The 56,371-nt window shown below is 72.0% G+C and carries 49 protein-coding genes (1 of these 49 running past the window's edge); 28 read left to right on the plus strand and 21 right to left on the minus strand.

Annotated elements, in window-relative coordinates:
* Window positions 1–200 precede the first annotated feature (200 nt).
* The 4 genes from MTP10_RS27910 (at window position 201) to MTP10_RS27925 (ending at window position 4,457) form a co-directional block, all read left to right on the plus strand.
* Window positions 201–857, plus strand: coding sequence for a CBS domain-containing protein (locus MTP10_RS27910; RefSeq protein WP_310712663.1), 657 nt, complete (start codon window positions 201–203; stop codon window positions 855–857).
* Between the two features lie 145 nt (window positions 858–1,002).
* Entirely contained in the window at window positions 1,003–1,584 is a 582-nt protein-coding gene (locus tag MTP10_RS27915) for a dihydrofolate reductase family protein (protein WP_310712664.1), read from the plus strand.
* A gap of 137 nt (window positions 1,585–1,721) precedes the next feature.
* Complete coding sequence (locus tag MTP10_RS27920) at window positions 1,722–2,708, plus strand: Acg family FMN-binding oxidoreductase (RefSeq protein ID WP_310712665.1); 987 nt, start codon at window positions 1,722–1,724, stop codon at window positions 2,706–2,708.
* Window positions 2,709–2,768: 60 nt separating this feature from the next.
* Entirely contained in the window at window positions 2,769–4,457 is a 1,689-nt protein-coding gene (locus MTP10_RS27925) for a GAF domain-containing sensor histidine kinase (protein ID WP_310712666.1), read from the plus strand.
* Here MTP10_RS27925 and MTP10_RS27930 read toward each other — a convergent pair.
* Entirely contained in the window at window positions 4,405–4,890 is a 486-nt protein-coding gene (locus MTP10_RS27930) for a pyridoxamine 5'-phosphate oxidase family protein (protein ID WP_310712667.1), read from the minus strand. The two genes, MTP10_RS27925 and MTP10_RS27930, sit on opposite strands and share 53 nt — an antisense overlap.
* Before the next feature lie 103 nt (window positions 4,891–4,993).
* Window positions 4,994–5,635, minus strand: a complete 642-nt coding sequence (locus tag MTP10_RS27935; protein WP_310712669.1) for a response regulator transcription factor — start codon at window positions 5,633–5,635, stop codon at window positions 4,994–4,996.
* A gap of 194 nt (window positions 5,636–5,829) precedes the next feature.
* On the opposite strand from MTP10_RS27935, the gene MTP10_RS27940 reads away from it, so the two are divergent.
* Window positions 5,830–6,669: a universal stress protein gene (locus tag MTP10_RS27940; RefSeq protein WP_310712671.1), complete on the plus strand. Its 840-nt coding sequence runs from the start codon at window positions 5,830–5,832 to the stop codon at window positions 6,667–6,669.
* Window positions 6,670–6,868: 199 nt separating this feature from the next.
* The gene (locus tag MTP10_RS27945) at window positions 6,869–7,726 is read left to right on the plus strand and encodes an SAM-dependent methyltransferase (RefSeq protein WP_310712673.1); all 858 of its coding nucleotides are present in this window, start codon (window positions 6,869–6,871) and stop codon (window positions 7,724–7,726) included.
* Between the two features lie 66 nt (window positions 7,727–7,792).
* Here MTP10_RS27945 and MTP10_RS27950 read toward each other — a convergent pair whose 3' ends face one another.
* A complete protein-coding gene (locus tag MTP10_RS27950; RefSeq protein WP_310712675.1) occupies window positions 7,793–8,995 on the minus strand; it encodes a hypothetical protein in 1,203 nt (400 codons plus the stop codon).
* Between the two features lie 224 nt (window positions 8,996–9,219).
* Between MTP10_RS27950 and MTP10_RS27955 the strand changes: the two genes are divergently transcribed.
* Entirely contained in the window at window positions 9,220–9,663 is a 444-nt protein-coding gene (locus MTP10_RS27955; protein ID WP_310712677.1) for a DUF4383 domain-containing protein, read from the plus strand.
* Here the strand turns inward: MTP10_RS27955 and MTP10_RS27960 are convergent.
* The 4 genes from MTP10_RS27960 to MTP10_RS27975 form a co-directional block, all read right to left on the minus strand.
* Window positions 9,653–10,699 (minus strand): glycosyltransferase family 2 protein, encoded by a 1,047-nt coding sequence (locus MTP10_RS27960; RefSeq protein WP_310712679.1) that lies wholly within the window; start codon window positions 10,697–10,699, stop codon window positions 9,653–9,655. The genes MTP10_RS27955 and MTP10_RS27960 overlap by 11 nt on opposite strands.
* Window positions 10,696–11,805 carry an iron-containing redox enzyme family protein gene (locus MTP10_RS27965; RefSeq protein ID WP_310712681.1) on the minus strand — a complete coding sequence of 370 codons (1,110 nt, stop codon included), beginning with the start codon at window positions 11,803–11,805 and terminating at the stop codon, window positions 10,696–10,698. The genes MTP10_RS27960 and MTP10_RS27965 overlap by 4 nt, the downstream gene beginning before the upstream one ends.
* Window positions 11,805–12,548 carry a class I SAM-dependent methyltransferase gene (locus MTP10_RS27970; protein ID WP_310712682.1) on the minus strand — a complete coding sequence of 248 codons (744 nt, stop codon included), beginning with the start codon at window positions 12,546–12,548 and terminating at the stop codon, window positions 11,805–11,807. Before MTP10_RS27970 ends, MTP10_RS27965 begins: the two co-directional genes overlap by 1 nt.
* Before the next feature lie 175 nt (window positions 12,549–12,723).
* Complete coding sequence (locus MTP10_RS27975; RefSeq protein WP_310712684.1) at window positions 12,724–13,665, minus strand: CAP domain-containing protein; 942 nt, start codon at window positions 13,663–13,665, stop codon at window positions 12,724–12,726.
* A gap of 163 nt (window positions 13,666–13,828) precedes the next feature.
* Here MTP10_RS27975 and MTP10_RS27980 point away from each other — a divergent pair, with 163 nt between their 5' ends.
* The 5 genes from MTP10_RS27980 (at window position 13,829) to MTP10_RS28000 (ending at window position 20,496) form a co-directional block, all read left to right on the plus strand.
* Window positions 13,829–14,881, plus strand: a complete 1,053-nt coding sequence (locus tag MTP10_RS27980) for a LacI family DNA-binding transcriptional regulator (RefSeq protein ID WP_310712685.1) — start codon at window positions 13,829–13,831, stop codon at window positions 14,879–14,881.
* Between the two features lie 263 nt (window positions 14,882–15,144).
* Window positions 15,145–17,280, plus strand: a complete 2,136-nt coding sequence (locus MTP10_RS27985) for an alpha-galactosidase (protein ID WP_310712686.1) — start codon at window positions 15,145–15,147, stop codon at window positions 17,278–17,280.
* Between the two features lie 68 nt (window positions 17,281–17,348).
* Complete coding sequence (locus MTP10_RS27990) at window positions 17,349–18,680, plus strand: extracellular solute-binding protein (protein ID WP_310712688.1); 1,332 nt, start codon at window positions 17,349–17,351, stop codon at window positions 18,678–18,680.
* A 29-nt stretch (window positions 18,681–18,709) separates the two neighbouring features.
* Complete coding sequence (locus MTP10_RS27995; RefSeq protein WP_310712690.1) at window positions 18,710–19,666, plus strand: sugar ABC transporter permease; 957 nt, start codon at window positions 18,710–18,712, stop codon at window positions 19,664–19,666.
* Window positions 19,663–20,496, plus strand: a complete 834-nt coding sequence (locus tag MTP10_RS28000) for a carbohydrate ABC transporter permease (RefSeq protein ID WP_310712692.1) — start codon at window positions 19,663–19,665, stop codon at window positions 20,494–20,496. Before MTP10_RS27995 ends, MTP10_RS28000 begins: the two co-directional genes overlap by 4 nt.
* Before the next feature lie 70 nt (window positions 20,497–20,566).
* Here MTP10_RS28000 and mmsB read toward each other — a convergent pair whose 3' ends face one another.
* The 3 genes from mmsB to chvE are packed head-to-tail and all read right to left on the minus strand — an operon-like array spanning window position 20,567 to window position 24,524.
* Window positions 20,567–21,835, minus strand: a complete 1,269-nt coding sequence (gene mmsB, locus MTP10_RS28005; protein ID WP_310712694.1) for a multiple monosaccharide ABC transporter permease — start codon at window positions 21,833–21,835, stop codon at window positions 20,567–20,569.
* A 6-nt stretch (window positions 21,836–21,841) separates the two neighbouring features.
* On the minus strand, window positions 21,842–23,374 hold the full coding sequence (gene mmsA / locus MTP10_RS28010) for a multiple monosaccharide ABC transporter ATP-binding protein (protein ID WP_310712695.1): 1,533 nt from the start codon (window positions 23,372–23,374) through the stop codon (window positions 21,842–21,844).
* 22 nt (window positions 23,375–23,396) lie between these two features.
* On the minus strand, window positions 23,397–24,524 hold the full coding sequence (gene chvE, locus MTP10_RS28015; RefSeq protein WP_310712697.1) for a multiple monosaccharide ABC transporter substrate-binding protein: 1,128 nt from the start codon (window positions 24,522–24,524) through the stop codon (window positions 23,397–23,399).
* 601 nt (window positions 24,525–25,125) lie between these two features.
* On the opposite strand from chvE, the gene MTP10_RS28020 reads away from it, so the two are divergent.
* Both MTP10_RS28020 and MTP10_RS28025 read left to right on the plus strand, forming a co-directional pair.
* A complete protein-coding gene (locus MTP10_RS28020) occupies window positions 25,126–26,424 on the plus strand; it encodes an alpha-glucosidase/alpha-galactosidase (RefSeq protein WP_310712699.1) in 1,299 nt (432 codons plus the stop codon).
* A gap of 8 nt (window positions 26,425–26,432) precedes the next feature.
* Window positions 26,433–27,212, plus strand: a complete 780-nt coding sequence (locus tag MTP10_RS28025) for a DeoR/GlpR family DNA-binding transcription regulator (RefSeq protein WP_310712700.1) — start codon at window positions 26,433–26,435, stop codon at window positions 27,210–27,212.
* A 68-nt stretch (window positions 27,213–27,280) separates the two neighbouring features.
* On the opposite strand, the gene MTP10_RS28030 is transcribed toward MTP10_RS28025, so the two are convergent.
* The gene (locus MTP10_RS28030) at window positions 27,281–28,585 is read right to left on the minus strand and encodes an alpha-glucosidase/alpha-galactosidase (RefSeq protein WP_310712702.1); all 1,305 of its coding nucleotides are present in this window, start codon (window positions 28,583–28,585) and stop codon (window positions 27,281–27,283) included.
* Window positions 28,582–29,520 carry a carbohydrate kinase family protein gene (locus tag MTP10_RS28035; RefSeq protein ID WP_310712704.1) on the minus strand — a complete coding sequence of 313 codons (939 nt, stop codon included), beginning with the start codon at window positions 29,518–29,520 and terminating at the stop codon, window positions 28,582–28,584. Before MTP10_RS28035 ends, MTP10_RS28030 begins: the two co-directional genes overlap by 4 nt.
* Window positions 29,521–29,893: 373 nt before the next feature.
* Between MTP10_RS28035 and MTP10_RS28040 the strand changes: the two genes are divergently transcribed.
* The 5 genes from MTP10_RS28040 (at window position 29,894) to MTP10_RS28060 (ending at window position 34,693) form a co-directional block, all read left to right on the plus strand.
* Window positions 29,894–30,718 (plus strand): sugar ABC transporter permease, encoded by an 825-nt coding sequence (locus MTP10_RS28040; protein ID WP_310712705.1) that lies wholly within the window; start codon window positions 29,894–29,896, stop codon window positions 30,716–30,718.
* Window positions 30,715–31,605, plus strand: coding sequence for a carbohydrate ABC transporter permease (locus MTP10_RS28045; RefSeq protein WP_310712706.1), 891 nt, complete (start codon window positions 30,715–30,717; stop codon window positions 31,603–31,605). The genes MTP10_RS28040 and MTP10_RS28045 overlap by 4 nt, the downstream gene beginning before the upstream one ends.
* A 2-nt stretch (window positions 31,606–31,607) precedes the next feature.
* Entirely contained in the window at window positions 31,608–32,951 is a 1,344-nt protein-coding gene (locus MTP10_RS28050) for a sugar ABC transporter substrate-binding protein (RefSeq protein ID WP_310712707.1), read from the plus strand.
* Window positions 32,952–33,127: 176 nt separating this feature from the next.
* Window positions 33,128–34,078, plus strand: coding sequence for a nitronate monooxygenase (locus MTP10_RS28055; RefSeq protein ID WP_310712708.1), 951 nt, complete (start codon window positions 33,128–33,130; stop codon window positions 34,076–34,078).
* 411 nt (window positions 34,079–34,489) lie between these two features.
* The gene (locus MTP10_RS28060; RefSeq protein WP_310712710.1) at window positions 34,490–34,693 is read left to right on the plus strand and encodes a cold-shock protein; all 204 of its coding nucleotides are present in this window, start codon (window positions 34,490–34,492) and stop codon (window positions 34,691–34,693) included.
* A gap of 134 nt (window positions 34,694–34,827) precedes the next feature.
* On the opposite strand, the gene MTP10_RS28065 is transcribed toward MTP10_RS28060, so the two are convergent.
* A complete protein-coding gene (locus MTP10_RS28065; RefSeq protein ID WP_310712712.1) occupies window positions 34,828–36,072 on the minus strand; it encodes an MFS transporter in 1,245 nt (414 codons plus the stop codon).
* 80 nt (window positions 36,073–36,152) lie between these two features.
* On the opposite strand from MTP10_RS28065, the gene MTP10_RS28070 reads away from it, so the two are divergent.
* Window positions 36,153–37,040, plus strand: a complete 888-nt coding sequence (locus MTP10_RS28070) for a LysR family transcriptional regulator (RefSeq protein ID WP_310712714.1) — start codon at window positions 36,153–36,155, stop codon at window positions 37,038–37,040.
* Between the two features lie 4 nt (window positions 37,041–37,044).
* Here MTP10_RS28070 and MTP10_RS28075 read toward each other — a convergent pair whose 3' ends face one another.
* The gene (locus MTP10_RS28075; RefSeq protein ID WP_310712715.1) at window positions 37,045–37,425 is read right to left on the minus strand and encodes an STAS domain-containing protein; all 381 of its coding nucleotides are present in this window, start codon (window positions 37,423–37,425) and stop codon (window positions 37,045–37,047) included.
* A 379-nt stretch (window positions 37,426–37,804) separates the two neighbouring features.
* Between MTP10_RS28075 and MTP10_RS28080 the strand changes: the two genes are divergently transcribed.
* Together MTP10_RS28080 and MTP10_RS28085 are read left to right on the plus strand one after the other, a co-directional pair.
* Window positions 37,805–39,490: an endo-1,4-beta-xylanase gene (locus MTP10_RS28080; protein ID WP_310712716.1), complete on the plus strand. Its 1,686-nt coding sequence runs from the start codon at window positions 37,805–37,807 to the stop codon at window positions 39,488–39,490.
* A 109-nt stretch (window positions 39,491–39,599) separates the two neighbouring features.
* Complete coding sequence (locus tag MTP10_RS28085) at window positions 39,600–40,487, plus strand: FRG domain-containing protein (protein WP_310712718.1); 888 nt, start codon at window positions 39,600–39,602, stop codon at window positions 40,485–40,487.
* Window positions 40,488–40,489: 2 nt separating this feature from the next.
* On the opposite strand, the gene MTP10_RS28090 is transcribed toward MTP10_RS28085, so the two are convergent.
* The 5 genes from MTP10_RS28090 to MTP10_RS28110 form a co-directional block, all read right to left on the minus strand.
* Complete coding sequence (locus tag MTP10_RS28090; protein WP_310712720.1) at window positions 40,490–41,455, minus strand: substrate-binding domain-containing protein; 966 nt, start codon at window positions 41,453–41,455, stop codon at window positions 40,490–40,492.
* Window positions 41,456–41,466: 11 nt separating this feature from the next.
* Window positions 41,467–42,432, minus strand: a complete 966-nt coding sequence (locus MTP10_RS28095) for an ABC transporter permease (protein ID WP_310712722.1) — start codon at window positions 42,430–42,432, stop codon at window positions 41,467–41,469.
* Window positions 42,422–43,924 carry a sugar ABC transporter ATP-binding protein gene (locus tag MTP10_RS28100; protein WP_310712723.1) on the minus strand — a complete coding sequence of 501 codons (1,503 nt, stop codon included), beginning with the start codon at window positions 43,922–43,924 and terminating at the stop codon, window positions 42,422–42,424. Before MTP10_RS28100 ends, MTP10_RS28095 begins: the two co-directional genes overlap by 11 nt.
* A gap of 75 nt (window positions 43,925–43,999) precedes the next feature.
* Window positions 44,000–45,469 (minus strand): ATP-binding protein, encoded by a 1,470-nt coding sequence (locus MTP10_RS28105; protein WP_310712724.1) that lies wholly within the window; start codon window positions 45,467–45,469, stop codon window positions 44,000–44,002.
* Window positions 45,470–45,510: 41 nt separating this feature from the next.
* Window positions 45,511–46,533: a LacI family DNA-binding transcriptional regulator gene (locus tag MTP10_RS28110; protein ID WP_310712726.1), complete on the minus strand. Its 1,023-nt coding sequence runs from the start codon at window positions 46,531–46,533 to the stop codon at window positions 45,511–45,513.
* Between the two features lie 325 nt (window positions 46,534–46,858).
* Here MTP10_RS28110 and MTP10_RS28115 point away from each other — a divergent pair, with 325 nt between their 5' ends.
* The 6 genes from MTP10_RS28115 to MTP10_RS28140 all read left to right on the plus strand — a co-directional run bounded on the left by MTP10_RS28115 (window position 46,859) and on the right by MTP10_RS28140 (window position 54,832).
* Entirely contained in the window at window positions 46,859–48,622 is a 1,764-nt protein-coding gene (locus MTP10_RS28115) for an ABC transporter substrate-binding protein (RefSeq protein ID WP_310712728.1), read from the plus strand.
* 64 nt (window positions 48,623–48,686) lie between these two features.
* Entirely contained in the window at window positions 48,687–49,682 is a 996-nt protein-coding gene (locus MTP10_RS28120) for an ABC transporter permease (RefSeq protein ID WP_310712730.1), read from the plus strand.
* On the plus strand, window positions 49,679–50,566 hold the full coding sequence (locus MTP10_RS28125) for an ABC transporter permease (RefSeq protein ID WP_310712732.1): 888 nt from the start codon (window positions 49,679–49,681) through the stop codon (window positions 50,564–50,566). The genes MTP10_RS28120 and MTP10_RS28125 overlap by 4 nt, the downstream gene beginning before the upstream one ends.
* Window positions 50,563–51,504 (plus strand): ABC transporter ATP-binding protein, encoded by a 942-nt coding sequence (locus MTP10_RS28130; RefSeq protein WP_310712734.1) that lies wholly within the window; start codon window positions 50,563–50,565, stop codon window positions 51,502–51,504. Before MTP10_RS28125 ends, MTP10_RS28130 begins: the two co-directional genes overlap by 4 nt.
* On the plus strand, window positions 51,504–52,394 hold the full coding sequence (locus tag MTP10_RS28135) for an ATP-binding cassette domain-containing protein (RefSeq protein WP_310712735.1): 891 nt from the start codon (window positions 51,504–51,506) through the stop codon (window positions 52,392–52,394). Before MTP10_RS28130 ends, MTP10_RS28135 begins: the two co-directional genes overlap by 1 nt.
* The gene (locus MTP10_RS28140; RefSeq protein WP_397334523.1) at window positions 52,391–54,832 is read left to right on the plus strand and encodes a glycosyl hydrolase 2 galactose-binding domain-containing protein; all 2,442 of its coding nucleotides are present in this window, start codon (window positions 52,391–52,393) and stop codon (window positions 54,830–54,832) included. The genes MTP10_RS28135 and MTP10_RS28140 overlap by 4 nt, the downstream gene beginning before the upstream one ends.
* On the opposite strand, the gene nirD is transcribed toward MTP10_RS28140, so the two are convergent.
* Together nirD and nirB are read right to left on the minus strand one after the other, a co-directional pair.
* Window positions 54,803–55,213 carry a nitrite reductase small subunit NirD gene (nirD, locus tag MTP10_RS28145; protein WP_310712738.1) on the minus strand — a complete coding sequence of 137 codons (411 nt, stop codon included), beginning with the start codon at window positions 55,211–55,213 and terminating at the stop codon, window positions 54,803–54,805. The two genes, MTP10_RS28140 and nirD, sit on opposite strands and share 30 nt — an antisense overlap.
* Window positions 55,210–56,371, minus strand: partial view of a nitrite reductase large subunit NirB gene (gene nirB, locus MTP10_RS28150; RefSeq protein WP_310712740.1) — the 3' portion only. The gene runs 1,274 nt beyond the window's last position; only the last 1,162 of its 2,436 coding nucleotides appear in the window; its start codon lies beyond the right edge, outside the window; its stop codon occupies window positions 55,210–55,212. The genes nirD and nirB overlap by 4 nt, the downstream gene beginning before the upstream one ends.

Here is a 56,371-nt window from a genome sequence, read left to right on the forward strand (position 1 = left end):
GGTCACCACGCGAGCCGGCGCCCGTCGCCGTCCGCGCGGCGGCCGTGCCGGGGACGGTACCCCGCCACCCGGCGCCTGAGACATCCGCCGCCCGCCGGGCCGGGGCGCCGGGGACCTTCGGTCCGGTGCGGCGGGACGTTCGCCGCTGCCCGGCGGCGGGGGAGGGGAGGAGCGTGGGAGGAGGAAGAGAGGTGGACACCATGGCAATGGAAGTCAAGGACGTCATGGGCCGCGTGGCCATCGCCGTCCTGGAGGACGCGTCGTTCAGCGAGATCATCGGCGCGATGAAGCGGTTCGCTGTCGGGGCGGTCACCGTGATCGACGCCGACCGGCGGCCCGTGGGCGTGGTGTCGGAGGACGACCTGCTGCTGAAGGAGAGCGACCCGCTGCGGCACAGCGTCTCGATGTTCGAGTCGCGCAGGCAGCACCGCGATCACCACAAGGCGGCCGGGGTCACGGCGGCCCAGCTCATGAGCTCTCCGGCGATCACCGTCACCCCCGGCATGCCCCTGCGCGACGCGGCGCGGCTGATGCGCGACCGGCGCGTCAAGCAGCTCCCCGTGATCGACCCGGTCAGCGGGCGCGTCGTCGGCACCCTGCACCAGCGCGACGTGCTGCGCGTCTTCACCCGCCCGGCGGACGAGCTGCTGGCCGGCATCAGGGACCAGGTGCCGGACCTGGCGGCGTACGCGATCGAGATCGAGGACGGCGTGGTCACCGTCCGCGGCAGGTGCCGGCGCAGGTCGCAGGCCATCGCGCTGGCGGAGACCATCCGCGGCGTCGAGGGCGTGGTGGACGTCGTCTGCGAGGTGGAGCACGACCAGGAGGACGTCCTCATCGTGCCGCCGCTCCTCTGACCGGCCGCGGCGGCGTACGAGAAAAATCTTGGAAACAGGGTCGCGGGCATGCCAAGAACCCGCGGACGGCTCCGACCAAGCGGTGAAAGGCCGGCAGGGTGACACACCCGGACGGCGACCACACCGGCATCAAGGAGCCTGCGCCATGCGGAAGATCCTCTACTTCGTCCACACCTCGCTCGACGGCCACATCGACGGCCCCGACGGCGAGTTCGACTGGCCGGCCGTGGGGCCGGAGCTGTTCGGCTTCTCCGACGAGCTGACCGCCCGCGTCGACACCTTCCTGTACGGGCGCGGGGTGTGGGAGGTCATGTCCGGCTACTGGCCCGACGCCGAGCAGCACTCCGACGACGAGCACGACCTGAAGTTCGCCCCGCTCTGGCGGGCCATGCCGAAGGTCGTCTTCTCCACCACGCTGGACAAGGCCGGCTGGAACACCCGGATCGTCAGCGCGAACCTCGCCGAGGAGGTCACCGCGCTCAAGCGGCAGCCCGGCAAGGACCTGCTGCTCCTCGGAGGTTCGGGGCTGCCGGGCGAGCTGGCGCGGCTGGGCCTGATCGACGAGTACCACGTCGTGGTGCACCCGGTCGTGCTCGGCGGCGCCCGGCCGCTGCTCCCCCTGCGGAAGGAGCGGGCCGGCCTGCGCCTGACCGGGACGCGCACGCTCGACGGCCGCACGGTCCTGCTCCAGTACGTGCCCGCCGGGTCCGAGCCGGAGGCCGGGTAGGCACGGGCGCCGCTCAGCGCCGGTCCGGCCGGCCGCGGAGGCGGGGGCGCACGGCCCCCGCCTCCGGGACCTTCGGCCCTGCCCCGCGGGTCCCGTCCCGTGATGCGCTGGTCTCATCACCAGCGGGAGGTATCGCCATGATCATCAGTACGGCAGAACACAGGGAGCGCGCCATCCAGGGAGCCCTCGAAGCGGCCCGCTGGGCGCCGTCCGTGCACAACACCCAGCCCTGGAGCTTCGCCGTCTCCGGGAACGAGATCAGCCTGCGCGCCGACGTGGACCGCAAGCTGCGCCTGGGCGATCCTTCCGGCCGCGAGCTGCTCATCAGCTGCGGCGCCGCCCTGTTCACCATCCGTACGGCGCTGCGCTGCGAGGGCGTCGAGCCCGTCGTACGCGTCCTGCCGGACCCCGACCGCCCCTCGCTGATCGCCACGATCACCCTGGGCGAGCCGGCCGAGCCCGACGAGCGCGTGCGCGCGATGGGGCGGCAGATCGAGCGGCGGCGCACCCACCGGGCCGGGTTCACCGACCTGCCGGTGCCCGAGCGGCTGGTGGAGGGCCTGGTCCGGGAGGCGCGGGACGAGGGGGCCAAGCTCACTCCGGTCCGCGCTCCGGTCGCGGTGGCCATCCTCGCCGCCCTCACCCAGGCGGCGCAGGGCGCGCACGCGCAGGACCGCGTCCTCACCCTGGAGGTCATCCGCTGGGCCCGCCCGCCGGGCAGCTCCCGCAGGGACGGCGTGCCCGCCGAGGGCTACCCGCGCACGGCGCCGCCCACGGACCCCGACTTCCCGCAGCGCGACTACGCCTGGCGGCACGAGTGGGGCAGCCAGGCCGATCTCAGCCGCTCCAGCTCCGTCGGCCAGGTGGCGCTGCTCACCACGACGGGCGACACCCGCGAGCAGTGGATCGCGGCCGGGCAGGCCCTGCAGCGGGTGCTGCTGCACGCCTGCGCGCACGGCGTCAGCGCGGCCTTCCACACGCAGGCGCTGGAGGCGTACCACCTGCGCGAGTTCCTGAGGCACGAGCTGTGCTCCGACGAGTACCCGCAGATGATCATGCGGCTCGGCATCACGTTCGACGACAAGGAGAGCGTCCGCCGGTCGCTGCCCGAGATGCTGCAGTGAGGGCCGGACCGGCCCGCCCCGGTAGTGGGCGTTCGCGCGCCGGGGTGCGAAACTGATCGTATGACGCGCGAGGAGCACCGGCCGCTGATGCCGAACATGCGCCTGGACGAGCTCCTCGCCGAGCTCCAGGTGCGGCTCGACGCGGTGCTGAGCACCCGCGACCGCGTCCACGCCCTGCTCGAGGCCGTCGTGTCCGTCGGCAGCGACCTCGACCTGGAGACCGTGCTGCGGCGCATCGTCGAGACCGCCACCAACCTGGTCGACGCCAGCTACGGCGCGCTCGGGGTCGTCGGCGAGGAGAGCACGCTGCTCCAGTTCATCCCCGTGGGGCTGACCGAGGAGGAGATCGCCCGGATCGAGCACTGGCCCCACGGCCTCGGCCTGCTGGGCCTGCTCATCAAGGACGCCAGGCCGCTGCGGCTCGGCCGCATCTCCGACCACCCCGAGTCCTACGGGTTCCCGCCGGGCCATCCGCCGATGGGCACGTTCCTCGGCGTGCCCGTGCGGGTCCGCGACGAGGTGTTCGGCAACCTCTACCTGACCGAGAAGCGCGGCGGCGGCGACTTCGACGAGGAGGACGAGGCCATCGTCATCGCGCTGGCCACCGCCGCCGGCGTCGCCATCGAGAACGCCCGCCTGTACGAGGAGTCGCGGCGGCGCGAGACGTGGCTGGAGGCGTCGTCCGAGGTCACCACGAGCCTCCTGTCGGGGGCGGACCCGCGCAGGGTGCTCGCCATGATGGCCGCGCGGGCCCGGCAGATGACCGACGCCGACCTGGTGCAGATCCTGCTGCCCAACGACGACGCCCGCACGCTGCGGCCCGAGTTCGTCGAGGGCGACCTGCCGGACGGCGCGGCGGAGCTGAGCTTCGAGCTGACCGCCACCGCCGCCGGAGAGGTGTTCACCAGCGGCCGCGCGGTCACCGCGGGCGACCTGCTCGACGACGAGTCGCCGCTGCGCGCGCTGGGCTTTGGCCCCGAGCTGCTCATGCCGTTGGGCGCGGGGCAGGCCGTGCGCGGCGTGCTCGCCCTGGCCAAGCGGTCCGGGCGGCTGCCGTTCAGCGCCTCCGAGCTGCGCATGCTGGAGGCGTTCGGCGGGCAGGCCGCGATCGCGCTGGAGCTGGCCGAGACGCGCCGCGACGCCGAGCGCCTGGCGCTGCTGGAGGATCGCGACCGCATCGCCAAGGACCTGCACGACGTGGTCATCCAGCGGCTGTTCGCCATCGCCATGACGCTGATGAGCACCGTGCGCCTGGTGGACCGCCCCGAGGCGTCGGGGCGGCTCCAGCACGCCATCGACGAGCTGGACGAGACGATCCGGCAGATCCGCTCGACCATCTTCGCGCTGCAGAACGTTCCCGACGTGGCCGCCCCGAGCCTGCGCGCCCGCGTGGTCGATCTGGTGGAGTCGGCGCGCGGCCATCTCGGCTTCATGCCGGGCCTGCGGATGGAGGGTCAGCTCGACCATCGCGTGCCCGACGAGGTCGCCGACCATCTGCTGGCCGTGCTGCGCGAGGCGCTGTCCAACGTGGTGCGCCACGCCAAGGCGTCCCGGGCGGACGTGGCGGTGGAGGTGGCGGACGACCGGCTGACGCTCAGGGTCACCGACAACGGGGTGGGGATCGCGGACGGCGGGCGGCGCAGCGGCCTGCGCAACATGGAGGAACGCGCCGCCGGCCTGGGCGGCGTCTTCGAGGTCAGTTCTCCGGAGGGCGGCGGCGCCCGGCTCCGTTGGAGCGTCCCCGTATGACCTGCGGGCCGGCGACCTCCTCGTCACGGGTGATCTGACGGCCCGTCACCTGCTCCACCTCCACCACGATGTAGTGGTTGCGCTCACCCGGCGCCCAGGAGGTCAGCCGCAGCTCCGAGAGCCGCTCGATCTCGTCCGGGTCCTGCACGGCCCGGGCGTGCCCCACGGCGGTCACCGACCATCCCGTACGCCGGTCCACGTCGAAGTCGTCGGCCTCGAAGGCCACCACGGTGTGCCGCGTGGCGGCGGCCAGCTTCGAGCCCGGGCTGGTGCGGATCACCACCCTCTCCCCGTCGAGGCGGAACGTGACCGGCTGCACCGCGGGAAGGGCGCGGTCGGTGAACACGATCCGCCCGATCAGTGCGCGGGACAGCAGGCACAGGCACTCCTCGCGTGTGAGCACCCGCAGTCCGGACGTGTCGAAGGTCTGCATGACTCCAGAGTCAGTCGCGGGAGCCGCCTCTTTTAGGGTCGAAGGTCCCTTCCTCGGCGCCGATCGGCGCCGACCGACGCCGGTCTGGGCCGGCCTGCGGGGGTCAGTCGCGCCTGCCGGCCCGCAGGCGGGCGGCGAGCGCGGCGGCCTGGGTGCGGCGCTGCATGTTGAGCTTGGCCAGCAGGTTGGACACGTAGTTCTTGACGGTCTTCTCGGCGAGGAAGAGCCGCTCGCCGATCTGCCGGTTGGTCAGGCCCTCGCCGATGAGGTCGAGGATGTGGCGCTCCTGGTCCGAGAGCGTGGCCAGCGGGTCCTGGCGGGTGGCCTGGTCGCGCAGCCGCCGGAGCATCGTCGCGGTCGTCTGGGGGTCGAGCAGCGACTGCCCGGAGGCCACCGTGCGCACCGCGCCGACCAGGTCGGAGCCGTGGATCTGCTTGAGCACGTAGCCGGACGCGCCGGCCATGACCGCGTCGAACAGCGCGTCGTCGTCGGCGTACGAGGTGAGCATCAGGCACGCCAGCCCCGGCAGCCGGGAGCGCACCTCCCGGCACACGTCAACCCCGCTGCCGTCGGGCAGGCGCACGTCCAGCACGGCCACGTCCGGCTTGAGGGCGGGGATGCGGGCGATCGCCGACTCGGCTGTGCCGGCCTCGCCGATCACCTCGATGTCGTCTTCGGACTCCAGCAGGGCGGCCACGCCCCGCCGGACCACCTCATGATCATCGACGAGGAACACACGAATCATGGCTCCGACGCTAACCGGCGGCTCCGGCTTCCGGTAGGGCAGAAGGTCCCTGATCGTGGCCACCTGTCTTTACTGACACTTTCGCCCCCTCCGCGTGTCGCGTCCGCCTCTGCGCGCGTTCCCTTCGCGTGGCGGCCGGCGCGGGCGGGAAGGACCCCGAGCGCGGGCCGGGGGAGGGCCCTGAGGGGGGAACCATGATCATCGCTGGTGTGGACGGATCACGGGCGGGGCTGGAGGCCACCGGCTGGGCGGCCGCCGAGGCGGCCCTGCGGGAGGTGCCGCTGAAGGTCGTCCACGTCCTGCCGTCGTGGGCGTGCGAGCCCCGCCCCGGCCGGTACGCCGAGGTGGCCCGGTGGATGCACGAGGGCGGCCGGACCGTGCTGGCCGCGGCCGGGGAGCGCGCCCGGCGCGAGCAGCCGAAGGTCGCCGTCGAGACCGAGCTGCTGCCCGGCGACCCCCGCGCCGCCCTGGTGGAGGCGGCGGCCGGCGCCGAGCTGCTGGTCATCGGCGGCCACGGCCTCGGCGGCGTGCGCGGCATGCTCCTGGGGTCCGTGGCGTACGGCGTCGCCGGGCGCGCCCCCTGCGACGTGGTCGTGGTCCGCGACCTGCCGGCGACGCCTCGCGGCGAGGTGGTGGTGGGCGTGGACGGGTCATTCGCGACCGCCCGGGTGCTCGACGTCGCCTTCGCCGAGGCGCGGCTGCACGGGGCGAGGCTGCGGGCCGTCCACGCCTGGGTCTGGCCGCGGGCCGGCGGCTTCGACCCGGCCGACGAGGAGAGCGAGCGGGACGAGTCGGCCGCGCTGAAGGAGGCCCTCGCCGCCCGCCGGGAGCGCTTCCCGGAGGTGGCGGTGGTCGAGGAGGTCGTCCACGGGCATCCGGTCGCCGTGCTCCGGCAGGCCGCCGCCGGGGCCGATCTGCTGGTCGTGGGCTCCCACGGGTACGGCACGTTCACGGGCATGGTGCTCGGCTCGGTGAGCCAGGGCATGCTGCACCACGCGCCCTGCCCCCTCGCCGTCGTCCGCATCCGCGCCTGACCGCCCGCCCGCTTCGCGCAGAGGGACTGGCTGCTGATTTCGTCGGGTTCTGGCGTGTATGGGGAGAATCCGTCGCGTTGTGTGCTCTTTGCGCCGATTACGGCGGGGATCCAGAGAAACGATCTTCCTGTCGGCGGGCCGCAGTAGGATGGCGTCCGGACGCGACCCGTACGGCATTCGGATCGAAGGAGGCGCCCCCGTGAGCAAGCTGGAGCGTGTGCCGCCCGGTGTCGACCCCCGCGTCCCGAGTGTCGCCCGCGTCTACGACTACCTGCTCGGCGGCAAGGACCACCTCGCGGTGGACCGCGCCTTCGCCGACAAGCTGCTGGCCGTCGCCCCCGAGACGCGCCAGGTCGCCCGGGCCAACCGGCTCTTCCTCGTCCGCGCCGTACGCCATCTGGCCCGGCGGGGCGTGCGGCAGTTCCTCGACCTCGGCACCGGCATCCCCACCTCGCCCAGCGTCCACGAGGTCGCCCGCGAGATCGTGCCCGACTGCCGGGTCGTCTACGTCGACTACGACCCGGTCGTACGGCTCCACAGCGAGGTGCTGCTGGCCAGCTCGCCCGGCGTGGAGGCCGTCCAGGCCGACCTGCGCGAGCCCGGCGCCATCCTCGGCGACCCGCGCGTCACCCGCCTGATCGACTTCTCGCAGCCGGTCGGCGTGCTCATGGTCGGCATCCTGCACTTCATCCTCGACAGCGAGGACCCCGCCGGGATCATCGCCGACTTCCGCACGTGGATGGCGCCGGGCAGCCACCTGATCCTCACCCACGCCATGGCCGACAGCGCCCCGGAGGCCGTCGCCCAGCTCAGCACCGCGACGGCCGGCACCCCGGCGCAGTCGGTGTTCCGCACGCGGGAGGAGGTGCTGCGGCTGGCCGAGGGGTTCGAGCTCATCGGTCCGGGCCTGGCGCCGGTCCACGAGTGGCGGATCCCGGACGACGACGAGTACGAACCGCCGATCCCGCTGCTGGAGGGCGTCCCGGCCGTCCGCATCGACGCCGCCGTGGGCCGCGTGACCTCCTCGCCGGGCTCCGCGGAGCCCACCCGCCACTGACGACGCCCTTCCGGCGCCCGTTCCAGCCGGGATAGGCCTCAGACAGGAACGGGCGGGCCGGGTGGCTCAGCGGTCGGCGCGCAGGCTGCCCACCGGGTGCGGGCCCTCGGTCTCCAGCCGGTACTCGCGGCCCGACTTGTCGGTGTTCTCCTGGATGACCTCCTCCGACGGCGGCTTCTCGCCACCCATCACGGCCTCCTGCATCTTCTCGAACCGCTCGTGGGCGTCCTGGACGTACCCGGTGCCGAGCGTGGTGTAGTCGATCTGCGTGGCGATCAGCTCACGCAGGTACGACTTGTTCGGCTCGAACGTGACCGGCGCGGGCAGGGCCGGCGCCACGACCTCCTCGGGATCCCGGCCGTCGTGCCGCTTGAACAGCTCCGCGGCCAGGCGCAGGTGCTCCAGCTCCATGTTGAGGTGGAGCTCCCAGATGGCCTTCACCTTCGGGTCCGACTCGGTCTCCATGAACGAGTGGTACAGGTAGCACTCGTTGTACTCGTGGTTGAGCAGCATCTCCCACCAGCTCTCGCCCGGGTCGACCAGCGACTCGTAGTGGGTGACGTGCTCCTCCTCGATCAGCCCGATCTCCTGGTAGAGCCGGCGGGCGATCGGCTCCATGTAGGTGGGGCCGACGTTCATGTAGAAGTTCATGGTCTGCTGCTCGGCCGACATGATGGTCAGCGCGTGCAGCTTCGAGAGCGGCGCCGTGGAGCTTCTGTCGTACGGCTCGCGCACGTTGTCGACCGGGTCCCGGTGGTGCAGGTACGTGGGGCGGCCGGGCATGACCTCGGTGAGCTGGTCGACGATCTTCTCCGCCCTGCGGTGCTCGATCATCTCGTACAGGTTCGCGTACCGGTAGAGGTGGTCGAAGTCCTCCAGCACGCCGAACTGGTAGGCCTGCTGCAGGTACGGGTCCGGCTCCATCCGGGCCACCCAGGCGGTCAGGTCCACCGCCACCTGCTCGTACGCGATCGTGGTCTCCAGCACCGAGGCGAGACCGGGCAGCAGCCAGTTCACCGCCTTCTGCTGCTGGGCCTCGATGTAGCGGACCCGGGCGAGCTGCTGCTTGAGCTCCAGGTCCGGGCAGTGCCGGGCGAGCTGGTGGCTGAACATGATCGCCTCGACCTCGATGCCGTTCATCGTGATGATGCGGCACCGGGTGTAGGGATCGGAGTGGTCGGGGTCGATCGGCGTGACGTTCAGCTCACGCCAGTTGCGGACCTGCTTGTCCAGCGGGATGCCGCGCTCCCGCAGCGGGTTGAAGGTCATGTGGTCGAGCTCCCTCGCTGTCGACGCATGAGCTCCGGCCTACCCGGGACCCCCGGAGGCAACCCCACGGCCGCGTCGGCAGTCGGTCACGCGCGCTCCTCGACCGGCGGCTCGGGGCACTCACATGACGTGCCCATCCCGGTTGTCCGGGCCGTGGTGACTGAGCGCGACGCTGGAGGGTAGCCGGACGGTGACAGTGCCACGCCCATTCCGGGAGGCTCTTCATGAACACCCCGAGTACCAAAGCGGACCGCACACCGGTCCAGCGCGCCGCCCTCATCGTGGGTGCGGTGTTCCTGCTGGTCGGCGTGCTCGGCTTCATCCCGGGCATCACCACGAACTACAGCGAGATGACATTCGCCAGCCACCACTCAGGCGCGATGCTGCTGGGTGTGTTCCAGGTGTCGATCCTGCACAACATCGTCCACCTGCTCTTCGGCGTCGCCGGCATCCTGCTCTCCCGCACCTGGAACGGCGCGCGGGGCTACCTGATCGGCGGCGGCGTCATCTACCTGCTGCTGTGGATCTACGGGCTGCTCATCGCCAAGGACAGCGCCGCCAACTTCGTCCCGCTGAACACGGCCGACGACTGGCTGCACTTCATCCTCGGCGTCGGCATGATCGCGCTCGGCTTCCTGCTGGCGCGCCGCCGCGTGCTCACCAGGTGACGTCCGCGTAGTCGCCCCGGCCGGGGGAGAGGTCCTCCGGCCGGCGGCCCGGCCGCGACCGCAGCCATCGCACGCTGTGCGCCGCGCACCTCAGCCGGTGTCCCGCGTACGGCACTCCACCGCCCAGCGCGGACGCCACCGCGAGCCAGGCACAGGTGGCCCGCTCCAGCACCCACACCGGGGCGAACAGGGACGCGCTCCACGGGAACACCCGGCGGCCACCGGCCCTGTGCCGGCCCACCTCCGCCAGGCCCACCACCAGCCCGGCCGCCACGGCCAGCGTGCCGAACCGCCGCCGGGCCAGCCCGGCGGCCACCGCCGGCAGCACCGACAGGAACACCGCCAGCCGTGCGGGCTGCGCCAGGTCGTCGTACGCCTGCCGGACGCGCTGGGACCAGAACCGGGAGGCGTCCGGCGGCAGGCGGCGCACGTACAGGCCGGGGGCGTGGTACTCCACCCCGCCGTGGGCGCGGACGGTGCGGATCAGCTCCAGGTTCTCGAACAGCACGTCGCCGTCGTAGCCGCCCATCTCGAAGAAGAAGGACCGCCGCAGCCCGAACGTGCCCGGGTAGTCCGCGCCGACGGCCCGGTTCAGCAGCGTCCGGGCGGTGTCCCAGCGGGCGTGCCAGGGGAGCGGGTCGAAGTGATTCTGCGGCCTGACCAGGTCGGCCCCGGCGAGCAGGGCGTCCATCCCGGCCAGCGCCGAGGCGTCATAGCGGACGTCGTCGTCGGCGATCACCACGTGCGGGGCGCGGGCCAGCCGCAGGCCCGTCGTCACGCCGTTCACCTTGCCGTTGGCGAACCGCAGGCCGGGATCGGGGCGCACGTGCGTCACCAGCCCGCGCCAGCGCTCCGCGTGCCGCTCGAACAGCTCGTCCCGGCTGCCGTCCACCACGATCACCCGCGCGTGCCGCGACAGCTCACGCAGGTAGCCGGTCAGCTCGTCCAGGCCGGAGTCGTCGTCCCATCGCAGGGGGAGCACGTAGTCGAGCGCCGGCCGCGACGCCGGGCCGATCGTGCCGGTCGGGCGCGTCATGCGGTGCTCGCCACCGCGCTCCCCGCGCTGTCCGTGCTCTGTTCGTGGGGTACGGGCGGGTCCAGGGACGACGCCCCGTCCCGCCAGCACGCCATGACGTGCTCCGCCCACAGCCGCTCCAGCTCCAGCGCGCAGGCCGCGCCGAACAGGATGTCCCCGGACAGCGCCGGGTCCTGCGCCGCCAGTCCCGCGCACAGGTCGTGCGCGGCGATCTGCTCGTGAACGGCGTCCGCCTGCACGTGCTCGTCGTAGAACCGGGCGGCCGTGGCGTCCCCGCCGAGCCGCCGCAGACCGTCGGCGTAGTGCCGGTTGGGCAGCGAGGACGTCATCTCCAGCGCCGCCAGGTGACCGGCCGCCGCGCCCCGCAGCCTGCGGTGCAGGCCGAACAGCGACATCGCGTTGGACACCGCCAGCGTGACGCCCGGCACCCTGCCGAGGAAGGCGCCGTAGGAGTCGTCCAGGCCGAGACCGCGCATGGTGGCCCGGAAGAGCTCCGCGTGCATGCGCTCCTTCCGGCCGCCGCCGTACTCGTCGGCCTGGATCTCCACCAGCGCCGCCTTGGGGCCGCCGCGCAGCCGCGGGATCACCCACGTGTGCGGGTCGGCCTCCTTGAGGTGGTAGATGGACCGGTGCGCCACGAACTCCCTGAACTGCGCCAGCCCGGCGTGGCGCCGCAGGTGCGCCGACAGCGACGGCCCCGAGCCGGGCGCGGTCAGCTCGGCCAGCGCCGCCCGCACCTCGCCGGGCGGCACGGCCGCGGGGCGGGGCACCGCCCCGGCAAGCGCCTGCTCGAAGCGCCGTTCGAGGGCGGCCCGGAAGGCGAGCAGGGACGGCTCCCACTCCCAGCGCGGATCGACGCCGTCGAAGCCCTGGTAGTGCAGCTCGTAGCAGGCGAACAGGGCGAGCTGGAGGTCGCCGTCGGCCAGGTCGGCGCCCGCCGGCCGGTGCGGGACGGCGGGAAAGCGATCATGGTCCGTCGGCAGCGCGCACCGGAAGCGGTCCTGGTCCGCCGGCGGGGCGGCGAGACGGTCCTGGTCCGCCGGCGGCGCGGCGAGGCGGGCGAACAGGGCCGCGGTCAGAGGTCCGCGGGGGCGGGGCAGGCGCATCACGACTCCCCGGTCAGCCGGTAGACCGACACGTGCGCCCGGCTGCCGTCGCCGAACGGCGTGCCCTCCCAGTCCGCCCAGCGCGACTCCAGCGTCATGCCGGCCAGGCGGCCCATCAGGTCCAGCTCGGCGGGCCAGGCGTAGCGATGGTTGGCCGGCAGCAGCCGCAGCCCCTCGGCCGTCATGCGGACGCGGGTCGTGTGCATCATCTGCGTGGCGGGCGACAGGCGGGCCGCCTCGGCCGTGACGGCCTCCTCCGACAGGGACAGCAGCCGCAGCGCCGACCCGTCGGCGAAGCCGGTCAGGTCCGGCACCCACGCCTCCACGACGAACCTGCCGCCCGGCTCCAGATGCCCCGCCGCGTTGCGGAAGCACTCCACCTGCGCGTCCTGGGACGGCAGCGCGAAGATCGTGTTCGTGGTGAGGGCCACCAGGCTGAACCGGCCCTCGACCTGGGTGGCGGAGAAGTCGCCGACGGCCACGGGGATGTGGTCGCCCCCGGGCTTGCGTCTCAGCTCCGCGACCATCTCCGGCGACCCGTCGATCCCGGCCACTGTCAGCCCGCGGGCCGCCAGGGGCAGCGCGATGCGGCCCGTGCCGATCCCGAACTCCAGCACCGGCCCGCCACCGGCCAGCCGGTACAGCCGCTCGACGGCGGCCTCGGTCGGCAGGTCCCGGGCGGTGGCGTCGTAGATGTCGGCGATGCTCCGCCCGTAGGCGGAGGCGTCGAAAGCTGCCGCCATGAGACCCCCGTCCCTCACGTTTCCGCAGGTGATGCTGCCCTCGGCGATCCAGGGCAAACGCCAGGCGGAGCCACGGTGACAGGGGAACGCCCCGCGACGGGAGTCCGTCGCGGGGCGTTCACGCGCCCAGGCCCGGGCGCGGGGAAGGACCGTCCCTCAGGGGAGGGCACGGCGGTCAGCGGGCGGCGAAGTCCTGGGTCCAGTAGATCTGGCCCTTGGAGTTCTTGGCAGCGCCGACACCGATGAGCGTGTACTTGCAGTTCATGATGTTGGCCTTGTGACCGGAGCTGTTCATCCACGCCTGGACCACCGAGGCCGGGGTCGGCTGGCCCATGGCGATGTTCTCCGCCCAGCCCGTGCCCCCGGTGAAGCCGGCGCCGCGGATGCGGTCCATGAAGCTGCGCCCGTCCTTGGAGGTGTGGCTGAAGTAGTCCTGCTCCGCCATGTCGGCCGAGTGGCCGAACGCGGCCTTGCGCAGCTGCGGGTCGTGCTTGAGCGGCTGGCAGCCGCCCTTGGCCCGCTCGGCGTTGGTCAGCCGGACGACCTCGTTCTCGTCCGCGGTGCCGACCGTGCCGGACGTCGCGGTGGAGGTGGGGGTCGGGGTCCTGGTGGCGGTCGGGGTCGGGGTGGCCGTCCTGGTGGGCTTCGGGGACGGCGTGGTGCTCGTCGTCGGCACCGAGGTCGAGGTCGGCGTCGGGGTCGGTTTGGTCGAGGAGGTGGCGGTGGGCGTCGGCGTCGCGCCGGGGGAGCAGGTGAGCTTGACCGCCTTCGACTTGCCGGCGTGGCCGCGATAGTCGGTGGCCGTGGCGTAGTAGGTGCCGGGCACGCACGGCATCGCGACGGTGACGCGGCTGACCCGGCCCCGCGCGGCGGCGCTCTTGACGACCCGGTCGTCTCCCGGCACGGCGCGCAGGATGCGGACGCGGACCAGCCCGGGACGGGTGCACTCCAGCCGGGCGGCGGACGCCTGGATCCGGCCGGCGGCGGTGAGGGCGGGCTGGTTCACGGTCAGTCGGCAGGCGGCCAGGGTCGCCGACTCGGCGTGAGCGGTGGCCACGGGCGCGGACAGGGCCGCGACGCTGACGAGGCCGGCGAGTACCCCTAGGGGTCTACGCATATGGGGTTTCCCTCCAGTTTTGCGGTAAGGCTGGATGGACTCCGCATTCTGTCGGCATCTGACACCCGTGTCATGAACTTTCAGATATTGGCTGGACGGAAGGGGTGAAAGTGACTGGCGGGGATGGTCGGCGGCGCGGTGCCCGGCGGCCTACGATGTGATCGTGACCAGCAGCCCCCGGCGCGAGGCACGCGCGGCCTCCCGTGGCGGCGCCGTCCCCAGCATCCGCGACGTCGCCGCCGCCGCGGGCGTGTCCCACCAGACCGTCTCCCGGGTCCTCAACGACTCGCCCCGGGTGAGCGCCGACACCCGCGCCGCCGTGCTCGCGGCCATCGACCGGCTCGGGTTCCGCCCCAACCGCGCCGCGCGCGCCCTCGGCCTCGGCCGCGCCCACGGCGTGACCGTCGTCATGTCCGACACCATGCTGTACGGCTACGCCTCGACGCTGCAGGGCATCGAGGAGGCGGCCCGGGTGGAGGGCATGGCCGTGGGGGTGCGGGTGGTCGAGTCGGAGGCGCCCGGCGACGTCAAGCAGACCGTCGACTACGTCAGCGACCCCAGCGCGGGGGCCGTGGTGGTCATCGCGTTCGACCCGTCCGGTGCGGCGGTGCTGGAGGCGCTGCCCCGGCACATCCCCGCGGTCGCCGCCACCGAGCCGGCCGCCCCCGACACGGGCCGGGTCGCCATCGCCCTGGACGATCGCGGCGCCGCCGCCGAGGCCACCGGCCACCTGCTCGGGCTCGGGCACCGTACCGTCCACCACGTCGCGATCCCCTCGGAGGGCCGCTCCGGCGGGCGGCACACCGGCTGGCACGACGCGCTGCGGCAGGCGGGCGCGCCGGTGCCGGACGTGATCGACTGCGGCTGGGACGTCGCCGGCGCCTACCAGGCCGGACGGCGCCTGGCGGCGGACCCGGAGGTGACGGCCGTGCTGTGCGGCAACGACGACATCGCCCAGGGCGTCCGCCGGGCCCTGTACGACGCGGGCAGGGACGTGCCCGGGGACGTGAGCATCGTCGGCTTCGACGACATCCCCGGCTCGGCCTTCTGGACGCCGGCGCTGACGACGGTGCGGATGGACTTCGCGGGGCTGGGCAAGGCGTGCTTCCGCGCCGCGGTGGCCGAACTCCTGGCCCAACCCCAGCCGACCCTCACACTGACCCCGCCCCGCCTGATCATCCGCGAGTCCACGGCCCCGCCACGCCGGCTCCGCTGACCGGCGCCACCGGCAGCCCCTGACCCGCGACCACGGGCACCCTCCACCCCTCCGCGGCCTCCACCCCTCCGCGGCCTCCACCCCTCCGCGGCCTCCACCCCTCCGCGGCCTCCGCCCCTCCGCGTCCGGAGCCGCTGCGGGCCTCGGAAACGCGGTGGTAACAATCCGGCAAAGAAGGGTTCCTCTTTGTTCGTGTTACCGCTCACACTTACGCCACGGAGTGATGTGACCGGTCACATGGACCGTATCCGAGGAGATGTGTGATGCCCGCTGACGTGATCCAGACCTTGCGCTGGGGCCATGACGCCCTGACGGCGGTGGTGGAGATCCACCCCGACCGGGCGGTGGCGTTGCGGCGGCTGGCGCCGGGCGGGGCGGCCGGGCCCGCGGGGGCTCCGGCGCAGCCGCTGGTGGAGGTGCTGCTCCCGGGCGCGGGCCGGGCGCGGGCGTCGCAGCGGTTGTCGGAGACCGCCGTGGGCTGCCGCCTGAGGTATGCGGGGGCCGAGCAGTCCCGCGAGGGCGGCTGGCACGTGCTGCGGCTCGCGATGCGCGACGACGCCTCCGGTCTGGCCGCCGAGCTGACGCTCCGCTCGTACGAGGGCGTGTCCGCCTGCCAGGCCCAGGTCCGGGTGACCAACCAGGGGACGGCCCCGGTGCTGCTGCTGGCCGTCACCTCGTTCGCGGCGGGCTTCCTGGGCCGCCACGCCGGCGACCTCGACGTCCTGTACGCCGACAGCGAGTGGCTGGGGGAGAGCCGCTGGACCCGGCGCCCCCTCGGCGAGGTGGTCCCGGCCCTGGGACTGGAGGGCCACGGTCAGCACGGCCGGGGCGCGTTCGCGCTGACCAGCTCGGGCACCTGGTCGAGCGGCCGGCACGTGCCGATGGGCGGCCTGGTGGACCGGGGCACCGGCCAGACGTGGGTGTGGCAGATCGAGCACAACGGCGCGTGGCGCTGGGAGACGGGCGCGCGGCAGGACGGCGTGTACGTCGCCGTGAGCGGACCCACCGACCTCGACCACCAGTGGAGCCAGACCCTGGCCCCCGGCGAGTCGTTCACCACGGTCCCCGTCTCGGTGGCCGTCGCGGCGGGGAACGGCGCCGGCCCGGAGGAGCGGGACCCGCTGGAGGAGGCGGTCGCCGCGCTGACCGCGCACCGCCGCGCGCTGCGCCGCCCGCACCCCGACCGCGACACGCTGCCCGTCGTCTTCAACGACTACATGAACACCCTCAGGGGCGACCCCACCACCGCCAGGCTGCTCCCGCTGGTCGAGGCCGCCGCCTCCGCCGGCGCCGAGGTCTTCTGCGTGGACGCCGGCTGGTACGACGAGGACGGCGGCTGGTGGGACAGCGTCGGCGCCTGGCGGCCGTCCCGGACCCGGTTCCCAGGCGGCGTCGAGGAGGTGCTCGGGCACATCCGGGCCCACGGCATGACGCCCGGCCTGTGGCTGGAGCCGGAGGTGATCGGCGTGCGCAGCCCGATGGCCGACGAGCTGCCCAAGGAGGCGTTCCTGCAGCGCGGCGGCGAGCGGTTGGCCGAGCACGGCCGCTACCACCTGGACCTGCGCCACCCCGCCGCCGTCGAGCACCTCGACGGCGTGGTGGACCGGCTGGTGGGGGAGCTGGGCGTCGGCTACTTCAAGCTCGACTACAACATCAACCCGGGCGCGGGCACCGACGTGGACGCCACCAGCGCCGGCGCGGGCCTGCTCGCCCACAACCGCGCCCACCTGGCCTGGATCGACGGCGTCCTGGACCGGCATCCGGGGCTGGTGCTGGAGAACTGCGCGTCGGGCGCGATGCGGATGGACTTCGCGATGCTGTCGCGGCTGAACCTCCAGTCCACCAGCGACCAGGAGGACTTCCTGCGCTACCCGCCGATCGCCGTGGCCGCGCCGCTGGCGATGACACCCGAGCAGGCGGCCAACTGGGCGTACCCGCAGCCGGACATGACGGACGAGGAGGTCGCGTTCACGATGTGCACCGGCATCCTCGGCCGGCTCTACCTGTCGGGCCACCTGGACGCGATGGGCCCGGAGCGGCTGGCGCTCGTGCGCGAGGGGGTGCGGCTGCACCAGGCGCTGCGGGCCGACCTGATCGCGTCGGCGCCCTGCTGGCCGCTCGGGCTGCCCGGCTGGGAGGACCCGTGGCTGGCGCTGGGCCTGCGCGCCGGCGACGTCACGCACGTCGGCGTCTGGCGGAGGCCGGGCGCGGACGAGGGCGCCGTCCTGTCGTTCCCGCACCTCACCGGCCGGCAGGTCGAGGCGCGGATCGCCTACCCCCGCCAGGCGACGGGCTGGGAGCACTCCTGGAACCCCGCGACCGGCGAGCTGACCCTGACCTGCGCCGTCGCCGCCCCGACCGCCCGCGTCCTGGAGCTCCGCGAGCTCTCCTCTGAGTAAGACCCCATCTGCCCCCCAATGGGATTGTCCGGCACGATAGTGGCGGACACGGACAAAGGAACCACACCGTGAAACTGGCACCGCGCGTCACCACCGCCGCCACCGTCGCGGCCACCGCACTGCTCGCCCTCACCGCGTGCAGCGATCCCGCCTCCGGGCCCGCGCCCGCGGCGGCGGGCGCGACCGCCGCGGCCTGGCCCTCCCCGACGGGCCGGCTCGACGGGGTCACCCTCACCATCTGGGCCGCGCAGAACAGCACCACCGTCCCCGAGCAGGTGACGGCCGCCTTCTCCAAGGCCACCGGCGCCAAGGTCGACGTCGTCACCATCCCCGACCCGTACGAGCAGGGCGTGCAGACCAAGGTGGCCACCGGCGACAAGCCCGACCTGGCCTTCTGGCAGCCCACCGCGTCCATGCTGACCGCCCTGAACGCCCGCGCCAACCTCCAGCCCCTCGATGACGCCCCCTGGCTGCCGTCGCTGTCGCCCGAACTGCGCGACATCACCGGACTGCTGGACAAGACCCGCTACGCCGCGCTCGTCACCAGCCCGGCCGTCGAGGGCGTCTACTACAACAAGGAGGTCTTCGCCGCGGCCGGCGTCAAGGGGACGCCGAAGAGCTTCGACGAGATGCTCCAGGTCGCTCGCACGCTCAAGGGCAAGGGCGTCACCCCCTTCTTCGAGATGGCCGGCGACAAGTGGGCGACCCAGTGGTGGGTGCAGGTCCAGCTCGCCGACGCGGCCCGCGACGGCCTCTGGGACCGGGTCAACACCGGCAAGGAGACGTTCGAGGACAAGACCATCCTGGACGCGATCAAGAAGTACAAGGCGTTGATCGGCGAGGGACTGTTCAACCCCGACATCAAGACCGCCACCTTCGAGGACCAGGGCGCGGCGCTGCTGTCCGGCAAGGCGGCCATGGCCGTCCAGGTCAACTCGTTCTTCGGCCAGCTCCAGGCCAAGGCCGACACGGCGACGCTGGACAAGAAGATCGGCTTCTTCCCGATCTCCCCGTCCGGCAACGTCGGCACCTTCATCCCCGACCAGTCCAACGCCCTGGTCGCGTTCAGGACCGGCGACGCCAAGCGCGAGGCCGCCGCCCGCCAGCTGCTCGCGTACTGGATGGGCCCCGGCTACCAGGAGTTCGTCACCGCGCGCAAGACCGTGTCGCTGAAGACCGACGTGCCCACCCCGGCCGGCGTGCCGCAGGCGCTGCTCGACGTGCACAAGTCGCTGGGCGGCGCGGTCGGCTCGATGCAGGCGCTCGCCGTGGCCAACCCCGACCTGTACCTCAACCTGGCCGACATGATCACCGGCAGCCTCACGCCCGAGCAGGTGGCGGCGGCCACGCAGAAGCAGTTCGCCCAGCTCGCCAAGGCGGCCGGCGCCTCCGGCTTCTGACCCCCCATCCCCCAGGCGAGGAGCGACCCGTGCCGACCGAGACGCGCGCATCCGACACCGCCGCCCGGCCCGTGCCCGCCCGCCAGGCGCGCCCGAGCCGGCGGGCCACCCCCGCCGGAGCGGGACGCCGTACCCATCCCATGTGGTTCCTGGCGCCCGCCTTCGTGATCCTGTTCGTCTTCTTCTTCCTGCCCACCCTGTTCAACTTCGTCTACGCCTTCACCGACTGGTCCAGCTTCAAGAGCGACATCCGCCCGGTCGGCTGGGACAACTTCGCCGACCTGCTGTCGGACGGCACCATGTACGGCGCGCTGCGCGTCACGCTGGTCTACGCCGTCCTGGTCGCGGTGTTCCAGAACCTGTTCGGCTTCGGCCTGGCCGTCCTCCTGGAGCGCGACACCTGGCTCAACCGGGCCGCGCGCCTGGTGTTCCTCATCCCGGTGCTCATGTCGGCGCTGGCCGTCGGCTACGTCTTCCAGGCGCTGCTCAAGCCCGACGGCAGCCTGAACGACCTGCTCGGCGGCCTGCTCGGCACGCCGGTGACGATCCCGTGGCTGGGCGACACCACCTGGACCCTGGTCGTCGTCGCGGTCATCCACGCCTGGAAGTGGATGGGCCTGTCCATGCTGATCTACCTGGCCGGGCTGAAGACGATCCCCGAGGACGTCACGGAGGCGGCCCGCATCGACGGCGCCACCGGCCGGCAGGCGTTCTGGTCGATCCGCTTCCCGCTGCTGGCGCCGGCGGTCACCTTCAACGTGGCCACCGCGCTGCTGGGCTCCATGAACGGCTTCGACATCGTCCAGGCCACGACCGGCGGCGGCCCCGCCCGCAGCACCGAGATCCTGAACATCTTCATCTACCGCACCTTCGGCCAGGGCCTGTTCGCGCAGGCCACCACGATGAGCCTGGTGCTGTTCCTCATGGTCGCGCTGCTGGCCTTCCCGGTCATCCGCGTCCTGCGCAAGAGGGAGGAGATCCTGTGACATCCCCCGCCCGGGGCGTCGCGGCGCGGCTGCGGCCGCCGGCCGTCGTCGCCCTCGTCGTGCTCGTCATGGGCCTGCCGCTGTGGCTGGTCGTCGTGACGGCGGCCAAGTCCCAGGGCGAGGCCCTGTCGCCGGACCTGTCGCTGCCGTCCCGGTGGCTGCTCTGGGAGAACCTGGCGCAGGTGTGGCAGCAGGGCGACGTGCCGAAGGCGTTCCTCGGCAGCGTGCTGGTCGTCGCGCCGTCGGTCGCGCTGGTGCTGACGTTCGGCTCCATGGCGTCGTGGGTGCTGGCCCGGCGGGCCACCCGCCTCAACGCCGTCCTGTACGCGTTCGCGATCAGCGGCATCGTGCTGCCCCCGGCCGTGGTGACGATCGTGCTGCTGCTGCGGCAGCTCGGCCTGGCCGGCAGCGCCGTCGGCATGGTCGGCGTCTACGTCGGCATCTACCTGTCCACGGTGATCTTCTTCGTCACCGGGTTCGTGCGCACGGTGCCGCTGTCGATCGAGGAGGCGGCCCGCATGGACGGGGCCGGCCCGGCGCGCGTGTTCTTCTCCGTCATCCTGCCGATGCTGCGGCCCGTGCTCGCGACCGCCACCATCCTCATCTGCCTGTACGTCTGGAACGACGTCTTCTACGCCTTCTTCGTCGTCGGAGGCCGGCTCGACACGCTGCCGCTGAACCTGTTCCAGGTGGCCAACGCCGGCCTCTACCTCAACAACTGGCACCTGATCTTCGCGTACATCATCCTCATGAGCCTGCCCCTGCTGGTGGTGTTCGCGGTGGCCCAGCGGCGCATCATCTCCGGCATCACCGGCGGCGCGGTCAAGTGACGGCGGGCACGTGACGGCGGGCATGGGAAAGGGCGGGCCGTCCGGCCCGCCCCTCACCCGGTGCGACAGGTCAGCGCGCGGCCGCGCCCGCCCGTCGCTTCGTCCACACGTCGAAGGCGACCGCCGCGAGCAGGACGATGCCCTTGACCAGCATGACGCGCTCGCTCGGCGAGCCGATGAGCGACATGCCGTTGTTGATCACACCCATGATCAGGCCGCCGGTGATGGCGCCGACGACCTTGCCGACGCCGCCCTGGACGGCCGCGCCGCCGATGAAGGCCGCGGCGATCGCGTCCAGCTCGAACGAGTTGCCGGCCGTCGGACCGGCCTGGTTGAGCCGGCCGGCGAAGATGATGCCGGCCACGGACGCCAGCACGCCCATGTTGACGAAGATCCAGAACACCACGGACTTGACCTTGATGCCCGACAGGACCGCCGCCTGGAGGTTGCCGCCCACCGCGTAGATCCGGCGGCCGAACACCGACCGGTTGGCCAGCAGCGAGTAGCCGAGCACCAGCAGGGCCAGCAGCACCAGCACCCACGGCAGGTTGCGGAAGCGCGCGAGCTGCACCACCACGGCCATGATGAGGACGGCCGCGGCGACGATCTTCAGGGCGAAGACCGGCAGCGGGTCGACGCTCTGGCCGTAGCCGGCGCGGGCGGTGCGCGTGCGCCACTGGGCGCTGGCCATGCCGACGATGGCCAGCACGCCGATCAGCAGGCTGAACAGGTCGGCGCCGCCGAGCGGGCCGAGCCCGACGTTGCCCAGGTAGCTGTCGGTGAAGCCGTTCGACAGGGTCCGCACCGCGTCGGGGAACGGGCCGATGCCCTGGTTGCCGAGCACGGTCAGCGTGAGCGCCCGGAACAGCAGCATGCCGGCGAGCGTCACGATGAACGACGGGATGCCGAAGTAGGCGATCCAGTAGCCCTGCCAGGCCCCGATCAGGCCGCCCACCACCAGGGTGAGCACCAGCGCGATCGGCCAGGGAACCCCGTAGTTCACCATCAGCACGGCCGACACTGCGCCCGTGACCGCCACCACCGAGCCGACCGACAGGTCGATGTGCCCGGCGATGATGATCAGGATCATGCCGATGGCCAGGATCAGGATGTAGGAGTTCTGGACGACGATGTTGGAGATGTTCTGCGGCTGGAGCAGGGCGCCGTCGGTCAGCACCGAGAACAGCACCACGATCAGCGCGAACGCGATGTAGATGCCGCTCTGGCGGATGTTGATGGACAGGCCGCCGAGCTTCAGCCGCCCGGGCGGGCTCTGCTCGCCCTTGTCGTCCCGTCCCGAACCCGCCTGGAGGTCGGCGGGGGTCGTACTGCTGCTCATCCGGACTTACTCCTGTCCCATGGTCATGTGATGCATCAGGCGTTCCTGCGTCGCCTCCTCGCGGGGCAGCTCACCGGTGACCCGGCCCTGCGACAGCGTGTAGATGCGGTCGCACAGGCCGAGCAGCTCCGGCAGCTCCGAGGAGATGACGAGCACCGCCTTCCCCTCGTCGGCGAGCTGGTTGATGATCGTGTAGATCTCGTACTTGGCGCCGACGTCGATGCCGCGGGTGGGCTCGTCGAGGATGAGCACGTCGGGATCCGTGTAGATCCACTTCGACAGCACGACCTTCTGCTGGTTGCCGCCGCTCAGCTTGCCCACGATGCTCTGCACGCTGGGCGCCTTGATGTTCATGCTGCGGCGGAACTCCTCGGCGACCTTGTACTCCTCGTTCTCGTTGACCCAGCCGCGCTTGCTGAGCCGGGTGCCGAGGCTCGCCGAGGAGATGTTCCGCTTGATGTCCTCGATGAGGTTGAGGCCGTACCGCTTGCGGTCCTCCGTGGCGTACGCGATGCCGAGCCGCACCGCGTCCTGCACGTTGCGGATGTGCACCTCGCGGCCCTCCTTGAAGACGCGGCCGGAGATGCCGACGCCGTAGGTGCGGCCGAACAGGCTCATCGCCAGCTCGGTACGGCCGGCGCCCATGAGCCCGGCCAGGCCGACGATCTCGCCCCGGCGCAGCGTGAGGCTGGCCTTGGAGACGACCTGCCGGTCGGGCTGCGACGGGCTGTGCACCGTCCAGTCCTCGACCCGCAGGACCTCCTCGCCGATGTGCGACTCGTGCGGCGGGAAGCGGTTGTCCAGGTCGCGGCCGACCATGCCGGAGATGATCCGGTCCTCGGTCACCTGGCCGCTCGCCATCTCCAGGGTCTCGATCGTCTGCCCGTCACGGATGATCGTGATCGAGTCGGCGATGTCGATGATCTCGTTCAGCTTGTGCGAGATGATCACGCAGGTGATGCCCTCGTCGCGCAGGCCGCGCAGCAGGTCGAGGAGGTGCGCCGAGTCCTGGTCGTTGAGCGCCGCGGTGGGCTCGTCCAGGATGAGCAGCTTCACCTTCTTCGACAGCGCCTTGGCGATCTCCACGAGTTGCTGCTTGCCCACGCCGATGTCGGCCACCTGCGTGACCGGGTTCTCCTCCAGGCCGACGCGCCGCAGCAGCTCGCCGGCCTGGTGGTTGGTGCGGTTCCAGTCGACGAGCCCGCGGCTGGCCCGCTCGTTGCCGAGGAAGATGTTCTCGGCGATGGACAGCTGCGGGCACAGCGCCAGCTCCTGGTGGATAATGACGATGCCGGCGTCCTCGCTGTCCTTGATGCCGCCGAACCGGCACAGCTCGCCGTCGAACTCGATCCGCCCCTCGTAGCTGCCGAACGGGTAGACCCCGGACAGCACCTTCATCAGCGTCGACTTGCCGGCGCCGTTCTCGCCGCAGATGGCGTGGATCTCGCCCCGGCGGACGGAGAGGCTCACCTCGTGGAGCGCGCGCACTCCGGGAAACGTCTTGGTGATGCCCCGCATGTGCAGGATGTCATCGGTCATCGAAGGTCCTTACCGGTGGAGGTCAGCCGAGCTGGGCGGCGGTGTAGTAGTTCGTGTCCACCAGGGCCTTCTGGTAGTTGCTCTTGTCGACGATCATCGGGTCGAGGAGCTGGGCCGGGACGACCTTGTTGCCGTTGTCGTAGTCCTTGGTGTTGTTGACCGCGGGCTTGCCGCCCTTGAGGACGGTGTCGGCCATGGTGACCGTGATCTTGGCCAGCTCGCGGGTGTCCTTGAAGATGGTGGAGTACTGCTCGCCCGCGATGATCGACTTGACGGAGGCCAGCTCGGCGTCCTGGCCGGTCACGATCGGGTAGGGCTGGCCGGCGGTGCCGTAGCCGTTGCTCTTGAGCGCCGACAGGATGCCGATGGACAGGCCGTCGTACGGGGAGAGCACGCCGTCGACCTTGCTGTCACCGGAGTAGGTCTTGGTGAGGATGTCCTCCATGCGCTTCTGCGCGGTGGCCGGGTCCCAGCGCAGGATGGCGACGGTCTTGAAGTCGGTCTGACCGCTCTTGACCTTGATCGTGCCCTTGTCGATGTACGGCTTCAGCACGGACATGGCGCCGTTGAAGAAGAACGTGGCGTTGTTGTCGTCGGGGGAGCCGGCGAACAGCTCGACGTTGAACGGGCCCTTGGCGCTGCCCTCGGAGCCGTCGGCGTTGAGCACCTTGAGGCCGACGAGCAGGGAGGTGGCCTGCTGGACGCCGACCTTGAAGTTGTCGAAGGTCGTGTAGTAGTCGACGTTCGGGCTGTTGCGGATCAGGCGGTCGTAGGAGATGACCGGGATCTTGTTGTCGGCGGCCTGCTGGAGCTGCGTGGTCAGGGCGGTGCCGTCGATCGAGGCGATGATCAGGAGCTTGGCGCCCTTGGTGATCTGGTTCTCGATCTGGTTGACCTGGGTGGGGATGTCGTTCTCCGCGTACTGGAGGTCGACCTTGTAGCCGAGCTTCTCCAGGCTGGACTTGACGTTGTCCCCGTCGTGGATCCACCGCTCGGAGGACCTGGTCGGCATGGTCACGCCGATCAGGGCCCCGCTGGTGGTGCCGGAGGACGCCTGCTTGTCGACGGTCTTCTCACTCGATCCGCACGCCGCGACGGTGGCGGTGAGTGCGAGGGCTGAGACGACCGTCGCGATCCGTCCGAATCTCATGTGTGTGTCTCCTTGCGGGGTTGCGCGTACGCGAAGGGTCCGCCGGACCTCCGGCCACAGCGGGGGGTACCTCTCCCGCGAGTGGCGCGGCGGGAGCGGTGGGTCGTCGTGTCCCCGGCACGGGAACGTCCAGGTGGGCGCTCCGATGGAATGGTCCGAAACCCACGTGCCGTGGACCGACCTGCGGTAGGATAAGCCCGGTTTGTGGCATTTCGTGACACCCCGCCTGCGTTGATCGCCGTTGAGGACAACGTGCCTAAGGCCATGAGTGTTATCGCTAACAATTTGCCTGTCAACGGTGTGCGATAACGTCTCGGAAACAGACCATTCACATTCCGGGTCGCTCTTGTGCCTGGTAGAGGACGTGTGAGGCCCGGCTCCGCCGCCGAAACCGGCGCTCCGGGGCCCTGGGCAGGCGATCATCCCATGTGAGCGAGAACACGCGGCCTGCGCGAGCGGCCTCGGGCTCGGCGGCAGCCCGTAAGGTGTGGTGTGCGCGTCCGCCCGGTGTGCCGTAGTGTTCGCGAGTCTCAGGTCTTCGCGGATCTTCGGTCTTCGCGGGTCTTCGCAGGACTTCGCGCACGAGCGGCGGGAGGTGAGGATGGCGCGCATCGTCTTCGTCGGCGCCGGCAACGTCGAACTCGTGCGCAGGGTGCTCTCCGACCTGTTCCTCGCCTCCTCGCTGCGGGGGCGCCTGGAGGTCGTGCTGCATGACGACGACCCCGCCCACCTGGCCACGGCCGAGGCGCTGGTGCGCGCGCTCGACGCCGAGGCCGGCTCGGCGGCCGTGGTCACCGCCTGCCCCGACCGGCGGCGCGCCCTCGACAGCGCCGACTTCGTGATCAGCTACGTCGACCGGGGCGGGTTCACGGCCTCGCTGCGCGACTTCGAGATCCCCCGCAGGTACGGCCTGCGCCAGACGATCGGTGACACCATCGGCGTCGGCGGCATCTTCCGCGGCCTGCGCGCCATCCCCTTCTTCGTCGAGCTGGGCCGCGAGATGGCCGAGCTGTGCCCGGACGCCTGGCTGCTGAGCTGCAGCGATCCCATGGCCATGATCGGCTGGGCGGTGGAGGAGGCCACCACGTTCGAGCGCTTCGCCGGGGTGTGCCACGCCGTCTGCGACACCCACGCCTACCTGGCCGACCTCGTCGGCCGCGACCTCGACGAGGTGACGTTCCTCAGCGCCGGCCTCAACCACCAGTCGTTCGTGCTGCGGTTCGAGGCCGGGGGCCGCTCGCTCTACCCGGAGCTCGACGCGCTGCTGGCCGCCGACCCCGACCTGGGGCGGCACGTCCGGACCGAGATGTACCGCCGCTTCGGCCACTTCCCGACGCAGTCCAGCGAGCACGCCGCCGAGTACGTCCCGTGGTTCATGCGGCACGCCGAGGAGACCGAGCGCCTCGGCGTGCAGATGGAGGAGTACCTGCGCCGCCTCGGCCAGGACATGCACGCGTACGAGGAGACGCGCCGCGCGCTGTCGGCCGGCCGGCCGCAGCTGATCAGGTGGCAGCACCAGGAGCCGGCCGCCGCCGCGATCCTCGCCACGCTGACCGGCCGGGAGAAGGAGGTCTACGTCAACGTCCGCAACCGCGGCCTGATCGGCAACCTGCCGGAGGACTGCTGCGTCGAGGTGCCCGCCACGGTCGACGCCACGGGCATCCACCCCCGGCCGGTGGGCGACCTGCCGATCCAGCTCGTGGCGCTGCACCGGACCTTCCTCAACGTCGTGGAGCTGACCGTGCGCGCCGTGCTCGACGGCGACCGGCGGCACGTCCACCACGCGGCGATGCTCGACCCGAACACCGCGGCGACGCTGCCGCTGCCCGCCATCGAGGCGATGTGCGACGAGCTGATCGACGCGCACGGGGAGTTGCTGCCGGAGGCGATCCGCCGATGATGGAGTCCATGCCGACCGAGGTGCGCCGTGAGCGCATGCTCGGCATGCTCATGGAGCAGGAGTTCGCCCGGGTGGCCGAGCTCGCGGAGGCGTTCGGCGTGTCCACCGTGACCGTCCGGGCCGACCTCGACGCGCTGGAGGAGCAGGGCCGGGTGCGCCGGGTGCGCGGGGGAGCGGTCGCGGCCGGGTCGCCGCCGCGCGTCGAGCCGTCGTTCGAGCTGTCGCTCGGCACCGCCGCCGTGGAGAAGGCGCTGATCGGCAAGGCGGCGGCGCGGCTGGTCGCCTCGGGTGAGAGCGTGCTCATGGGGGCCGGCACGACCACCGCGTACGTGGCCAGGGAGCTGGTCGCCCGCGCCGACCTCACCGAGGTCACGGTCTTCACCAACGGGCTGCGCACGGCCCTGGAGCTGGAGCCCGCGCTGCCCCGCTTCGCCGTCGTCGTCACCGGCGGCAGCCTCCGCCGCCAGCAGCACTCCCTGGTCGACCCGCTCGGCACCCGCATCCTGGAGGGCATCCGGGCCGACACCGTGTTCCTCGGCTGCGGCGGCGTCCACCCGGAGGCCGGCGTCACGAACGTCAACCTGCCCGACGCCGAGATGAAGCAGCGGATGCTGCGCGCCGCCGGCCGCCGCGTGGTGGTCGCCGACTCCTCCAAGCTCGGCAAGGTGGAGATGGCGCCGGTCTGCCCGCTGTCGGAGGTGGACCTGCTCATCACCGGCGAGTCCGCCGACGCGTCGGTGGTGGCGGTCCTGCGCGAGCGCGGCCTCAAGGTGGACCTCGTCGGCTGACGCGCGAACGCCCGCCCGGTTGTCCGGGCGGGCGCGCGCTGGGTGGGCGTGGGCCGGGCGAGGTGGTGTCAGTCCGCGAGCGTGACGCGCAGGGACTCCGGCAGCAGGTCGCCGTGGGCGAGCGTCAGGTCGTCGCACATCCGCCAGATGGCGTCCAGCGACAGCGTGGCCGAGGCGTTCGGGTCGGCCATCACCGCGTGCCGCACATGCTCCGGCCGGCCCTCCTCGGCCGCCCGCACGGTCAGCTCGTTGACGTTCACGTACGACCGGTTGAGCGCCGCGCACTGCGGCGGCAGCGCGCCCACCCGGGTCGGCATGACCCCCGAGGAGTCCACGGCGCAGGGCACCTCGACCACGCAGCCGGGCGGCAGGTTCGAGATGAGGCCGTCGTTGACCACGTTGCCGTACACCACGCGCGGCACGCCGGTCACCAGGCTGTGGATGATCTGCGGCGCGTACTCGCCGGTGCCCTCGACGGACAGCTCCCCGCCGTGGCGCACGGTGTCGCGGGTGCGCTTGTACTCGCGGATGTTCTCCTCGCTGATGCCGACGTACGCGCCGACCGGGATGCGCAGCCGGTCGATCTCGGCGTCGTGGTGCAGCAGCCACGGCACGTACTCGGAGGAGTGCTCGCTCGTCTCGGTCGGGTAGTGCCCGAGCCGCCGGTACATCTCCACCCGGACCCGCCGGCGCAGCTGCGGATCGGCCTCCACCGCCGCGTCGAGCCGCCGGTACAGGTCGGCGCCCTCGTGCTCGAACCGCAGCACCCACGCCTGGTGGTTGACGCCCGCCGCCAGGTAGGTGATCTCCTCGTACGGCACCTTCAGCAGCTCGGCCAGGTCGTGCATCGTCCAGTACACCGAGTGGCAGAGGCCGACCACGCGCCGCACCCTGCTCGCCAGGTACCAGACGTTCATGGCCATCGGGTTGGTGTAGTTGAGCAGCAGGGCGTCCGGGCAGACGGCGCCGATGTCGGTGGCCAGCGCGTCCAGCACGGGGAACGTGCGCAGGGCGCGGAAGACGCCGCCCACGCCGATCGTGTCGGCGATCGTCTGGCGCAGGCCGTAGCGGGCGGGGATCTCGAAGTCGGTGACGGTCGCGTCGTGCCCGCCCACCTGGATCATGTTGATCACGAAGTCGGCGCCGTCGAGCGCGGCCCGCCGGTCGAGACTCGCGGTGATCTCGGGGCGGGCGCCGCGGGCGGCGGCGATGCGCCGGGCCACCGCCTCGGCCACCTCCAGCCGCTCCGGGTCGATGTCGTGCAGCGCGATCCGGACCTCCCGCAGCTCCGGATAGGCGAGCAGGTCGGCGATGAGGCCGTGCGTGAACACGACGCTGCCCGCGCCGATGAAGACGATCTTCGGGTTTATCATGAGGTGGCTTCCTCCCAGGTCGGCTGCGCCGCTGTGCCCCCCGCGGCTCGGGTGGAGAGGGTGCCGCAGGCCACGGCCACCTCAAGGCTCCGCCGTACGGGCAGGCCACGCAGACGGGACGCGATCAGGCCCGCGTCGAAGCTGTCGCCCGCGCCGACCGTGTCCACGACCACGGCCGGGCCCTGGTGAGCCGGCGGCGGCGGGGCCGGGACGCGGAGCGGCTCGCCGTCCACGATCGTCAGGGCACCCTCAGCCCCGCACTTGACCACCGGCGTCGTGCCCCGCGCGGCCAGCTCGCGCAGCGCCTGCCCGAGCTCGGGGACGCCCGCGATGGCCAGGGCCTCGCGCTCGTTGGGCAGCAGGACGCCGGTCAGCGGCAGCACCTCCTCCAGCCCTTCCCAGCGGCCGGACGGGTCGTCGTTGGTGTCGAGCGAGGTGGTGGCGCCGGCGGCGCGGGCCGCCCGGAACAGGTCCGGCACCCCCTCGGCCAGGCGCGGCTGGAGGTAGAACGAGGAGACGTGCACGTGCGCCACGCGCGCGAGGAGCTCGGGCGGCACGTCGCCGGCGGACGTCCGGCCGAGGCAGCCGGGCGCGGTCAGGATCGCCCGGTCCTGCCCGTCGGCCAGGATGACGGTGAGCGCGGTCGCCGCGCCGGACTCGACCACGCAGGCGGAGACGTCCACCCCGCGGCGTGCGAGCGTGTCCAGCACGAACGCGCCGGCCGGGTCGTCGCCCACCCGGCCGGCGAAGGCGACACGCAGGCCGAGCCGGGCGGCGCCGCACGCGGTGATCGCGCCGGAGCCGCCGAGCACCAGGTCGCCGGTGTCCACCAGCTCCTCGCGCTGACCGAAGGCGGGGCGGCGGGGCGCCCCCGAGACGATCACGTCCGGGTTGGCGTCGCCGACGACGAGCAAGTCGAAGTCCGAGAGGGCCATGGGGAGGACGGTCCCAGCACCTTCGTTCTCTTGTCAATACTTTCGCAATGCATCCGGTATTGCCGAAGAAGGGGGCATTAGGCGAAGGTATTGACAAGCTTTCGAAAGTCGCCATGATGGGCTGAACCACGGCCGCTCCACCGGCCCGCCCCCGCCCCCAGGAGGTTCGGAGATGCTGCGACGACCGGGCGCCCGCACCGCGCCCGCCGGGGTCCCACCGGTGGCGGGCACCGGCCCACATCCGGGACCCGCCGCCGGCCCGGCACCGTCCCGTCACGGGCCCGCCCCCAGGGAGCCCGCCCCTGGATCAGGTCGTCGGCGGGCGCCCGGCACGCGCGGAGACGGACGGCTCGCCGCCGCCTTCCTCGCGCCCGTGCTGCTGGGATTCGGCCTGTTCTACCTGTATCCGGCGCTGCGCGGCGCCTGGTACTCGATGACCGACTGGAACCTGCTGTCACCACCGCGCTTCATCGGCCTCGACAACTACGCCCGGCTCGTCCAGGACCCCCTGTTCTGGAACTCGCTCAAGGTCACCGCAGGGTACGTCATCCTCAACCTCGGCATCCAGCTCCTCGCCGGCCTCGGCCTGGCCGCGCTGCTGCACCGGCTGACCCGCTCCCTGGCCCTCCGCTCCCTGCTCCTCATCCCGTGGCTGGTGCCCAGCGTGACCACCGGCCTGCTGTGGATGTGGCTGCTCGACGCCAACCTCGGCTTCGTCAACCACCTGCTGACCTCCGTCGGCCTGCCCAACCAGGGCTTCCTCACCTCCCCGGACCTGGCGCTGCCCAGCGTGGCCGTCATCACCTCGTGGAGCGGCACCGGCTACACGGCGCTGCTGCTGTACGCGGGGATGCTGCTGGTGCCCCGGCACGTCTACGAGGCGGCGGCCCTCGACGGCTCCGGCGAGATCCGCACCTTCTTCCGCGTCACGCTGCCGCTGATGCGGCCCATCCTCGCGTTCGTGCTCGTGGTGTCGCTCATCGACTCGTTCCAGCTCTTCGACGCCGTCGCCGTCACCACCAAGGGCGGCCCCGTCAACGCCACCCGGGTCGTCTACTACTACATCTACGAGCAGGCGTTCACTCACTTCAAGATGGGCTACGCCTCCGCGCTGGCGTTGAGCCTCGTGCTCGTCCTCGGCGTGCTGACCTTCGTCCAGATGCGCCTGCTGCGCGCCTCCACCTCGGACCTCACATGAACAGACCGCTCCGGGGCCGGATCGGCCGCCCGATCGCCTGGGCCTGCCTGATCCTCGCCATCGTGATCTCCCTGTTCCCGCTCTACTGGATGCTCCGCACGGCGATCACTCCGGGCCGCGAGCTGAGCGGGGACACCGCCGGGCTGCTGCCCCGGCACCCGACGCTGTTCAACTTCCAGCGGGTGCTCGGCCTGGCCGGCCGGGAGGAGGCGCGGGCGGCCGGCGGATCCGGCGCCGACCTCGACTTCTTCCTCTACCTGCGCAACTCCGTCCTCTACACCGGGCTCATCACCGCCGTGCAGACCATCCTCTGCGCGATGGCCGGCTACGCCTTCGCCCGGCTCCGCTTCCCCGGCCGGGACCTGCTGTTCGGGGTGTTCGTGGCGGCCCTCATGGTCCCGCCGATCTTCACGCTGCTGCCCAACTTCGTGCTCGTCAAGGAGCTCGGCTGGCTCGACACCTTCCAGGGTCTCGTCGCGCCCAGCATGCTCATGACGCCGTTCGCGGTGTTCTTCCTGCGCCAGTTCTTCCTCGGCGTGCCGCGCGACGTCGAGCAGGCCGCCCTCATCGACGGCGCGGGCAAGGGCCTCATCTTCTGGCGGGTGGTGCTGCCGATGAGCCGGGGGCCGCTGCTCACCCTGGCCCTCACCACCGCGGTCTGGACCTGGAACGACTACCTGTGGCCCCTGCTGGTGGCCCCCGGCGAGGAGACCCGGGTGCTGACGGCGGCGCTCGGCATCTTCCTCAAGCAGTCACCGAACACCGCGCCGGACTGGACCGGCCTCATGGCCGGCTCCGCCCTGTCGATCATCCCCGTGCTGCTGCTCGTGGTCTTCTTCGGCCGCCGGCTCGTGGACTCCATCCAGTTCTCCGGCATGAAAGGTTAGCGATGAAAAAGGCGCATCTGGCGGCGGGCGCGCTGCTGCTGCTCACGGCGGCCTGCGGCGGCGGCTCGGCTGGCTCGGGCGGCTCCGGCTCAGCCGATGATCCGGTCACGATTTCGTACGCTCTCTTCGACGACGCCCAGCAGGCCGGCTACCAGCGGTGCGCCGACGCCTTCCAGCAGGCGAACCCCGGGATCACCATCAAGATCACACAGGCCGCCTGGGACCAGTACTGGCAGAACCTCACCACCCAGATGGTCTCCGGCAGCGCCCCCGACGTGATCACCATGCAGGCGTCGTACTACCCGCAGTTCGTCAAGAACGGTCAGCTCCTCGACATCGAGCCCATGGTGCGGGCCGACAAGGTCGACCTCGGCCAGTATCGGCCCGGCCTGGCCGAGCTGTGGCTCAAGGACGGCAAGAGGTACGGCCTGCCCAAGGACTGGGACACGATCGCGATCATCTACAACGCCACCCTGGCCAAGAAGGCCAAGCTCGACCTGAGCGACCTCACCTGGAACCCCCAGGACGGCGGCACCTTCGAGAAGGCCATCGCCAAGCTCACCGTCGACAGCTCCGGCCGCCACGGCGACGAGCCCGGGTTCGACAAGTCCAAGGTCGCCGTGTACGGCATCACCCCGGAGCTCAAGGACGACGGCCTGGGCCAGAACGGCTGGGGCGACCTGGCCGTCTCCAACGGCTTCTCCTACATCGACAAGAACCCGTTCGGCACCCGCTACTTCTACGACGACCCCAAGCTGGCCGAGACCATCGCCTGGTTCAAGGGGCTGATGGACAAGGGGTACGCGGCGCCGTACGACAAGGTCAGCTCGCTCGGCCCCGACGCGGTGCTCGGCTCCGGCAAGGCGGCGCTCGGCATCACCGGCTCCTGGACGATCAAGTCGTACCTGGAGTCCACGGAGCAGAAGTTCGCCTTCGCCCCGCTGCCGACCGGCCCCCAGGGCCGCAAGTCCGCCTTCAACGGCCTGGCCGACAGCATCTACGCGGGGACCAAGCAGCCCGAGGCGGCCTGGAAGTGGGTGAAGTTCCTCGGCTCCACCGGCTGCCAGGACATCATCGCGGACACCGCCGTGGTCTTCCCCGCCATCTCCTCGTCCACCCAGCGCGCGATCGCGGCGCACAAGGCGGCGCACCGGGACATCAGCGCCTTCACCACGGTGGCCGACGCGCCCGGCGGAACGTTCCTGCTGCCGGTCAGCGACCACGCCGACGAGATCAACCAGATCGTGCTCACGGCGCTGGAGGAGGTCTGGCTCGGCCAGAAGGACGCCCGAACCGCCCTGACCACGGCCAACCAGCAGGTCAACGCCCTCTTCGCGAACGACTGACGCCCCGCCCGATCGCGCGGTGCGCCGCACCCCCCGCCGCACCCTCGCCGCAGCCCCGCCGGGCCCGCTGCCGGGCCGCGCGGGGCTGCGGCATGCCACGGTTCCGGGCCTGGCGGGCCGTGGCATGGTGGCGGTAGAAGGCCCTCCGTGGGCGGGGAACGGACGAGGAGATCCTGATGCGCACGTGGCTCACCGAACGGTTCGATCTGGATGTGCCCCTGGTCGGGGCGCCCATGGCCGGGGTGGGAGGGGGGCGGCTGGCCGCGGCCGTGTCCGCCGCCGGGGCGCTCGGCATGTTCGGCGTGCCCTCGGCCGCCGGTCCCGAGTGGATCGCGGAGCAGGCGGCCGTCGCCGCCGCGGGCGGCCGGCCGTACGGGATCGGGCTCCTGGCGTGGGCGCTGCCCGGCAACCCTGGCCAGTTCCGGGCCGTCCTCGACGCGCGGCCCCCGATCGTGTCGGTGAGCTTCGGCCCGTACGAGCGCTACGTCGGCGAGCTGCGGGAGGCCGGCATCACGGTCGTCACCCAGGCCGGGACCACCGAGGAGGCGCGCGCCGCCGAGCAGGCCGGGGTGGACGCCGTGGTGGCCCGCGGCGGCGAGGGCGGCGGCCACGGGCGCGGCGAGGTGGCGACGCTGCCGCTGCTGGAGGGGGTGCTCGACGCGGTGCGGATCCCGGTCCTCGCCGCCGGGGGCATCGCCACGGCCCGCGGGCTCGCCGCCGTGCTGGCGGCCGGCGCCGAGGGTGCCTGGACGGGCACCGCGTTCATGGGCTGCGCCGAGACGACGATCTCGGAGGCGGCCACGCGGCGCCTGCTGGAGGCGGGGGAGACCGACACCGCGTACGGGCGGGTGTTCGACGTGGCGCAGCGGCTCGGCTGGCCGGCCGAGTACGGCGGGCGGGCCCTGCGCAACGCCTTCTTCGAGCGGTGGGCGGGCCGGGAGGACGAGCTCGCCGCCGACGAGGACGCGCGCGCCGCCCTGGAGGCGGCCCGGCGGGACGAGGACTTCGACACCGCCTTCGTCTACGTGGGACAGGGAGTCGGCCTGGTGCGGGAGCGCCGCACGGCGGCCGACGTGGTCGCCGGCTTCGCCGCCGCCGAGAAGCTCCTGCACCGCTTCACCCGCTAGGCGCCATCACGCCTCCTTCGAGGTCCGCCCGGAGGGCGACCGGGCGGGCCGGCTCGTCCGGACCACCGACGTGCTGCCCCACGCGCGAGCCGCAGAGGTCCGCGTGCGCGTCGAACGCGGCGCGCAGGAGATGAGACGGGCCCTGGAAGCCGCGGCACGTGACCGGTGACCTTGCTCGAATGCCCGCGCTGACCTGGGGAAACACTGAGACTTCGATGGTTGTCAGAGCGGGTGTGGTATGTGGTAGGCTCATCGTAGTTGCAGTGTGGTACCCATGAACGTGTGTGCGCCTGACGGGATCCGACCCCTCGGGCGCATTTTGTTTGCCGGTCATTTCCGGACGGGACATCGCGGCGACGTGGGGCTCGTGACGTGCGAGTCCTGGCTCTGCGCCTATCGAAGGAGATTGACATGGCGACTGGCACCGTGAAGTGGTTCAACGCTGAAAAGGGCTTCGGCTTCATCGAGCAGGACGGCGGCGGCGCCGACGTCTTCGCCCACTACTCCAACATCGCCGGCCGCGGCTTCCGCGAGCTGCAGGAGGGCCAGAAGGTCAGCTTCGACATCACCCAGGGCCAGAAGGGCCCGCAGGCGGAGAACATCACCCCCGTCTGACCCTTCCGGGGGTGACGCCTCCCCGCCCGGCGCGTTCCGCCCGGGCCTGAGGCACACGACCTGAGCGAGCCGGTCCCGCGCCTGAAGAAGGCGAGGGGCCGGCTCGTCGCGTATGCGCGGCCGCTCGGCCACCATCATCCGGTGACAGCCGCCGCGGCGGGCGCCGAGTGGGCGGACGAGTTCCGGGACCGCCTCACGGTGAGCCGCTCGCCGGCCCAGAGCGCGAGTGCCCCCGCCGAGAGCACGGCTCCCAGCACGCTCACCCCGGACCATCCGGCGTGCGCCCAGACCAGCGAGGTCAGGGCCGAGCCCGCCGCCCCTCCGGCGAAGTAGGACGTCATGAACGCGGAGTTGACCCGGTTGCGCGCCTCGGGGCGCAGCGCGTACACGACGTTCTGGTTGCTGTTGAGCACGGCCTGCTGGGCGAGGTCCAGCACCACCACGCCCACGACCAGCCACAGCAGGGACCGCCCGCCCAGGCCGATCGGCAGCCACGACGCCAGCATCAGCGCCGCCCCGGCCGCCGTGATCTTCTGCACGTGGCCGCGGTCCGCCAGCCGCCCCGCCACCGACGCCGCCAGCGCGCCCGCCGCCGCGGCCAGCCCGAACAGGCCGATCGCCGACTCCGTCCACCCGTACGCCGGCCCGGCCAGCAGGAACGTCAGCGCCGTCCACAGCACGCTGAACGAGGCCAGCGCCATGGCGGCGATCCCGGCCCGCCACCGCAGCACCGGCTCCGAGCGCAGCAGCCCGATCGTGGAGCGCAGCAGCGCCGGATAGCTCAGCCCCGCCGAGGTCCGCAGCCGCGGCAGGAACACCCGCAGCAGCACGGCCATCAGCGCCATCAGCCCCGCCTGCACCCAGTACGCGGTCCGCCAGCCGCCCAGGTCCGCCAGCGCCCCCGACGCGGTCCGCGCCAGCAGCAGCCCCAGCACCAGGCCGGTCATCACGGTGCCGACCACCCGGCCCCGCTCGGCGGGCCGGGCCAGCGTCGCCGCGAACGGCACCACCACCTGAGCCCCCACCGAGGTCAGCGCGGCCAGCACCGTGCCTGCCAGGAGGGCCGCGCCGCTCGTCGCGGTGGCCGACACCAGCAGGAACACCGAGGTCGCCGCGTAGAGCATCACCGCCAGCCGCCTGCGCTCCACCAGATCGCCGAGCGGCACCAGCAGGATCAGCCCGAGCCCGTACCCGAGCTGCGCGGCCGTCACCACCAACGCCGCGAGCGACGGCGACAGCCCGAGCTCCCCGCCGATCAGGTCGAGCAGCGGATGGGCGAGGTAGTTGCCCGCCACCGCGAGCCCGGTGGCCGCCGACATCAGCAGCAGCAGTCCCCGCGGCAGACGCCCGTCGCCGCGGTCCATGAAGGTCTTCGTCATGCCGTCCAGCGTGGCGGAGCCGGCATCAATGAGTCCAACACATGTTCGTCATCCGATCCATCGTGCGTCACGATGGATCCGTGGACCTCCAGCAGATGCGTTACGTCGTCGCCGTCGCCGAGACGGGTGGCTTCACCCGCGCCGCCGAGCGCTGCCTCGTCGTCCAGTCGGCACTCAGCCACCAGATCGCCCGCCTCGAACGCGAGCTGGGCGCGCGGCTGTTCGACCGGACCAGCCGTCGCGTCAGCCTGACCCCCGCAGGGGAGGCGTTCCTGCCCGCCGCCCGCCAGGCGCTCGACGCCGCCGAGCGGGCCCGCGCCGAGGTCGCGGCGGCGGCGGGGGAGATCCGGGGCCGGCTGGCGATCGGCATCATCCCCACGGTGGCCGCCGTCGACCTGCCCCGGGAGCTGAAGGACTTCCACGCCCGCCATCCCCGCGTGCGGGTGACGCTCCGCACCGGCACCAGCGAGGAGCTGACCGAGCGGGTCCGGCAGGGCGGGCTGGACGTGGCGTTCCTCGGGCTGCCGCCCGCGGCCCGGCCCAAGGGCGTGCGCGCCCGGGAGCTGGCCCGCGGCGAGCTGGTCGCGGTCGTCGCGCCGGGCCACCCGCTGACCGGTCAGGACGGCGTGGACCTGCGCCGGCTGGCCGAGGAGACGTTCGTCGACTTCCCGGCGGGCACGGCCGGGCGCGCCCAGTCGGACGAGGCCTTCGAGGCGGCGGGGATCCAGCGTGAGGTGGCGTTCGAGGTGACCGCGGTGGACTTCATGGCGCGGCTGGTCAGGGAGGGGCTCGGCGTGGCGATGATGCCCGCCGCGTTCGTGCCGCAGCTGCCGGGCCTGGCCGTGCTGCCGGTGCGCGACGCGCCCGGCCGCGTGGAGTACCTGGTCTGGAGCCGCTTCCGCCCGGCTCCGGCCGCCGCGGCCTTCCTCGCCGGCCTGGGCGTCCCTGTGGAGGACCGGGACGGCTGAACGGTTACGGGGTGCGGAGCGCCTGCACGGCGTCGTCCACCGTGCCGTACGTCTGGAAGCGCTTGTCCAGGCCCGTCACGTGCAGCAGCCGTGCCATGCGCGGCCCGATGCCGCTCAGCACCGCCCGGCCGCCCGCGGCCGCCGCGCCGTTGATCGCGGACACCAGGACGCTCAGCCCCGTGGAGTCGCAGAAGTCGACGGCCAGCATGTCGATCACCAGCAGCGGCGGCCCGTCCGGACCGCCGGACACCGCGTCGCCCACGGCCTGGCGCAGCTCTCCCGCCGTGGCGATGTCGAGCTCGCCGGCCAGGGCGATGACGGTCACCCCGTCGTTCCGGTCGGTGGTCCAGGAGAAGCCGGCCCGTCTCGCGCCCGCGCGTTCCACGTGTTTCGGCCCCTCCCACCGCCGCGATCCGGCGGTCCTGCACTGTGCGCTTATGGCGCATACGTTCCGACACACCATGATTGCACAGCGCGAGAGAACGCCGGAACCTCTGGTGACACGCGCCGTCAAGGGCTACCCGGCCGCCGCGCTCGGCGACCCCCGCTCCGCCGGGCGCGCGTACGAGACGATGGACTGCTCCTCGCGTCGGTGAAAATTTCATATATGCCCCGATAATTTCGGCTTGCCAGAGCCGCCCTGGGTCCGCGAGGACGCCGCCGTCGTTGACCGCCGCATGCTTGGCCTCTACCGTCCGGATGCCCGGCCCGCAAGCCGGGCCGAAATTTTCGGAATCGGTACCCCCCTGCGGAGGTCGACGTCCATGCCCCCGTCCTCGCCCCAACGCTCCAGGAGCCGCAGGAGTCTCGCGCTGGCCGCCCTGTTCGGGTTGCTGGCCACGCTCCTCCTGTACGCGACCCCGGCCGACGCCTCGGCCGCGCTGCGCCAGCACGCCGCCGCCCGCGGCAGGTTCATCGGCACCGCCCTGGCCACCGGGCCGCTGGCGAGCGAGACCGCCTACCGCGACCTCGCCGCCGCCGAGTTCAACCAGGTCACCCCCGAGAACGCGCTGAAGTGGGACGCCACCGAGCCCAGCCAGGGCCAGTTCAGCTTCGGCGGCGCCGACGCGATCGTCTCCTTCGCCGCCCAGAACGACCAGCAGGTCCACGGCCACACCCTCGTCTGGCACAACCAGACCCCCGGCTGGGTGCAGAGCCTCGGCGCCACCGCCATGCGCAGCGCCATGCAGAACCACATCAGCCAGGTCGTCGGCCGCTACGCGTCGAACCCGGCCGTCGTGTCGTGGGACGTCGTCAACGAGGTCTTCGACGACAACGGCAACCTGCGCGCCTCGTTCTGGTACAACACGCTGGGCCAGAGCTACATCGCCGACGCCTTCCGCGCCGCCCGCGCCGCCGACCCCGACGCGCGGCTGTGCATCAACGACTACAACACCGAGGGGATCAACGCCAAGAGCACCGCGCTCTACAACCTGGTGAGCTCGCTGCGCCAGCAGGGCGTGCCGGTCGACTGCGTGGGCTTCCAGAGCCACCTCGCCATCCAGTACGGCTTCCCCGGCCAGATGCAGCAGAACCTCCAGCGCTTCGCCGACCTGGGGGTCCAGGTCCGGATCACCGAGCTGGACGTCCGCATGGTGATGCCCCGTGACGCCACCAAGGACGCCACGCAGGCCACCTACTACCGGGACGTGGTCAACGCCTGCCTGGCCGTCACCGCCTGCGCCGGGATCACGATCTGGGGCTTCACCGACAAGTACTCCTGGGTGCCCGACACCTTCTCCGGCCAGGGCGCCGCGCTGATTTACGACCAGAGCTACCAGCGCAAGCCCGCCTACACGGCCGTCCATGACGCGCTCGCCGGCGGCACCGTCACCGACACCACCCCGCCGACCACGCCCGGCACCCCCGCGGCGTCCGGCGTGACGGTGAGCACCGCCACCCTCACCTGGACGGCCTCCACCGACTCCGGCGGCAGCGGCCTGGCCGGCTACATCGTCTACCGGGAGCAGGGCGCCACCGACCCCGAGCTCGGGCGCGGCACCGGCACGTCGCTCACGCTCACCGGGCTGAGCGCCGCCACGCAGTACCAGGTGTACGTGCGCGCCCGCGACGGCGCCGGCAACCTGTCACCCGCCTCGGCCACCGTCACCTTCACCACGGCCACCGGCGGCGGGTCCGGCGGCGGCTGCTCCGCGGCCGGGACCGTGCAGAGCCAGTGGAGCACCGGCTACGTGGTGCAACCCGTGACCGTCACCAACACCGGCACCGCCACGATCAACGGCTGGACCGTGACCTTCACCCTGCCCGCCGGCCACGCCCTGACCGGCTCGTGGAACGCCACCCTCACCGTCGCCGGCCAGACGGTGACCGCCCGCAGCCTGGCCTACAACGCCACCCTCGCCCCGGGCGCCACCGCCACGTTCGGCTTCCAGGCGTCGCGCCCGTCGGGCGACACGGCCACGCCGAGCGGCTACACCTGCGCCTCCTGACCCGGCCCCGGGGCAATCCCCCGCTCACCCGGCCGGACCGCCCGCGAGCAGGCACGACTCCGGGCGGCGGCCGGGTGTGGGCGCCCGTCGCAGGGGAATGCGGGCCTGCATGGGGATCAGCACGGACCGGAACGGCGCACAGCGGATCAGTGAGGAGAGGATCGTCACCGTGTCGTCCTGGCGGGAGCTGGACGACGCGATCAGCGAGGTGAGCGGTCCGCGGGGGTCACACCGGCATGGCGGGAACTCCCACTCCGCGGTGGTGTTCCGCGGCCGCTCACGCCCCCCGCACTCGCACCTGTCCGGGCTCGCCCGGCTGGACGGCGACTACCAGGCCGTGGAGCGCCATCTCATCCGCAACTTCCGCAAGTACGCCCACCGCCAGGCCCCGGGGCCGGCGATCTGGGACTGGCTGGCGCTGGGCCAGCACCACGGGCTGCCCACGAGGCTGGTGGACTGGACGTTCTCCCCGCTCGTCGCCCTGCACTTCGCCACGGCGTCCTGGCCCCGTGAGGAGGCCATGCTCATCGGGCTCGACTGCGAGGCGGCCCACCGGCTGCTGCCGGGGGCGCTGCGCGAGGTCCTGGACCGCGAGGGAGCGCTGCTGTTCACGACGGAGATGCTCGCCCGGCGGGCGCCCGACCTGGACAGCTTCGGCAAGCTGGCCGGCGATGAGCCGTTCATGGCCCTGTTCGAGCCGCCGTCGCTGGACGAGCGGATCGTCACCCAGTCGTCGGTGCTGTCGGCGCTGTCGGACGTGACGTGCTCGGTGGAGCAGTGGCTGGAGAGCCATCTCGACCTGTGGTGGGCCTGGCGCATCCCGCCGGAGGTCAAGGCCGAGGTGCGGGAGCGGCTCGACCAGGCCGGCATCAACGAGCGGGCGCTGCTGCCCGGCCTCGACGGGCTGGCCGCCTGGCTGCGCCGCTACTACTCGCCGGAGTCGTGCACCGACCACCAGGGCGACGAGTGCGCCCCCGGCAACACCGGCAACGCCTGAGCTCAGGAGGTCCCGAACTCCGAGACGTTCGCCTTCGTGGCCACCTTCACCGGCACGGCCACGGTCTTCGGGATCGTCTGGCCCTTGGCCGCCTTCACCGCGGCATCCACCGCCTGCTGGCCGAGCAGCTTGGGCTGCTGGGCGATGGTCGCGGTCATGGTGCCCGCCTGCACCGCCTTGAGGCCGTCGGGCGTGCCGTCGAAGCCGACGACCTTGACCTGCCCGCCCGCCTTGGCGCCGAGCGCCTTGATCGCGCCGAGCGCCATCTCGTCGTTCTCGGCGAACACCCCGGTCAGGTCGGGGTGCGACTGCAGCAGGTTCGTCATGACGTCCAGGCCCTTGGTGCGGTCGAAGTCGGCCGGCTGCCTGGCGACCACCTGGATCCCCGTGAACGCCTTGATGCCCTCGGCGAATCCCTGGCCGCGGTCGCGGGAGGCGGACGTGCCCGGCGTGCCCTGCAGGACCACCACCTTGCCCGCGTTGCCCAGCGCCTTGGCGAACTGCTGGGCCGCCATCCTGCCGCCCGCCACGTTGTCGGAGGCGACGGTCTGCGCGACCTCGGCGCCGTTGACGCCGCGGTCGGCGGCGATCACCGGGATGCTGGAGCGGTCGGCCGCCTTGACCGCGGGCGCCGCCGCGTCGGAGTCGACCGGGTTGATGATGATCGCCTTCATGCTCTGGCTGGTGAAGTTCTGCACCTGGTTCACCTGCTGGGAGGCGTCGTTCTGGGCATCGGTGACGGTGAGCGCGGCGCCGAGCTTGGCGGCCTGCGCCTGGGCGCCGTCCCTGAACTGCACGAAGTACGGGTTGTTCAGCGTCGAGACCGACATGCCGAGCTTGACGTCGCCACCGGCGGACGAGCCACCGCCCGACGAGCCCGGCGAGCCGGACGAGCCGCATCCGGTCACGCCCGCCACGAGCGCCGCCACCAGGGCGGCCGGAGCCAGGACTGTCGCGGAAATCCGCATGATCTTCCCCCTTAGGACGTTTCCCTCCGGCGCAGGGTGTCGACGAGGACCGCGAGCGCGATGACCACGCCGATCACCACCTGCTGCCAGAAGGCCGAGACCGACAGCAGGTTGAGGCCGTTGCGCAGGACGGCCAGGATGAGCGCGCCGACGAACGTGCCGAGCGCCCGTCCCTTGCCCCCGGACAGGCTGGCTCCGCCGATGACCACGGCCGCGATCGCGTCCAGCTCGTAGCCGGTGGCGGCCTGCGGCTGGGCCGAGGCCAGCCGGCTGGCCAGCACGATGCCGGCCACCGCGGCGAACCCGCCCGACAACGCGTACGTGATGAGCTTCTGCCGGTTCACCTTGATGCCGGACAGGCGGGCGGCCTCCTCGTTGCCCCCGATGGCGTACATGGCGCGGCCGGGGTAGGTGCGGTTGAGGATCACGGCCGCGATCACGCCCATGACGACCATCACGATGACGGGCACGGGCAGGTAGCGGCCGAGGGTGTCGCCGAGGTGGGCCACCGTCTCGGGCAGCGCGATCGGGCTGCCCTGCGAGATGACGAGCGCCAGGCCGCGGGCGATGCCGAGCATGGCCAGCGTGGCGATGAACGGCGGCAGCTTGCCGTACGCGATGAGGACGGCGTTGACCAGCCCGCAGGCCACGCCCACGGCCAGCGCGACGACGGTGGCGATCGGCCACGGCCAGCCGGCGGAGGTGGCCGTCCAGGCGAGCACGATCGCGGACAGAGCGGCGACGGACCCGACCGACAGGTCGATGCCGCCGGTGACGATGACGAACGTCGAGCCGAACGCCAGGATCGCGGTGACGGAGGCCTGGACGCCCACGTTGAGCAGGTTCGTGAGGCTGAGGAAGTCGGACGACAGCAGCGACAGCCCGACGACGAGCACGACGAGCGCGACCAGCGCGCCGTTCTCGGCGAACCACACGGCCGCCGGAGAGCGGCGCTGGACGAGGACGTTACCGGACACGGCCACCCTCCACCTCCGAGACGGCCAGCGCCATCACGCCGTCCTGCGTGGCCTCCGAGGCCGGGAGCTCGCCGACGAGCCGGCCGCGCGCCATGACGAGGATCCGGTCGCTCATCCCGAGCACCTCCGGCAGGTCGCTGGAGATCATCAGGACGGCGTCGCCGGAGGAGGTGAGCTCGTTGATGAGCTGGTAGATCTCGACCCGCGCGCCCACGTCGACGCCCCGGGTCGGCTCGTCGAGGATGAGCACGCGGGCCCCGGCCACCAGCCACTTGCCGATGACCACCTTCTGCTGGTTGCCACCGGACAGGGTGCGGACCTCCTGGTCGAGCCCGGTCATGCGGATGGCGAGCTGGTCGGCGACCTTCGCGGCGGCCGAGCGCTGGCCCTTGCGGTCGACGAACCCGGCCCGGGTGGCCTCGCGCAGGGTGACCAGGCCGAGGTTCTCGTCGACGGCGGCGCCCAGCACCAGACCCTGGCCCTTGCGGTCCTCCGGGACGAGCCCGAGCCCGGCCGCCATCGCCGCGTGCACGTCGCCGGGCGGCAGCCGCCGGCCGTTCACGGTGACCTGGCCCGCGTCGTAGCGGTCGGCGCCGAACAGCGCCCGCGCCACCTCCGTACGGCCCGCCCCCACGAGCCCGGCGACGCCGACCACCTCGCCCGCGCGCACCTCGAACGACACGTCGGAGAACACGCCCCGGCGGGTCAGCCCCGCCACCTTCAGCAGCGGGTCGCCGGCCCGGCCCCGCTCGCGCGGGAACTGCTGCTCGATGGGCCGGCCGACCATGAGGCGGACCAGCTCGTCGTGCGGCGTGCTCGCCGGCACCTCCGCCACCGAGCGGCCGTCGCGCAGCACGGTCACCCGGTCGCCGATCTCGGGGATCTCCTCCAGGTGGTGGGTGATGAACACGATCGACACGCCCTCGTCGCGCAGCTGCCTGACGATCGCGAACAGCTTCTCCACCTCGCCGGTGGTGAGCACGGCCGTGGGCTCGTCCATGATGAGGATGCGCGCGTCCAGGGCGAGCGCCTTGGCGATCTCCACCATCTGCATGCGCGCGATGCCGAGCCGCCCGACCGGCGTGCGCGGATCGACCCGGACGTCCACGCGGGCCAGCAGGGCCTCCGCGTCCCGCTCCATGCGGGCGGTGTCCACGAGGCCGAACCGGCGGGGCGGGCGGCCGAGCGCCAGGTTCTCCGCGACCGTGAGCTGGGGGACCAGGTTGAACTCCTGGTAGATGGTGGCGATGCCGAGCGCCCGCGCGTCACCGGCCGACCGGATCCGCACCGGCCGCCCGTCCATCAGGACCCGGCCGCCGTCCGGGTGGTAGGCGCCCGACAGGATCTTGATCAGCGTGCTTTTGCCGGCGCCGTTCTCGCCCAGCAGCACGTGGACCTCGCCCGCGCGCAGGCTCAGATCCACCCCGTCCAGGGCGAGGACGCCCGGGAACTGTTTGCGCAGGCCCTCGGCCCGGAGAATGTCCTCCGTCACGTCGTGATACTTGCCGATAACGCGCCGTCGAACCTCAAATGCGCAGGTGAGATGGGGTGTCCCGGCGCCCGCGGGTCATTCGCCGCCGTAGAGCCTCTTCAGGCCGACCAGCTCGACGGTGCTGTCACGGCCGGCGGCCCGGCGGAGGTCGTCGGTGAAGCCGGCGCCGCTGAAGCACAGGAGCCGCACGTGCTCGGCGGCGGTGGTGCCGCGGGCGTGGAGGAGCTCGCGGATGTGCTGGAGCCGTCTCAGGTGGCCGAGACCCATGGTCTCGTTCCATTTCGCCTCGCCGATGGCCAGGAGGGCCTCGGCGTCTCGATCGTCGTGACCGAAGACGGCGACGTCGACCTCGTGGCCGGTCCTGGCCGCGGGGTCGTTGACAGTGCCGGAGGAGACGCGGGAGGGATGGCCCCCGTGGGTCTCGGGCGACGCGTGCCACCGGGACCACTCCCGGCAGAGGGCTTCGAAGTGCGGCCCCAGGACTTTGCTCCGGAAGGTGGCGTGGGCCCGGCGCCATACCGCCGCGGCCCGCCCCGGACGTTCGAGGTCTCCCCAGTTGGGGCGCATGACGGCGTAGTAGAAGGTGACGAGCGGCTCGGCGATGCGGTAGGCGGAGCGATTCCTGCGGAAGGCGTCGTTCTCATGGCGGATGAGACCGATGTCTTCGAGGACGTGGAGCGGGTGGGCGAGGTCGGTGGACTTGCGGCCGAGATAGTCCGCGATGCCGCCGCGTGCGGCGTTGCCGGCGGCAATGGCGGCGAGTACCGAGTGGTAGAGCGCGGTGTCGTGGAGCTCCGGCTCCTCTGCGAGGAGGTAGCGGGCTTCGCGGAACAGGGGACGGCCGGGGTTGAGGACCGCGCGGATGACCCAGTCGTCGAAGTCGTCAGGGCCTGCGGGGGCGTCGCCCTGGGTGAACTCCCGGCGGTAGGCGGGAGTGCCGCCGACGATGGCGTGGGTGAGAACCGCGGTGCGCGGGTCGGTGATGTCCCAGAATCGGGCGGCGAGACGGTAGTCGAGGGTGGGCACCACGAGCTCGAGGCCCGCTCGGCCGCGCAGCGGGGCGTTGCCGGAGAGCAAGCGCCCCATGAAGGACAGGGCGGAGCCGCAGAGCAGGAGTCGCACGGGCGTGTGGCCGCGGCGTGCGGTGGGGTCGAGCGCACGCTGGATGATCGACGGCAGCGCGGGGGACGCCTTGGCGAGGAAAGGGAACTCGTCGATGACCGCGATGGTGGGGCCGTGGACGGCGATGCGCAGAAGCCGGGTGATCGCCTCGTCCCAGTCGGCGAAACGAAAGGGAGCCGGCTCGTCCAGGTATGCGGCGAGGGCCGCCCCGAACTGCCGGAGGGCATCGGCTTCGGTGGTCTCCGTGGCGGTGAACATGAAGCCGCCGGAGGCGCGGGCGAGGCCGTCCAGGAGGAATGTCTTTCCCTGTCGTCGACGTCCCGACACGACCCCCAGCGTGGCCTCACCACCGGAGTAGCCGGCGAACCTGGTCAGCTCGTCCCACTCGAAGTCGCGGTCGAACATCTCGGCAGGCTTGTCCATGGGTCCTCCGTTATGGATAAGTGAACTTATTATAAGTCCACTTATCCAAGAGGTGGGGGAGGGGCGGTGCTGCCGCGGGGGACGAGGCGGGCGGGCTCGTCGCGTACGTCCTCGACCAGTTCGCCCGCGATCAGCGACAGCAGTGCGCGCGCCGCGTGGGCGCCGTAGGCGGGGATGTCGCGGGTGAGGGCGCTCAGCGCCGGCCGGACGATCTGGGAGAGCGGCGAGTCGTCCCAGGCCACGATCGACAGGTCACCGGGCACGTCGAGCCGCATCTCCTGGGCCGCCGACATGCCGGCGACCGCCATGATGTCGTTGTCGTAGACGATCGCCGTCGGCCGGGTGGGCGAGCCGACGAGGCGGCGCGTGGCGCGGGCGCCCTCGCCGCCGCTGTAGTCGGTGTGCATGACGGTGTGGCACTCCAGCCCCAGCTCCTCGCACACAGCCGTGAACGCCTGGTCGCGCAGCACGGTGTGGACCAGCTCGGGCAGCCCGGCCACCCGGGCGACGCGGCGGTGGCCGAGCGCCGCGAGGTACTCGACGGTCTCGCGGACGGCCGCGGCGTCGTCGGACCAGACCGGCGTCAGCGAGCCCGCCTCCGAGGGGTGGCCGATCACCACGGCGGGCAGGCCCAGCTCCTCCAGGGCCGTCACGCGCGGATCGTCGAAGCGCAGGTCGACGAGGATCGCGCCGTCCACCCGCCGCTCGCCCCACCAGCGCCGGTGGACCTCCGCCTCCTGCTCGGGCGTGGCGGCCACCTGCAGCATCAGCGCGTACGAGCGGTCCGCCAGCTCGCCCTCGATGCCGCTGATCAGCTCCATGAAGAACGGCTCGACGCCGAGGACGCGCGCCGGGCGGCACAGGGTCAGCCCCACCGAGTGGGCCTGCGCCCCGCTCAGCGCCCGCGCCGCGCTGTTGGGCCGCCAGCCGATCTCCTCGGCGATGGCCTTGATCGTGGCGCGCCTGGCCTCCGACACCCCCGGCCGGTCGTTCAGCGCGTACGAGACCGCCACCTTGGACACGCCGGCCCGGCGCGCGATGTCGGCGATCGTCGGTCGCTTCACCGAACCCCCTGGGGAACCGCCGAGTGAACCGGTTAGCCACCCGTGCAGACGAACCTTACTACCGCGCCGCGAGGTTGGCACGGCCAGGGTTCGGTACCCGGACGGGCGTCCACAGATGGGGTCTTGACGCGGCGGCCGGTCCACTTTACGTTCGCGTTACTTACCCGGTTCAGTGGGAGCGCTCTCAACGGCCGGGCGGTGCCCGCGTCCGCGTGCCCGCCCTCCGTGGCGACCGCTGGCCCGGCCACACGGCGACTCCTGAGCCGCCATCTCGGGGCTGAGACAGACGGTCGAGCCTCCGCCGCGGCGGGGGAAGGAGAGACAGATGCGAAAGCGGGCGCGGATCCTCGTTCCGCTCCTGGCGGTGGGCCTGGCCTCCGCCGCGTGCTCCGGCGGAGGCCCCGTGGTGGGCCCGACGGGCGGCACGTCCGGCTCCCAGGGCGCCACCGCGGCGAACCCCGGAAACCCCGGGGCGCTGCCCCGCAACGAAACCCTCTACACCACCGGCTCCCAGTGGGGGCCGCCCGCCAACTTCAACCCCATCCGCGAGTGGGACCACGCGACCGGCACCAAGGGCCTGGTCTACGAGACGCTCTTCCACTACGACCCGAACGCCGCCAAGCTCGTCCCCTGGCTGGCCGAGAGCGGCTCCTGGACCAGCCCGACCGTGTACGAGACCAAGATCCGCTCCGGCGTGAAGTGGTCCGACGGCAAGCCGCTGACCGCCAAGGACGTCGCCTTCTCCTACGGGCTCGGCAAGATGGCGACGAGCCCGTACCACAACCTGTGGGACTGGCTGAAGAGCGCCGAGGCCGTCGACGACCGGACCGTGCGCTTCACCTTCTCCACCGCCAACTACCAGGAGTGGGACTTCCACCTCTACAGCCGCGCCATCGTGCCCGAGCACCTGTGGTCCGGCCGGTCGGAGGAGGACGTGCTCAACGGCGTCAACAACGATCCCGTCGGCACCGGCGCCTACCGCTACCAGAGCCACGACCAGGACCGCGTCGTCTGGGTGCGGCGCGACGACTGGTGGGGCAAGAGCGCTCTCAACATGGAGCCCAAGCCCCGCTACATCGTCGACGTGGTCTCGCCCAGCAACGAGGTGGCCATGGGCATGCTGCTGCAGAAGGGCCTCGACCTGAGCAACAACTTCCTGCCCGGCGTGGCCAACCTGGTCAAGGGCAACTTCGGCCTCGTCACCTACTACGACCAGCCGCCGTACATGCTGTCGGCCAACACCGCCTGGCTGGTGCCCAACACCCGCAAGAAGCCCATGGACGACCCGGCCTTCCGGAGGGCTCTCGCCACCTCCGTCGACACCAAGAAGATCGTCGAGGGCGTGTACGGCAACCTGGTGAAGGCAGCCAGCCCGACCGGGCTGCTGCCGCAGTGGGAGCAGTTCGTGGACCAGTCCGTGGTGAGCCAGAGCGGCTTCACCTTCGACACCGCCAAGGCCAGGAAGACGCTCGCCGACGCCGGCTACCGTGACCGCGACGGCGACGGGCTGGTGGAGAACAAGGACGGCTCCAAGATCAAGCTGACCCTCATCGTGCCCACCGGCTGGACCGACTGGATGGAGGCCGCCCGGGCCATCTCCACCAGCGCCAAGGCCGCCGGCATCGAGGTCACCCCCGACTTCCCCGACTTCAACGCCCTGGTGGAGAAGCGCGGCAAGGGCGACTTCGACCTGCTGCTCAACAACGAGCGGCAACTGTCCAACACGCCGTGGACCTACTACGACTACATCTTCCAGCTCCCCGTCCAGAAGACGCAGAACACCGTCAACTTCGGCCGGTACGAGAACAAGCAGGCCTGGCAGCTCGTGCAGCAGCTCGACCAGGTCAGGACCGACGACGTCGCCGGCATGAAGAAGCTCACCTCGCAGCTCCAGAAGATCCACCTGGAGGAGCTGCCGGTCATCCCGCTCTGGTACAACGGCCTGTGGGCCCAGTCCAGCACCAGCGTGTGGAAGAACTGGCCGTCGGCCAAGCCGGGCGCCCCCAAGTCGGCGCCCGTCATGTGGCACAACTGGCTGGAGCTCGGCGGCTTCGAGACCCTCACCCAGATCCAGCCCGCCGCCTCCTAGCGGCCGCCTCCCCACGACCGCGCTCCTCCTCCCCCTCGGGAGGAGGAGCCTCTGGAGCCCCCACGTGCGTCGTTACTTCGGCAGGAAACTGCTCGTCTACGCGCTGACCTTCGTGGTCGCCGTCACCGTCAACTGGATGATCCCGCGCTTCATGCCCGGCGACCCCGTGGCCGGCATGCTGGCCCGCGCCGGCGTCTCCCAGCCCGCCGCCGTCGAGGCCATGCGGGTCTACTACACCGACCTGTTCGGCCTGGACCGGCCGTTGTGGCAGCAGTACGCGAGCTTCTGGGGCACCCTGCTCCGTGGCGACTTCGGCATCAGCATCTGGCTGTTCCCCACCCCGGTCAGCACGGTCATCCTGCGCGCCGTGCCGTACACGCTGGGGCTGATGGTGCCGGCCGTGCTGCTGAGCTGGGTCGCCGGCAACCGGCTCGGCGCCTTCGCGGCGCGGCGCCGGCTGCTCGACAACACCGTCCTGCCCCTCGGGTACGTGCTGACGGCCACGCCGTACATGTGGCTGGCCGTGATCCTCGCCTGGGGGTTCGGCGTCGTCGCCGGCTGGTTCCCCGTGGCCGGCGGCTACAGCTTCTCCCTCCAGCCGACCCTGACCGCCGGCTTCCTGCTCGACCTGCTGCACCACTGGGTGCTGCCGTTCCTGTCGCTGTTCCTCGTCGCGCTCGGCGGCTGGGCGATCGGCATGCGCAACATGATCATCTACGAGCTGGAGTCCGACTACGCGTCCTACCTGGCCGCGCTTGGCGCCCCGGCCCGGCTGATCCGCCGCTACGCCTTCCGCAACGCCGTGCTGCCGCAGATCACCGGGCTGGCCCTGCAGCTCGGCGTGCTCGTGGCCGGGGCGCTCGTCACCGAGATCGTCTTCTCCTATCCCGGGCTGGGCAGCCTCATCCTCAAGGCCATCCAGAACCACGACTTCTTCCTCCTGCAGGGCACGTTCATGTTCATCGTGATCGGGGTGCTCGTGGCCAACTTCGTCATCGACATCGTGTACGTCGTCGTCGATCCCCGTACCCGCGCCGGGATGGCGGGTGCGCGGGCATGACGGCGACCCTCACCGAGACCAGGCCCGAGCCGCGCGTGGTGCGGCGCGAGGCCCTGCACTTCGCCGTCCGCAACGGCAAGCTCGTCGCCGGCTTCACCGTCGTGCTGGTGCTGCTGCTGGCCGGCCTGCTCGGGCCGCTCCTGCTGGGCTCGGCCCCGCCGAACGAGTACGTCGCCGCGCCCATGCTGCCGCCCTCGTCGGAGCACTGGTTCGGCACCACCACCTTCGGCCAGGACGTCTTCACCCAGTTCGTCCACGGCCTGCGCACCACCTTCGCGGTCGGGGCGCTCGGCGGCGGCATCGCCGCGGTGATCGCGATGGTCGTCGGCTTCGCCGCCGGCTACCGGGGCGGGCTGCTGGACGAGGCGCTGACCATGCTCACCAACGTCGTGCTGGTCATCCCGACGCTCGCGGTGCTGCTCATCATCAACGCCTACCTCGGCATCCGCAGCGTCGCCGTGCAGGCCCTGTTCATCGGGCTCACCTCCTGGCCGTGGGCGGCCCGCGCGATCCGGGCGCAGACGTTCTCCCTGCGTACCCGGGACTTCGTGGACCTGGCCCGGCTCAGCGGGCTCCGCACGGGCCGGATCATCGCGCGGGAGATCGCGCCGAACATGAGCTCCTACCTGTTCATGACGTTCATCCTGCTGTTCGGCGGCTCCATCCTCATCGCCTCCTCGCTCGACTTCATCGGCCTCGGCCCCACCGAGGGCGTCTCGCTCGGGCTGATGCTGCAGAACGCCACCCAGTGGAGCGCCCTGCAGCTCGGCCTGTGGTGGTGGTTCGTGCCGCCCGGCGCGGCGATCACCGCCGTCGTCGGCGCCCTGTACGTCGCCAACGTCGGCCTCGACGAGGTCTTCAACCCGAAGCTGAGGACGACATGAGCCTGACGGTCACCGACCTGCGGGTCTTCTACCAGACCCTGCGGGGCGAGGTGCGGGCCCTCGACGGCGTGTCGTTCTCCGTGGCCGACGGGGAGATCCTCGGCCTGGCCGGCGAGTCCGGCTGCGGCAAGACCACGCTGGGCAAGAGCCTCATCCGGCTGGACAGCCGCATGCGCCACGCCGGAGGCACGGTCGAGCTGGACGGCCGGGAGCTGCCCATCGGCGACGACCGGGCCATGAATGCCTTCCGCTTCCGCGAGGTGTCGCTGATCCCGCAGTACTCGATGAGCGCGCTCAACCCCACCCGCAAGATCGGCCGCATGGTCACCGAGCTGCTGCGCTCCCGCGGCGAGACCCTCGACCGGGAGCGGCTGGAGTCGCGCCTCGACCTGGTCGGGCTGCCGCGCGAGGTGCTCGACCGCTACCCGATCGAGCTGTCCGGCGGCATGAAGCAGCGCGTCGTCATGGTCGTCTCGACCCTGCTCGACCCGTCGCTGCTGGTCGCCGACGAGATCACCTCCGCGCTCGACGTCTCCACCCAGAAGGCCGTCGCGCGGGCGCTGCTCGGCTTCCGCGACGGCGGCCACGTCGGCAGCATGCTCTTCATCACCCACGACCTCGCGCTCACCTCGCACATCGCCGACACGATCATGGTGATGTACGCGGGCAGGATCGCCGAGAAGGCGCCGGCCAAGGTGATGATCGCGCAGCCGCGCCACCCGTACACCCGGCTGCTCATCGACGCGCTGCCCGAGGTGGGCGCCCGCCACACCGGCAGGCGGCTGACCGGCATCGCCGGCAGCCCGCCCTCCCTGCTCGACCCGCCGCCCGGCTGCCGTTTCCGCGACCGCTGCCCCCTCGCCGACGACGGCTGCGCCGAGCAGCCGCCGGTCGTCGAGGTCGAACCCGGCCACCACGTGGCCTGCTGGAAGGCCTGATGCTCACACTCGACAACGTCACCAAGGTCTACAAGGTCGGTGCCCTCGGCGGGAAGGCGGTGACCGCCGTGGACCGCGTCAGCTTCGACGTCCAGGCCGGCGAGGTGGTCTCGCTGATCGGCGAGAGCGGCAGCGGCAAGTCCACGATCGGCCGCATGATCCTCGGCCTCACCTCCGTCACCGGCGGCGCCATCACCGTCGCCGGGACCCCCGTCACGCCCGGCCGCGACTACTACCGGTCCGTGCAGGGGGTCTTCCAGGACCCGTTCAGCTGCTACAACCCGGTCTTCAAGGCCGACCGGGTGTTCCGGCTGATCAAGGAGACGTACCATCCGGCCGTGCCCGAGGACGAGTGGGCCGAACGGGTCCGCTCGGCCGTGCGCGACGTCCGGCTCAACCCCGGGGAGGTCCTCGGCAAGTACCCCCACCAGCTCAGCGGCGGCCAGCTCCAGCGCATGCTCATCGCCCGCGCGCTGCTGCTGGACCTCAAGCTGCTCGTCGCCGACGAGATCACCAGCATGCTCGACGCGTCCACCCGCGTCGACGTGCTCAACCTGCTGGCCGACCTCAAGGCCCGCGGCCTGGCCGTGCTGTACGTCACGCACGACCTCGCCCTCGGCACCTACCTCGCCGAGCGGACCGTCGTGCTGTGGCGCGGCTCGGTCGTCGAGCGGGGCCCGACCGAGCAGGTGTTCGGCGACCCCCTCCACCCCTACACCCGCCGGCTGCTGTCGGCCGTGCCCCGGCTGCACGCCCCCTGGGAGGACGCGCCCGAGGTGCGATCCTGCCTCTACCACGAGAAGGGCGCCTCGGGCGGCCTGGCGGAGGCCACGCCGGGCCACTTCGTGGCCTGCGCCCGGCTCAGCGACTGCCAAGGAGACCTTTCTTGACCGTGTACCACCCGCTGTCCGACGGCTGGACCCTGCGTCCCGCCCTCACCGGCGGCTCCCTCCCTCCGGCGGTCTCCGGCGCCGGAGCCGTACCCGCCACCGTGCCCGGCTGCGTCCACACGGACCTGCTGGCCGCGGGCCTCATCGACGACCCCTACCTCGACGACAACGAGAACCGCCTCGGCTGGATCGGGGACACGGCCTGGACCTACGCCACCACCTTCACCTGGGCCCCGGACGGGCACGACCGCACCGACCTGGTCTGCGAGGGGCTGGACACCGTCGCCACCGTCACCCTCAACGGGGTCCGTCTCGGCGCCACCGCCAACCAGCACCGCTCCTACCGCTTCCCGGTGCGACACCTGCTGCGCGAGGGCGCCAACACGCTGGAGGTCCGCTTCGACCCGGCCCCCGCCTACGCCGAGGCGTGGCGGGCCGCCCTGGGCGAGCGGCCCGGCGCGTACGAGGCGCCGTACCCGTTCGTCCGCAAGGCCGCCTGCAACTTCGGCTGGGACTGGGGACCGGCCCTCGTGACGGCCGGCATCTGGCGGCCCGTCGGGCTGGAGAGCTGGAGCGGCGCCCGCCTGGCCGAGGTCCGCCCCGTCGTCCGCGTCACCCCTTCGGGGGAGCGCGGGGAGCGGGGCGAGCACGGCGAGGTGGAGGTCCACGTCCGGGTCGAGCGGGCCACGGAGGCGCCGCTGGTGGTGACCGCCGAGGTCGCCGGGACCACCGTGGAGCTCCCCGTCCCCGCCGGGCGGCGCCGCGCCGTCGTGCGCGTGCCGGTGGCCGAGCCGCTGCTGTGGTGGCCGCGCGGCCACGGCGCGCAGCACCGCTACGACCTGACCGTCCGCCTGGGCGACGCGTCCGGGCGGGACGCCGGGCAGTGGCAGCGGAAGATCGGGTTCCGGACCGTCGAGCTCGAACGGGAGGCGTTCCGGCTGTCCGTCAACGGCGTGCCGGTGTTCGTGCGCGGCGTCAACTGGATCCCCGACGACTGCTTCCCCGCCCGCGTCACCCGCGACCGCCTGGCCGGGCGGTTCGTGCAGGCCACCGGCGCCGGGGTCAACCTGCTGCGCGTCTGGGGCGGCGGCCTGTACGAGAGCGAGGACTTCTACGACCTGGCCGGCGAGCTGGGCCTCATGGTGTGGCAGGACTTCCCGTTCGCCTGCGCCTCCTACCCGGAGGAGGAGCCGTTCCGCACCGAGGTGGAGGCCGAGGCCCGCGAGAACGTCACCCGCCTGGCCCCCCACCCCAGCCTCGTCCTGTGGTGCGGCAACAACGAGAACCTGGAGGGCCACGCCGACTGGGGCTGGCCCGAGCGCCTGGAGGGCCGTACCTGGGGGGCCGGCTTCTACCACGACCTGCTGCCGTCGATCGTCGCCGAGCTCGACCCCGGCCGCCCGTACTGGCCGGGCAGCCCCTACTCGGGGTCGCCCGAGCTGCCGCCCAACGACCCGGCGGCCGGCACCATCCACATCTGGGACGTGTGGAACCGCGAGGACTACACCCGCTACGCCGCCTACACCCCGCGCTTCGTCGCCGAGTTCGGCTTCCAGGGCCCGGCGGCGTACGCGACCATGCGCCGCGCCATCGGCGGCGAGCTGACCCCGGACGCCCCGCTCGTCCTGCACCACCAGAAGGCCGACGACGGCAACGGCAAGCTGCTGCGTGGCCTCGGCGACCACCTGCCGCGGCCCGCCACGTTCGACGCCTGGCACTACCTCACCCAGCTCAACCAGGCACGGGCCGTCGCCTACGGCATCGAGCGGTTCCGCGCGCTCGCCCCGCACTGCTCCGGCACGATCCTCTGGCAGCTCAACGACTGCTGGCCGGTCACCTCCTGGGCCGCGGTGGACGGCGACGGCCGGCGCAAGCCCCTGTGGTACGCGCTGCGCCGCGTCTACGGCGACCGGCTGCTGGCCCTGCTGGACGGCGAGGCCGCCGTCGTCAACGACACGGACCGGCCCTGGCGGGGCGAGCTGCGGCTCGTACGGCACGGCCTCGGCGGCGAGCCGCTGGCCAAGGAGTCCGTCCCGGTGGACGTGGCGCCCCGCTCGGTCGCGCGGATCCCGCTGCCCCCGCCCGTGGCGGTTCCCGGCGACCCGCGGCGCGAGCTGCTGGTCGCCCGGCTCGGGGAGGCGCGCACCGTGGCGTTCTTCGCCGAGGACACCGCCGTGGACTTCCCGCCGGCCGCCTACGAGGCGCGCGCCGAGCCGGTCGAGGGCGGCTACCGGGTCACGGTCACCGCCCGGACGGTGCTGCGCGAGCTCGCGCTGTTCCCCGACCGGCTGGACCCCGCCGCCTCGGTGGACGACATGCTCGTCACCCTGCTGCCGGGGGAGTCGGCCACGTTCACCGTGGCGACCGGTCAGGAGCTGAACCCCGGCGACCTGACCGGCCACCCCGTCCTACGGTGCGTCAACGAGAGCGCGCCCTGACGCCGCCTCCAGCACCTTGAGCGGGCCGGTCTGCTCCGGCAGGCCGGCCCGCGCGCCGACCTCCACCCGGCCGTCCACCACCCGGGCCGGGTACGTCGGCACCGCGACACCCGGCTCGTCCAGGCAGAGGCCGGTGACGAGGGAGAACACCTGCTTGTGCAGCGGGGAGGCCACCGTCGGCTCGCCGCCCCGCGTGCCGACGATGCCCCGGGAGAGCACGCAGGCGCCGCTGAACGGGTCGCGGTTGCCGATCGCGTACACGGCGCCGTCGAAGGTACGGAAGAGGGCCACCTGCTCGCCGTCCACCAGAGCGCACACGCCGCGCTCCGGCAGCAGCACGGGGTAGTCGCACACGGTCGTCCAGCTCATGAGAACAGTCACGGGGTCACCACCATCGGCTTGATCTGGTCACGTTCGCGGTCGAAGACGATCGAGGGGTCGGGGACGCCGGGGGCGTTGACGAAGCTGACGAAACGGCTCAGCTTCTCCGGGTCCTCGATGGTGGCGCGCCACTCGTCCTGGTACGTGGTCACGTGGTGCGCCATCTGGGCGTCCAGCTCGGCGCACAGCCCCAGCGAGTCGTTCACGATCACGTCGCGGACGTGGTCGAGACCGCCCTCGATGGACTCGACCCAGGCGGCGGTGCGCTGGAGCCGGTCGGCCGTGCGGATGTAGTACATGACGAACCGGTCGATGGTCCTGATCAGCTCGTCGGTGGACAGGTCGGAGGCGAACAGGTCGGCGTGGCGGGGCTTGAAGCCGCCGTTGCCGCCGACGTACAGGTTCCAGCCCTGCTCGGTGGCGATGATGCCGAAGTCCTTCGAGCGGGCCTCGGCGCACTCGCGGGCGCAGCCCGACACCGCCGACTTCAGCTTGTGCGGCGCCCGCAGGCCGCGGTAGCGCAGCTCCAGGGCGATGGCCAGGCCCACCGAGTCCTGCACGCCGTAGCGGCACCAGGTGGAGCCGACGCACGACTTGACCGTGCGCAGCGCCTTGCCGTACGCGTGGCCCGACTCGAACCCGGCGTCGACGAGCCGCTTCCAGATCTCCGGGAGCTGCTCCACGCGGGCGCCGAACAGGTCGATCCGCTGCCCGCCGGTGATCTTGGTGTAGAGGCCGAAGTCGCGGGCCACCTCACCGATGACGATGAGCTTGTCCGGCGTGATCTCGCCGCCTGGGATGCGCGGGACGACCGAGTAGGTGCCGTTCTTCTGGATGTTGGCCAGATACGCGTCGTTGGTGTCCTGCAGCGCCGCCCGCTCGCCCTCCAGCACGTGCCCGTTGTGCAGCGAGGCCAGGATCGAGGCCACCGTGGGCTTGCAGATGTCGCAGCCGCGCCCGGTCCCGTGGTTGGCGATCAGCTCGGAGAACGTCGTGACGCCGCGCACGCGGATGATGTCGAACAGCTCGGCCCGCGAGTACGTGAAGTGCTCGCACAGCGCCTTGCTGATCTCGACGCCCGACTTCTCCAGGAGCTGCTTGAGCATCGGCACGCAGCTTCCGCACGTGGTGCCGGCCCGGGTGCACGCCTTGACGCCG

It is taken from the genome of Nonomuraea sp. 3-1Str (genome assembly GCF_031570565.1).
Lineage (GTDB): Bacteria > Actinomycetota > Actinomycetes > Streptosporangiales > Streptosporangiaceae > Nonomuraea.

What these genes read in the sequence shown, in the direction of transcription:
- MTP10_RS28030 (WP_310712702.1), bottom strand. Translation starts at nt 28,585, where the DNA reads ATGATAAACCCGAAGATCGTCTTCATCGGCGCGGGCAGCGTCGTGTTC.
- MTP10_RS27955 (WP_310712677.1), top strand. Translation starts at nt 9,220, where the DNA reads ATGAACACCCCGAGTACCAAAGCGGACCGCACACCGGTCCAGCGCGCC.
- MTP10_RS28020 (WP_310712699.1), top strand. Translation starts at nt 25,126, where the DNA reads ATGGCGCGCATCGTCTTCGTCGGCGCCGGCAACGTCGAACTCGTGCGC.
- MTP10_RS28090 (WP_310712720.1), bottom strand. Translation starts at nt 41,455, where the DNA reads ATGCGGATTTCCGCGACAGTCCTGGCTCCGGCCGCCCTGGTGGCGGCG.
- MTP10_RS28125 (WP_310712732.1), top strand. Translation starts at nt 49,679, where the DNA reads ATGACGGCGACCCTCACCGAGACCAGGCCCGAGCCGCGCGTGGTGCGG.
- MTP10_RS27930 (WP_310712667.1), bottom strand. Translation starts at nt 4,890, where the DNA reads ATGCAGACCTTCGACACGTCCGGACTGCGGGTGCTCACACGCGAGGAG.
- MTP10_RS27915 (WP_310712664.1), top strand. Translation starts at nt 1,003, where the DNA reads ATGCGGAAGATCCTCTACTTCGTCCACACCTCGCTCGACGGCCACATC.
- MTP10_RS27910 (WP_310712663.1), top strand. Translation starts at nt 201, where the DNA reads ATGGCAATGGAAGTCAAGGACGTCATGGGCCGCGTGGCCATCGCCGTC.
- MTP10_RS27925 (WP_310712666.1), top strand. Translation starts at nt 2,769, where the DNA reads ATGACGCGCGAGGAGCACCGGCCGCTGATGCCGAACATGCGCCTGGAC.
- MTP10_RS28105 (WP_310712724.1), bottom strand. Translation starts at nt 45,469, where the DNA reads ATGGACAAGCCTGCCGAGATGTTCGACCGCGACTTCGAGTGGGACGAG.
- mmsA (WP_310712695.1), bottom strand. Translation starts at nt 23,374, where the DNA reads ATGACCGATGACATCCTGCACATGCGGGGCATCACCAAGACGTTTCCC.
- MTP10_RS27960 (WP_310712679.1), bottom strand. Translation starts at nt 10,699, where the DNA reads ATGACGCGCCCGACCGGCACGATCGGCCCGGCGTCGCGGCCGGCGCTC.
- MTP10_RS28065 (WP_310712712.1), bottom strand. Translation starts at nt 36,072, where the DNA reads ATGACGAAGACCTTCATGGACCGCGGCGACGGGCGTCTGCCGCGGGGA.
- MTP10_RS27920 (WP_310712665.1), top strand. Translation starts at nt 1,722, where the DNA reads ATGATCATCAGTACGGCAGAACACAGGGAGCGCGCCATCCAGGGAGCC.
- MTP10_RS28060 (WP_310712710.1), top strand. Translation starts at nt 34,490, where the DNA reads ATGGCGACTGGCACCGTGAAGTGGTTCAACGCTGAAAAGGGCTTCGGC.
- chvE (WP_310712697.1), bottom strand. Translation starts at nt 24,524, where the DNA reads ATGAGATTCGGACGGATCGCGACGGTCGTCTCAGCCCTCGCACTCACC.
- MTP10_RS28085 (WP_310712718.1), top strand. Translation starts at nt 39,600, where the DNA reads ATGGGGATCAGCACGGACCGGAACGGCGCACAGCGGATCAGTGAGGAG.
- MTP10_RS27950 (WP_310712675.1), bottom strand. Translation starts at nt 8,995, where the DNA reads ATGACCTTCAACCCGCTGCGGGAGCGCGGCATCCCGCTGGACAAGCAG.
- MTP10_RS27975 (WP_310712684.1), bottom strand. Translation starts at nt 13,665, where the DNA reads ATGCGTAGACCCCTAGGGGTACTCGCCGGCCTCGTCAGCGTCGCGGCC.
- MTP10_RS27935 (WP_310712669.1), bottom strand. Translation starts at nt 5,635, where the DNA reads ATGATTCGTGTGTTCCTCGTCGATGATCATGAGGTGGTCCGGCGGGGC.
- MTP10_RS27940 (WP_310712671.1), top strand. Translation starts at nt 5,830, where the DNA reads ATGATCATCGCTGGTGTGGACGGATCACGGGCGGGGCTGGAGGCCACC.
- MTP10_RS28130 (WP_310712734.1), top strand. Translation starts at nt 50,563, where the DNA reads ATGAGCCTGACGGTCACCGACCTGCGGGTCTTCTACCAGACCCTGCGG.
- MTP10_RS27985 (WP_310712686.1), top strand. Translation starts at nt 15,145, where the DNA reads ATGCCCGCTGACGTGATCCAGACCTTGCGCTGGGGCCATGACGCCCTG.
- MTP10_RS28050 (WP_310712707.1), top strand. Translation starts at nt 31,608, where the DNA reads ATGAAAAAGGCGCATCTGGCGGCGGGCGCGCTGCTGCTGCTCACGGCG.
- MTP10_RS28055 (WP_310712708.1), top strand. Translation starts at nt 33,128, where the DNA reads ATGCGCACGTGGCTCACCGAACGGTTCGATCTGGATGTGCCCCTGGTC.
- MTP10_RS28115 (WP_310712728.1), top strand. Translation starts at nt 46,859, where the DNA reads ATGCGAAAGCGGGCGCGGATCCTCGTTCCGCTCCTGGCGGTGGGCCTG.
- MTP10_RS28045 (WP_310712706.1), top strand. Translation starts at nt 30,715, where the DNA reads ATGAACAGACCGCTCCGGGGCCGGATCGGCCGCCCGATCGCCTGGGCC.
- MTP10_RS27970 (WP_310712682.1), bottom strand. Translation starts at nt 12,548, where the DNA reads ATGGCGGCAGCTTTCGACGCCTCCGCCTACGGGCGGAGCATCGCCGAC.
- MTP10_RS28025 (WP_310712700.1), top strand. Translation starts at nt 26,433, where the DNA reads ATGCCGACCGAGGTGCGCCGTGAGCGCATGCTCGGCATGCTCATGGAG.
- MTP10_RS28035 (WP_310712704.1), bottom strand. Translation starts at nt 29,520, where the DNA reads ATGGCCCTCTCGGACTTCGACTTGCTCGTCGTCGGCGACGCCAACCCG.
- MTP10_RS28080 (WP_310712716.1), top strand. Translation starts at nt 37,805, where the DNA reads ATGCCCCCGTCCTCGCCCCAACGCTCCAGGAGCCGCAGGAGTCTCGCG.
- mmsB (WP_310712694.1), bottom strand. Translation starts at nt 21,835, where the DNA reads ATGAGCAGCAGTACGACCCCCGCCGACCTCCAGGCGGGTTCGGGACGG.
- MTP10_RS28135 (WP_310712735.1), top strand. Translation starts at nt 51,504, where the DNA reads ATGCTCACACTCGACAACGTCACCAAGGTCTACAAGGTCGGTGCCCTC.
- MTP10_RS27965 (WP_310712681.1), bottom strand. Translation starts at nt 11,805, where the DNA reads ATGCGCCTGCCCCGCCCCCGCGGACCTCTGACCGCGGCCCTGTTCGCC.